48 protein-coding genes (1 of these 48 running past the window's edge) are annotated in these 57,671 nt (G+C 34.3%); 18 read left to right on the top strand and 30 right to left on the bottom strand.

All coding sequences use genetic code 11. The annotated features are described in order from the left end of the window. From IC221_RS06690 to IC221_RS06665, 6 genes are all read right to left on the bottom strand, one after another. Nucleotides 1–1,025, bottom strand: the 5' portion of a protein-coding gene (locus IC221_RS06690; RefSeq protein ID WP_188168218.1) for a SpoIIE family protein phosphatase. The gene continues 382 nt to the left of window position 1, outside the view; the window shows 1,025 of its 1,407 coding nt (coding positions 1–1,025); the start codon lies at nucleotides 1,023–1,025; the stop codon falls past the left edge of the window. A gap of 319 nt (nucleotides 1,026–1,344) precedes the next feature. After that, entirely contained in the window at nucleotides 1,345–2,706 is a 1,362-nt protein-coding gene (locus tag IC221_RS06685; protein ID WP_188168217.1) for a PP2C family protein-serine/threonine phosphatase, read from the bottom strand. A gap of 557 nt (nucleotides 2,707–3,263) precedes the next feature. Next, complete coding sequence (locus tag IC221_RS06680; protein ID WP_188168216.1) at nucleotides 3,264–4,016, bottom strand: hypothetical protein; 753 nt, start codon at nucleotides 4,014–4,016, stop codon at nucleotides 3,264–3,266. Between the two features lie 55 nt (nucleotides 4,017–4,071). Next, nucleotides 4,072–5,997 (bottom strand): STN domain-containing protein, encoded by a 1,926-nt coding sequence (locus IC221_RS06675; RefSeq protein ID WP_188168215.1) that lies wholly within the window; start codon nucleotides 5,995–5,997, stop codon nucleotides 4,072–4,074. Beyond that, nucleotides 5,997–6,998, bottom strand: coding sequence for a FecR domain-containing protein (locus IC221_RS06670; protein ID WP_188168214.1), 1,002 nt, complete (start codon nucleotides 6,996–6,998; stop codon nucleotides 5,997–5,999). Before IC221_RS06670 ends, IC221_RS06675 begins: the two co-directional genes overlap by 1 nt. Nucleotides 6,999–7,044: 46 nt before the next feature. After that, nucleotides 7,045–7,593 carry an RNA polymerase sigma-70 factor gene (locus IC221_RS06665; protein ID WP_188168213.1) on the bottom strand — a complete coding sequence of 183 codons (549 nt, stop codon included), beginning with the start codon at nucleotides 7,591–7,593 and terminating at the stop codon, nucleotides 7,045–7,047. 414 nt (nucleotides 7,594–8,007) lie between these two features. Here IC221_RS06665 and IC221_RS06660 point away from each other — a divergent pair, with 414 nt between their 5' ends. Next, complete coding sequence (locus tag IC221_RS06660; protein WP_188168212.1) at nucleotides 8,008–8,208, top strand: hypothetical protein; 201 nt, start codon at nucleotides 8,008–8,010, stop codon at nucleotides 8,206–8,208. 91 nt (nucleotides 8,209–8,299) lie between these two features. Here the strand turns inward: IC221_RS06660 and IC221_RS06655 are convergent, their stop codons facing one another. Beyond that, a complete protein-coding gene (locus tag IC221_RS06655) occupies nucleotides 8,300–9,262 on the bottom strand; it encodes an NAD-dependent epimerase/dehydratase family protein (RefSeq protein ID WP_188168211.1) in 963 nt (320 codons plus the stop codon). 7 nt (nucleotides 9,263–9,269) lie between these two features. Then, a complete protein-coding gene (locus tag IC221_RS06650; protein WP_188168210.1) occupies nucleotides 9,270–10,271 on the bottom strand; it encodes an AraC family transcriptional regulator in 1,002 nt (333 codons plus the stop codon). A gap of 60 nt (nucleotides 10,272–10,331) precedes the next feature. On the opposite strand from IC221_RS06650, the gene IC221_RS06645 reads away from it, so the two are divergent. Further along, the gene (locus IC221_RS06645; protein ID WP_188168209.1) at nucleotides 10,332–11,426 is read left to right on the top strand and encodes a hypothetical protein; all 1,095 of its coding nucleotides are present in this window, start codon (nucleotides 10,332–10,334) and stop codon (nucleotides 11,424–11,426) included. Between the two features lie 23 nt (nucleotides 11,427–11,449). Then, a complete protein-coding gene (ggt, locus tag IC221_RS06640) occupies nucleotides 11,450–13,171 on the top strand; it encodes a gamma-glutamyltransferase (RefSeq protein WP_188168208.1) in 1,722 nt (573 codons plus the stop codon). Nucleotides 13,172–13,275: 104 nt separating this feature from the next. On the opposite strand, the gene IC221_RS06635 is transcribed toward ggt, so the two are convergent. Both IC221_RS06635 and IC221_RS06630 read right to left on the bottom strand, forming a co-directional pair. Further along, the gene (locus IC221_RS06635; protein ID WP_044202936.1) at nucleotides 13,276–14,070 is read right to left on the bottom strand and encodes a thymidylate synthase; all 795 of its coding nucleotides are present in this window, start codon (nucleotides 14,068–14,070) and stop codon (nucleotides 13,276–13,278) included. Nucleotides 14,071–14,104: 34 nt separating this feature from the next. Further along, entirely contained in the window at nucleotides 14,105–15,019 is a 915-nt protein-coding gene (locus tag IC221_RS06630) for a hypothetical protein (RefSeq protein WP_188168207.1), read from the bottom strand. Between the two features lie 202 nt (nucleotides 15,020–15,221). Here IC221_RS06630 and IC221_RS06625 point away from each other — a divergent pair, with 202 nt between their 5' ends. Then, entirely contained in the window at nucleotides 15,222–15,587 is a 366-nt protein-coding gene (locus IC221_RS06625; protein WP_044202938.1) for a hypothetical protein, read from the top strand. A 41-nt stretch (nucleotides 15,588–15,628) separates the two neighbouring features. Here the strand turns inward: IC221_RS06625 and IC221_RS06620 are convergent, their stop codons facing one another. The 3 genes from IC221_RS06620 to IC221_RS06610 form a co-directional block, all read right to left on the bottom strand. After that, nucleotides 15,629–16,135 (bottom strand): hypothetical protein, encoded by a 507-nt coding sequence (locus IC221_RS06620; RefSeq protein ID WP_188168206.1) that lies wholly within the window; start codon nucleotides 16,133–16,135, stop codon nucleotides 15,629–15,631. Between the two features lie 236 nt (nucleotides 16,136–16,371). After that, a complete protein-coding gene (locus IC221_RS06615; RefSeq protein ID WP_188168205.1) occupies nucleotides 16,372–16,836 on the bottom strand; it encodes a hypothetical protein in 465 nt (154 codons plus the stop codon). A 676-nt stretch (nucleotides 16,837–17,512) separates the two neighbouring features. Continuing rightward, nucleotides 17,513–18,244: a DUF1707 domain-containing protein gene (locus IC221_RS06610; RefSeq protein ID WP_188168204.1), complete on the bottom strand. Its 732-nt coding sequence runs from the start codon at nucleotides 18,242–18,244 to the stop codon at nucleotides 17,513–17,515. Nucleotides 18,245–18,978: 734 nt separating this feature from the next. On the opposite strand from IC221_RS06610, the gene IC221_RS06605 reads away from it, so the two are divergent. From IC221_RS06605 to IC221_RS29870, 5 genes are all read left to right on the top strand, one after another. Beyond that, the gene (locus IC221_RS06605; RefSeq protein WP_188168203.1) at nucleotides 18,979–19,980 is read left to right on the top strand and encodes an aldo/keto reductase; all 1,002 of its coding nucleotides are present in this window, start codon (nucleotides 18,979–18,981) and stop codon (nucleotides 19,978–19,980) included. Between the two features lie 251 nt (nucleotides 19,981–20,231). Then, nucleotides 20,232–21,752 carry an arylsulfatase gene (locus IC221_RS06600; RefSeq protein ID WP_188168202.1) on the top strand — a complete coding sequence of 507 codons (1,521 nt, stop codon included), beginning with the start codon at nucleotides 20,232–20,234 and terminating at the stop codon, nucleotides 21,750–21,752. Nucleotides 21,753–22,410: 658 nt separating this feature from the next. Next, nucleotides 22,411–23,346 carry a bifunctional methionine sulfoxide reductase B/A protein gene (locus tag IC221_RS06595; RefSeq protein WP_188168201.1) on the top strand — a complete coding sequence of 312 codons (936 nt, stop codon included), beginning with the start codon at nucleotides 22,411–22,413 and terminating at the stop codon, nucleotides 23,344–23,346. 95 nt (nucleotides 23,347–23,441) lie between these two features. Beyond that, nucleotides 23,442–24,017, top strand: a complete 576-nt coding sequence (locus IC221_RS06590; RefSeq protein ID WP_188168200.1) for a gamma-glutamyl-gamma-aminobutyrate hydrolase family protein — start codon at nucleotides 23,442–23,444, stop codon at nucleotides 24,015–24,017. Nucleotides 24,018–24,060: 43 nt separating this feature from the next. Next, on the top strand, nucleotides 24,061–26,316 hold the full coding sequence (locus IC221_RS29870) for a SpoIIE family protein phosphatase (RefSeq protein WP_188168199.1): 2,256 nt from the start codon (nucleotides 24,061–24,063) through the stop codon (nucleotides 26,314–26,316). A gap of 214 nt (nucleotides 26,317–26,530) precedes the next feature. Here the strand turns inward: IC221_RS29870 and IC221_RS06580 are convergent, their stop codons facing one another. The 5 genes from IC221_RS06580 to IC221_RS06560 form a co-directional block, all read right to left on the bottom strand. Next, entirely contained in the window at nucleotides 26,531–27,148 is a 618-nt protein-coding gene (locus IC221_RS06580; protein WP_188168198.1) for a hemolysin III family protein, read from the bottom strand. Nucleotides 27,149–27,254: 106 nt separating this feature from the next. Continuing rightward, entirely contained in the window at nucleotides 27,255–30,701 is a 3,447-nt protein-coding gene (locus IC221_RS06575; protein WP_188168197.1) for a CHAT domain-containing protein, read from the bottom strand. A 150-nt stretch (nucleotides 30,702–30,851) separates the two neighbouring features. Continuing rightward, nucleotides 30,852–32,162 carry an NADH:ubiquinone reductase (Na(+)-transporting) subunit F gene (gene nqrF / locus IC221_RS06570; protein WP_188168196.1) on the bottom strand — a complete coding sequence of 437 codons (1,311 nt, stop codon included), beginning with the start codon at nucleotides 32,160–32,162 and terminating at the stop codon, nucleotides 30,852–30,854. Between the two features lie 400 nt (nucleotides 32,163–32,562). After that, on the bottom strand, nucleotides 32,563–33,882 hold the full coding sequence (locus IC221_RS06565; RefSeq protein ID WP_188168195.1) for an ABC transporter permease: 1,320 nt from the start codon (nucleotides 33,880–33,882) through the stop codon (nucleotides 32,563–32,565). Between the two features lie 4 nt (nucleotides 33,883–33,886). Further along, entirely contained in the window at nucleotides 33,887–34,816 is a 930-nt protein-coding gene (locus IC221_RS06560) for an ABC transporter ATP-binding protein (RefSeq protein WP_188168194.1), read from the bottom strand. A gap of 235 nt (nucleotides 34,817–35,051) precedes the next feature. Between IC221_RS06560 and IC221_RS06555 the strand changes: the two genes are divergently transcribed. Continuing rightward, nucleotides 35,052–35,246 carry a hypothetical protein gene (locus IC221_RS06555; RefSeq protein ID WP_044205455.1) on the top strand — a complete coding sequence of 65 codons (195 nt, stop codon included), beginning with the start codon at nucleotides 35,052–35,054 and terminating at the stop codon, nucleotides 35,244–35,246. A gap of 244 nt (nucleotides 35,247–35,490) precedes the next feature. Next, on the top strand, nucleotides 35,491–36,084 hold the full coding sequence (locus IC221_RS06550; RefSeq protein ID WP_188168193.1) for a YtfJ family protein: 594 nt from the start codon (nucleotides 35,491–35,493) through the stop codon (nucleotides 36,082–36,084). A gap of 61 nt (nucleotides 36,085–36,145) precedes the next feature. Here the strand turns inward: IC221_RS06550 and IC221_RS06545 are convergent, their stop codons facing one another. The 3 genes from IC221_RS06545 to IC221_RS06535 all read right to left on the bottom strand — a co-directional run bounded on the left by IC221_RS06545 (nucleotide 36,146) and on the right by IC221_RS06535 (nucleotide 39,441). Continuing rightward, nucleotides 36,146–37,408, bottom strand: a complete 1,263-nt coding sequence (locus IC221_RS06545; protein ID WP_223241312.1) for an RluA family pseudouridine synthase — start codon at nucleotides 37,406–37,408, stop codon at nucleotides 36,146–36,148. Nucleotides 37,409–37,677: 269 nt separating this feature from the next. Further along, nucleotides 37,678–38,436, bottom strand: a complete 759-nt coding sequence (locus IC221_RS06540; protein ID WP_188168192.1) for a tetratricopeptide repeat protein — start codon at nucleotides 38,434–38,436, stop codon at nucleotides 37,678–37,680. A gap of 132 nt (nucleotides 38,437–38,568) precedes the next feature. After that, on the bottom strand, nucleotides 38,569–39,441 hold the full coding sequence (locus IC221_RS06535) for a prephenate dehydrogenase/arogenate dehydrogenase family protein (RefSeq protein ID WP_188168191.1): 873 nt from the start codon (nucleotides 39,439–39,441) through the stop codon (nucleotides 38,569–38,571). 145 nt (nucleotides 39,442–39,586) lie between these two features. Between IC221_RS06535 and IC221_RS06530 the strand changes: the two genes are divergently transcribed. After that, on the top strand, nucleotides 39,587–40,885 hold the full coding sequence (locus IC221_RS06530) for a hypothetical protein (RefSeq protein WP_188168190.1): 1,299 nt from the start codon (nucleotides 39,587–39,589) through the stop codon (nucleotides 40,883–40,885). Nucleotides 40,886–40,947: 62 nt separating this feature from the next. Then, nucleotides 40,948–42,990 (top strand): M13 family metallopeptidase, encoded by a 2,043-nt coding sequence (locus IC221_RS06525; protein WP_188168189.1) that lies wholly within the window; start codon nucleotides 40,948–40,950, stop codon nucleotides 42,988–42,990. A 256-nt stretch (nucleotides 42,991–43,246) separates the two neighbouring features. On the opposite strand, the gene IC221_RS06520 is transcribed toward IC221_RS06525, so the two are convergent. The 5 genes from IC221_RS06520 to ppk1 form a co-directional block, all read right to left on the bottom strand. Beyond that, entirely contained in the window at nucleotides 43,247–43,693 is a 447-nt protein-coding gene (locus tag IC221_RS06520; protein ID WP_188168188.1) for a hypothetical protein, read from the bottom strand. A 133-nt stretch (nucleotides 43,694–43,826) separates the two neighbouring features. Continuing rightward, a complete protein-coding gene (locus IC221_RS29865) occupies nucleotides 43,827–43,994 on the bottom strand; it encodes a DUF2310 family Zn-ribbon-containing protein (protein WP_188168187.1) in 168 nt (55 codons plus the stop codon). Between the two features lie 82 nt (nucleotides 43,995–44,076). Further along, nucleotides 44,077–44,535, bottom strand: coding sequence for a hypothetical protein (locus tag IC221_RS06510; protein ID WP_188168186.1), 459 nt, complete (start codon nucleotides 44,533–44,535; stop codon nucleotides 44,077–44,079). A 256-nt stretch (nucleotides 44,536–44,791) separates the two neighbouring features. Continuing rightward, entirely contained in the window at nucleotides 44,792–45,280 is a 489-nt protein-coding gene (locus tag IC221_RS06505; protein WP_188168185.1) for a regulatory protein RecX, read from the bottom strand. Next, nucleotides 45,280–47,400: a polyphosphate kinase 1 gene (gene ppk1 / locus IC221_RS06500; protein ID WP_188168184.1), complete on the bottom strand. Its 2,121-nt coding sequence runs from the start codon at nucleotides 47,398–47,400 to the stop codon at nucleotides 45,280–45,282. Before ppk1 ends, IC221_RS06505 begins: the two co-directional genes overlap by 1 nt. 166 nt (nucleotides 47,401–47,566) lie before the next feature. Between ppk1 and IC221_RS06495 the strand changes: the two genes are divergently transcribed. From IC221_RS06495 to IC221_RS06485, 3 genes are all read left to right on the top strand, one after another. Next, nucleotides 47,567–49,030 (top strand): caspase family protein, encoded by a 1,464-nt coding sequence (locus tag IC221_RS06495; protein WP_188168183.1) that lies wholly within the window; start codon nucleotides 47,567–47,569, stop codon nucleotides 49,028–49,030. After that, on the top strand, nucleotides 49,030–50,649 hold the full coding sequence (locus IC221_RS06490) for a DNA mismatch repair protein MutS (protein ID WP_188168182.1): 1,620 nt from the start codon (nucleotides 49,030–49,032) through the stop codon (nucleotides 50,647–50,649). Before IC221_RS06495 ends, IC221_RS06490 begins: the two co-directional genes overlap by 1 nt. Nucleotides 50,650–50,988: 339 nt before the next feature. Further along, nucleotides 50,989–51,564 (top strand): hypothetical protein, encoded by a 576-nt coding sequence (locus IC221_RS06485; protein WP_188168181.1) that lies wholly within the window; start codon nucleotides 50,989–50,991, stop codon nucleotides 51,562–51,564. A gap of 87 nt (nucleotides 51,565–51,651) precedes the next feature. On the opposite strand, the gene IC221_RS06480 is transcribed toward IC221_RS06485, so the two are convergent. The 4 genes from IC221_RS06480 to IC221_RS06465 form a co-directional block, all read right to left on the bottom strand. Next, the gene (locus IC221_RS06480; RefSeq protein WP_188168180.1) at nucleotides 51,652–53,220 is read right to left on the bottom strand and encodes a M20/M25/M40 family metallo-hydrolase; all 1,569 of its coding nucleotides are present in this window, start codon (nucleotides 53,218–53,220) and stop codon (nucleotides 51,652–51,654) included. 195 nt (nucleotides 53,221–53,415) lie between these two features. Continuing rightward, entirely contained in the window at nucleotides 53,416–54,192 is a 777-nt protein-coding gene (gene murI / locus IC221_RS06475; RefSeq protein WP_188168179.1) for a glutamate racemase, read from the bottom strand. 3 nt (nucleotides 54,193–54,195) lie between these two features. Next, entirely contained in the window at nucleotides 54,196–55,098 is a 903-nt protein-coding gene (locus tag IC221_RS06470) for a hypothetical protein (protein ID WP_188168178.1), read from the bottom strand. 3 nt (nucleotides 55,099–55,101) lie between these two features. Next, nucleotides 55,102–56,193, bottom strand: coding sequence for a DUF1573 domain-containing protein (locus tag IC221_RS06465; RefSeq protein WP_188168177.1), 1,092 nt, complete (start codon nucleotides 56,191–56,193; stop codon nucleotides 55,102–55,104). Nucleotides 56,194–56,472: 279 nt separating this feature from the next. Here IC221_RS06465 and IC221_RS06460 point away from each other — a divergent pair, with 279 nt between their 5' ends. Together IC221_RS06460 and IC221_RS06455 are read left to right on the top strand one after the other, a co-directional pair. Beyond that, a complete protein-coding gene (locus tag IC221_RS06460; RefSeq protein WP_156152342.1) occupies nucleotides 56,473–57,027 on the top strand; it encodes a SiaB family protein kinase in 555 nt (184 codons plus the stop codon). A 6-nt stretch (nucleotides 57,028–57,033) separates the two neighbouring features. After that, nucleotides 57,034–57,411 (top strand): DUF1987 domain-containing protein, encoded by a 378-nt coding sequence (locus IC221_RS06455; RefSeq protein ID WP_044205426.1) that lies wholly within the window; start codon nucleotides 57,034–57,036, stop codon nucleotides 57,409–57,411. The last annotated feature ends 260 nt before the right edge of the window (nucleotides 57,412–57,671 follow it).

The following is a 57,671-nucleotide window of genomic DNA, read 5'->3' as shown; positions in this document are numbered from 1 at the left end:
ATTGACATATTACAGCCTCTTTCATTGAGGTTACTGTAATAATTAAAGTTATCTCTTATGTATTGATGCAGTTCATAAATCAACTCTGTAGGGCTAGATGGGAGCCTTTGAAGTGTGTCAAGATAAGAAGTAATCACCGTTCCCAATAGCATACCTGTCAACCCTTGGTTATAACAATCTATCATTGCGACGATCGTTGTTCCCATAAAGTTATTTACATAATAATAATCTCCACCAACAGTATCTTTAGGTTGATAATAAATATAATATTCAGCAAAATAATCTTTTAAAATTTTATCTGAAGGAAGGGTATTTAACTGTATTTTAGAAGCATATTCAATACTTGTCTTGATGGCTTCCAAACTATTTTCTGCTTTTATCTTGTCCGATTCGTGTTGTTGTTTCTCACGTTTTTCATTTTTGATTTCCTGCTCCTGAATCGCAATAATTTCTTCCTGCTGTTGCTTCAGTTCTTCTTCTTGTTGTAAGATTTCATTTTGATGATCTCTTAAAATATTTTCTGCTTCATCACGCAACTTATTGTAATTCGTAATTGTGATGAGGACATCCATTCCTACACCAATAATAATGGCGAAGGTGAAGATATGAATATTGATACTACTCACGTCTAATGGAGGAAATGGATTTAAGCCTAAAATTCCAATCACAAAAAGTGTAACAATACATACAAATGCCGCAGCAGCAAAATACCTCCCAACTTTGGCTCCAAAGGAAAGATAAGCCGACATAATCGGTGACAAGAAAAAGTAAATGACAGGTGAAAAAACACCTCCCTGTACTATACAGAAAGAAAGTACAATAATGGTGATATACACATGCAGTATATAGTTTTTCAGTTTTTTATTGTAAGAAATAAAAAGCAATGGAGCGTAAATCAACGTATGAACTCCAAGCATTATAGCTTCCCTATGTAGTCCTAATGGAATATCTACAACGATAAAACCGATCAGCATGTATAAGATGAGTTTTAACTTCGTAGTCAAAAAGTTATTCTGATTATTCATTTAATTAAAAAACGTAGTGTTTAATGTAGCCTGATTAATAAAGAGTTCAACCTTTTAAGCACATTATACAATACTTCTGACTACCACACATCAATCTTTTTGAATGATAATTTGTCTTGAAAAGAAGTCCGCAATAATAAGTTCGTTAGTGAATAAGTTTGATTTTGTAGTATATAAAACTACAATATGTGAAGTCGATGAAATATGATATAATTCCTGAAAGCTTGATTCCGCTGCAAAGGAATATATTTTCATTGACTCACAATACTTTAGAGCGCTAATGTTTCTTAACAAAGTGTATAAGAGTGAAGAGTGTCTATTACGTTAGGTTAAAACACATCACCGTAATATCATCTTCTTGCTCTTTCTCAAAATGCTCAGAAATGTAATCATCAAAACTTTCTTTCCAAGTATGCTTATAACCTTGATAGAAATCTTTGATAATCTCTTCCAGCACTTTACGTCCTATCATTTTTCCTTCTTTAGTTTTATGATTAATAAAACCGTCTGTTGACAACACGATTACATCATCAGAATCAATTTCATATTCCTTATCCATATAAGGGATTGAAGAAGGAGCATTATTTGTTACCCCAACTGATCTATCAGAACTCTTAAAAGCTGTCACTTCATCCTTTCGAATAATATAACCAATACCATTGGCTCCTGAATAGACAACATGTCGATCTTCTATGTATACAATCGAAAGATTACAACCTTTATCATTGATACTACTATAGTAGTTAAAATTATCTCTGATGTATTGATGCAATTCATAAATCAATTCGGAAGGTCGCTCTGGCAGCGCTTGCAGCGTATCTAAATAAGAAGTAATCACTGACCCTAATAGCATACCAGTCATACCTTGATTATAACAATCAATCAATACCACTACTGTTGTACCTCTAAAGCTATTCACGTAGTAATAATCTCCTCCTACTGTATCTTTGGGCTGGTAATAGATGTAATACTCGGCGAAGTAATCCTTCAAAATTTTATCACTTGGCAAAGTATTAAGTTGAATCTTAGAAGCATACTCAATACTACTTTTAATAGCCTCTAAACTATTCTCTGCTTTGATTTTATCGGACTCATACTGCTCTTTCTCCCTTTTTTCATCAATGATCATCTGTTCTTGTGTAGCAATGATCTCTTCCTGCTGTTGTTTTAACTCCTCCTCCTGCTGTAATATTTCATTTTGCTTTTCTCTAACAATAGCTTCAGATTCATTACGAAGTGAATCGTAATTGATGATTGTAATAATTACATCGATTCCAACACCAACAATAATGGCATAAGTGAAAATTTGAATATTCGAAGACGCATCATCCAAATTAGAGAACGGAATTAAATCAAAAAGTCCTAATACAAAAAGTAATGTTATACACCCCAAAACGGCATAAGCAAAACGCTTCCCGACTCTACCTCCAAAAGAGAGGTAAGAAGACATAATAGGGGAAAGGAAAAAGTAAATAATTGGAGATGAAACCCCTCCTTGGACAAAGCAAAGAGAGAAAACCATAAACAAAGAGTAAACATGCAAAACATAGTTTTTCACCCCTTTATTATAAGGAATATAAAGCAACAAACCGTAAACAACAGAATGAATGGCAAGTAACTTAGCTTCATTATAAAGTCCTAAAGGAATATCTATAGGTATAAAACCTACAAGTAAGAACATAATGAGATTTAACTTTGAGGTCAAAAAGTTATTCTTATTCTCCATTAATTTTAAAAGTAATATCTAAATAGTTTAAAAAAGGGTATACTTTTCACACAAATCATTATAAAAAAATACTGCTTATTCTCCTTCTCAAGGAAGAATTTATGAGATATAAGCACAATAATTTACCGAAGGTAGCACGTTGAAATATTCTGAAAAGTAATAGAAATTAAAGCTTAATAGTTTAAAGTATATTGCAAATTAAATAGTTTTTCTTCTATTTTCTGTATCACAATCAAACATAATACACAAACCAAAGGCTATAAACTTGATTTACTGAATATTATATAACATATAAATTCATCAGCTATACGATGGTTACAAGTTACGTAATAGGGTTCGTGTGGACGTTTTACTAAAATTCCCCTACAGTACTGCACTTTAGATGATGATGATTAATACTTCATGAAGAAGAAGGAAGCTTGAAAGTAGGTCCTATAAATACTTACAGAAAAATCGGTTGAAAGTCTTTAGCAACTATCAAATTTCATTTTTACACATAAATAAAGACTGTATTACCAAATCTCTGGAATAAGCACTTTACGGTGTGTAGGATAATCTTTAAACGTTTTCAGGTACCACTCATGATGATCTCTTGCCCTTGGAATCAGATTAGCCAATGTCCACACTAAAAAACTCAAACTTGCCACACTCGGTACCATCAAAAAGAAGCCAGTCCATTCCACAATTTCCCCAAATAGATTAGGCGAACTTAAGCGATTGAATAAAAAACCTTTGGGTACAACATAATGTGTTTCTCCTGGCTTTCTTAAGTTCAAAAGAATGTTGTCAGACATAATATTGATATACATTCCTACTCCAAAGAGTACTACTCCGATCACAAATAGTGGAAGCGAAAAATAAAACCAGCCACCTCCCAAGAAATAACCATTGAGTGTTCCATTGATACTATTGAAGAACATCGCAGAACCAACAATCACCAATGGCATCTTTTTCTTTTTATTCGACATTCTAAATGGAAATATAAAAGTGCGATTGATGTAATGTACAGTCCAAAAGGTAATACCAACTTTTGCCACCCAGGAAGACTCTAGCCCTCCAGAAGCAATAAAACCAGTCCACAACGTAATGGGCGAAATGATCTCCATAAAAAACCATCCCCAAGTGTTTGAAATTACAGACCCCCAGTCAGATCGAGTGTGCCTTCCAAATGGAGCCACAACTTTAAAGAAGAAAAGAATACAAAATGTAATCAATGCTACATTAATCCAACCCCACCCAATGACTTCTAATAACTGCTGATCCATAACGAACAATTAAAGACTGTATAATAACTACTTATACAATCAATTTAACATTTTATTACCAAGAAAACCTAATTCCCACTGAACCACTTATCCAAAAAAGACCAATATCAGTTTGTTCTGAATAAAATGAAGGAGGTGCTGAATATTCATTGTTCTGAATAAAAGGATCATAGTTTACGCTAGGTCCTGCAGTAATAGAAATTCTCTTCCAGATCGGCTGTTCGTACATCAAACTCCACTTTACAAAACGATGTTCAAACTCTGAAGTGGCGTCGTTGTAATTACCATGCATTCCTGCCTCTATTAGCAATCGTTTGAAGAGATAAGCACCGAAACCTATCCCAAAATGATACCCTTGATAACCGTCCAAGTACCCTGAATTGAAAATGCTTGTTCCCACTTTATAATAATTGTAGAATTTCCTTGTACCGGTCTGAAATGACAAATTCAACATACTAAATTCATCCAAATGATAGCTCACGGAATGATAACCATTTTTGTAATAGCTAAACAGGCCAATAGGTAAACCTTTTGCACCATCATTGGCAACGTTGATCAGACCGATTTGTACTCCTTTTAAAGTGTCAGCAAAATTATAAATACCTGCAACCTGCATTCCTTTTATTTCATTAGAGGTATGGTTATAAATACCCGACACCTGCCAACCAATCACTGAGTTGGAATAGTTCGCTATCCCTGCCAACTGCATCCCTTTTATGTCTTTCTGGTTTGTATTCAAAATACCACTCACCTGAGCTCCCTGTATTTCTTTGGCATAACTGTAGATCCCGCTTAATTGTAAACCTTTGACAAAAGTTCGGGTAGCACTTGTAATTCCTCCAACTTGAACACCCTTCACATTTTCTCGCACCACATTATTAATACCACCGATTTGAACACCAAAAACAGAATCAGCAACAATATTTGTAATACCGCCAACCTGCATACCGTTAACTTCTCCCATATTGTAATTGACAATACCACCTATTTGTGCTCCAGTCACATTTCCGCCTACAATATTACTAATACCACCAATTTGTGCTCCCTGCATATGGAAGCGGTTGATGTTTACCAATCCACCGATTTCACCCCCTCTATCTACACCTGCCGAATAACCAATAAGGGTATTAAAAGAAAGACGGTTTGTGTAGGAACCTCCAAGGAAATTACTATTACTTAAGAAAGGAACCAACGTGAATTGTGCCGTTCGATGCTCTATGTATTCAATACTATTAGAAATGATATCCACCTTTTTAGGCACAAATCGCTTCACAATGTTGAGTTGATGAGGATTTTGAGTAGATAAAGTAAGGTCAGAGTCTATAGGATTGGAATTTTCATTATATGGAGATAAACCTACATTGTATAGCACTTCGTTTTCATCATCTCCAGGGTTAAATTGCACCATGGTATCATAAAAACCACGATTACGAAAATAAACACCTTTTTGCATCCTTTCCAATGGAACTTTCAATGCATAATATCCCATACTGTCGGTAAGGGTTAATACCTTTTGCGATTCATCATAGACAACCACATTCTGAAGGCCCATTCCTGTAGAAGCGTCCACCACTCTACCGTTTAGCAAAATATCTTCTTTGAGTCGCTGTAACTCCTCTTTTGTTTTTCTTTTACGCTGATCAATTGGACGAATTGTCAGAGAAAAAGCTTCACGAATGATCACATGCATTCCAATCTGCTTGAACTCGTAGTTATAGCCTAGAATATCAATTAAAGCTGCTTTTACAGTGACATTTTGTCCTTTGAAATTGATCTCTTGCGTCAAATCGAGGATGGAGGGATTATAGGAAAAGGAGAAGCCACCTTGATCTTTGATTTCATCTAAGGCCGCTTCCAATGTTTGTTTTTTGATCTCAATACTAATAACACGTTGAAGTAAATCTCCCTCTTCGTTATTAGCAAAAACTGGATGGATTAGTAAGGAAAGGAAAAGAAATAGAATAAATAATCGGTGTTTCATTAATCGATATAATAGGCTTTATCACCTGTTTTTTGAACTTGTAAATTTAAAGTGGCTTGTAGTATTTCGAAAACCTCTTCGATGCTGTTTTCTTTGAAATCTACGGTTAGCTTCTTAGTGTTCAAACTTTCTCTATTTACACTAATATTTACCTTGTAAGCACTTTCTAAAGTAGAGATTACTTTCGCAAAAGAAGTATTATGGAAATTTAACGCTTTGGTTTTCCAAAACAGGTTGTTCATCGAAACATTTTCCTCTTTATAAGGCATAGCACTATTGGCATCAATTGCCCCTTCGGAATTCTTTTCTAACAACACAAAACGGTCTTTTTTCGATGATGATACCGCTTCAAGTTTGACTAACCCTTCCGTTACGGTGACAATAACATCATTTGCCGTAGCTTTTACATTAAATTTTGTTCCCAAGACAGTAATATCGCCTTTTGATGTATGCACAATAAATGGCTTGCTTTCATCATGAGCAATCTCAAAAAAGGCTTCACCATCTAAAGTCACCTCTCTACTATTCCCTTCAAAAGAGGCTACTGATAAAGTAGAATTACCGTTAATAGTAATATCAGAACCATCTTTTAATGTTTCCATTGCGGGCTGTTCGGGTTGATACACCTCTACCGCCACAAAAGTAGGTGCATCCACGTCTTCTTTTGAAGTATAGAAATTAACACCCACTGCCAATAAAACAATTGCAGCAATCGAAGATGCTATTCTTTTCCATGGCGTGAATTGGACCACCTTAGTGGTATTTACCTCAGCTTCGATAGCTTCATCCATTCGATTCCATGCTTTGTCCACATCCACATTCACCTCAGGAATAGAGGCCGTAAGCGTGGCTTCCCAAACCTTCCGGAAAGATTCGAAAGTAGCTTTATTTTCAGCTGAATAGTCGATCCAAAGTTTCACTGCTCTTCCCTCCTCCTCTGTAGTCTCGCCAAGAAGGTATTTGGTCAATAAAACTTCATCTATGTTATTATTCTTTTCCATAATCAATGATATGACACGTCACTTTTAATTTACCCCTATTGGAAGGTTAGAAATTTTTCAAAAAAAATAGAATTAAGATTGTAAAAAATCCGGTAAGCTCCGACCTTAAATATTTTAAGGCAGAAGACATCTGATTTTCAACTGTTTTAACACTGATATTCAGTTTCTTCGAAATCTCAGCGTACCTCAGTCCTTCAAAACGAGAGAGTTGGAATATTTCTTTCCTTTTTTCAGGCAAACTGTCAATACTTTCGCGAATTTTCAGGTCTAATTCACTACTTTCCATGGTATCTACCTCATGTTGTGATGCATCATTGATTGCTTCCTCATTATAAGATTTGTATTGTTCTTTGACTTCAATATGTCGTATAACATTCAATGATTTATTTCTAACCGCTCTATACAAATAGGCTTCAATTGAAATATCAATCTGTATTGTTTCTCTATTTTCCCACAATTTGAAAAGGATATCATGTACCACATCTTCTGAGGCTTGAATATCTTTCAGAAATGTATTCGCAAAAGCACATAGCTTAGGGTATTGCTCCCTAAATAACTTTTCAAATTTATCTTTTGTAATGATTTCTTCTACCAAAATATAGTTTTTGTAAAATGGGATATTAAAACACTTCGCTTAATCACAAATATGCAATTAATAAAAAGTAGATCAAAAGTAAGTTTTTCAAATTAAAATCTTTCTTAAAACAAAGAATAAAACAGCCTTTTCAATATCAAAAACAGACATTCAATAAAAAAATACACTTTTTTTCAACCTCGAATAGGGGTATTTCCCTATTGAAAGGTCATACTATCGAAGCTCACAAAATGAGCATAACATTAAACTTAATTTGAGGATAAAATGAAATCGATATTGTTTCTAAATAAATTCAAAATAATAGAAGTGAAAGAGTCAAAATACGTGATACTATAGTATGACTTCAATTTTAAACAAAAGGACCTAGTATCGGTTTTACATTTATCTACACTACTTAAACTACACCTACTAAAAATGAAAAAGGTAACACATAAAAGAAGCTTCAATGAAGCATTTCAAATCGCTTTAAATAATCATTCTCTTTTTAATCAAGAGACCTTTGATCAAAATTACCAAGCTCTCCATCAACGCATTGAGTCATCTTCTCAAAATAATGCTTCCAATAATCGTTCATTTTTCGTTAAAACCTTAAATAGTTCAATTTCAAAAAGTTAGATGAACTCAAAATGAACAAAATCACTATAACTCATAGATAATGAGCGAGTTAATAACGAACTAACTCACACCATTGTGAATAAAGTCAAAATTAATCAAGAATAAGCTCCTGATTTTCAATCCATTTGTGAATATCTCGTAAAGAATTGTGAATAACTTTAGGCTTAAAATCTAAGTTATTCACTGCTTTTTGATGAGAAATAGGACTATTAAGCTCTAAAAGTGCATTAATTGAATATGAGTTAGTTGGAAGTGGTGAATTTGAAAACTTACCCACAAAGTCAGTAAAAGTTGCCAACATTTTCATAACCGGTGTTGATAACTTAATAGGACTTATTAACTTTTGTGCAATATTCCCATATATTTTTGCAATTTCTGGAATAGAATAGTAGGTATTCCCCAAAATATATTTTCCTTCCACTTGATGCTGTACCGCAAAAATACAACTTTTCACGACATCTTTAACATCTACTACATCAAAGCCTCCTTGGGTTAACATTGGAAGACGATAAAAATGAATCAAACGAAAAAGCTGATTGAAACCATTGAAGTAGAAATCTCCTCCACCGATAATTGATGTGGGGTTTAGAATTGTAATCTTTATTCCACTTTGCTGACTTAAGTAACGCTCCATTTGTGCCTTGGAATAGTCGTAACTTCTATTTTCATCTTTTACCAAAGCAGCAGTTTCATCAAAGACACCTGTAATCGGCACTTCCATACTATGAATAGAACTGATAAATATAAAGTGTTTGACTCCTGCCTTTTTTGCAATTTCAAAAAGATTTTTTGAGTAAATGTAGTTCACATTAATGACATCTTCATTGACACCATACTTTGGATAAACCACTGCTGCACTGTGAATAACTGTATCTACTTTATTCACAAACTGTTGAAGACTATGTTGATACCTTAAATCTCCTACAATTTGTTCTACATTAGTGAGTCTGTTTGTTCTCTTCCTGACAAGTACGCGGTGTGGTATATTTTCTTTCTGGAGGTATTTATGCAGCACATAACCTACATGTCCGCTAGCTCCTGTTAAGGCTATCATAACGCTGTTACGATTTATTTTTCAATTCAATCATCACTTTGGGTGACATCCCATAGTATTTCTTAAAAGCATCAGAAAATTTAGAAATACCTTTAAAACCTAAGTCTTGTGCCACCTCTGTCACGGTCTTTTTTTGGTGAATCAACATATTTCTTGACTCATCCATTCTTAGTTGTGTATAAAACTGATAAAGAGGTTTCCCGAATTCCGCTTTAAAATCCCGAATCAACTTTGATCTACTGATACCAAACTCGTCACATATTTCCTCTAAGGAAGGAGGCTGAGACAAGTCTTTTGAAATAAATTCTCTGATCGCAAAAAGACGTTCTGTATCGAAGGAGTCTAACCTTTTAGCATCATTGACATCACGTTTGGTTAAAAACTCAAAGATCTGTCCCAAGATAAAAATGGATTGACTGTAGACCACCGACTTATAAGAAATACTATCTCTTTCCACTTCAAAAATTTGATCAAGAGCAGTTGCAATTTCATAAGTAGGAGACTCAAAAAACAACCAAGGTTCGGGATTGTGAATCAATTCTTTGATTTCATGAAAGCGATCTCCAAAGTAATCATCCAGTAAGTTTTTTTTGATCATCATGGTGACCCATTGAGCGTTTGATCCAATACCACCATAATTGATGACGGACTTTCTTAAATTAGAAATCATCAAACCTCTTTGTTTACCAGGGCCAAAAATCTCTATTTTATTGTCTGTCTCATAAATATGCTTAATGTTACCATCTCTCAATAACATGATATAGATAAAGTCAGCATCACTTTTGGGATGATGCCTTACGCCTACCTCTTTTTCAATCACACAATCGTGCACTATTATTTTGATATCATTCAGTAATGTAAAAAAATGATAGTCGATTAATCCATACTCTGATTGTGTTTTGATTCTTTTACCATTGAACATTGTACCCGTTAAGGCTGCAATTTGATTTGGAAAAGAGGTTTCATCATTATGATCTACATTGATTATTTTATCTTCATTTATTGTCATTCGGCAACAGTAATTTCTAATTTTAGGATTTAGTTCTGTACATAAAAATAGTCACAAACCATGAAAATCATCTCATTTACTAAAATCAAGAAAGGAAAACCTAAGAAAAAGGCAAAAACAAATGAGGATAAACTGACAAAGTTGTGGTTTGAAGTACAAAAAAAGAAAAAGCGAAATGCTTTACTGACAAAGGAAGTTCACTTAATGCTTACAGCTTATCAAGAACACCTTGAGGAAGTAGCCTCGTCTCGTTTCACTACCTTATATTCTTTTATTGAAAGAATGCTTTTTTTAGGGAAAGAAGCGAAACTGACCAATAAAAATCATCAGCTATTTCAATTATTAGTACAGCATTATCTCGTGGAAGGCTTACAATCTCCATTTGCCAAAACATTAAAGTTCGATCAGTTGATTCCGGAATTTCAAATGCTCGCCGAAAACGCTTCTTCTAAAAAAACAAAGTCCCAAAAAAGGAAGGAAAGAATTGAACACATCAAAAAGCAACTGGTTTTAAAATCAAGATCGGAGGAGATAGACCACTTGTTAACCGATAACGATTGGGAAAAAATGATTGAAGACGATCATCAAGTTCAAAAAATATTTGAGGAGAAAGTGCAACCTTACTTATTGAGCAAACAACAAAAGCAACTTCTAAAAGAAGCATTTCAGAAAGCAGACCAAAGAGAGAAGACAACAATAAATTATACCTCTGTCCATTCACTCTATAAAAAACTGGCCAAAAAATTTCACCCCGACTTAGTGAAAGATGAACATGAAAAAGAAGAACGACACCACTTAATGTCCATCATTACTGAAGCCAAAAATAAAGAAGATATTACAACGCTCTTAGACCTGTACAGCACTCACTTTAAAGAGGACAAAATAGAATTTAAAGAAGAGGAGTCTGAAAGGTTACTACAACTCTTAGAAAAACAAGTGAAGGAATTGGAAGAAGAAAAAGAGAGAATTATTGGAGGACCTAAGGAACATTACATTTATAATCTTTTTGTGGGTAAATCTGGAAGTGGTATTGAACGAGAAGCCTTACATTTGAAAGAGAGTGAAAAACATAAAAAACAACAACTAGAAGCTCAATTAAACGAATTAGAAACAATTGAGGATTTACAAAGTTTATTGTTGAGGTACGATTATTAAGCATATATATCAATTCAATTATTATGAGAAAACTACTCTTAAAAACACACTTTAAATCTGTTATTTTATTAGGGTACCTACTTACAGGTTCACTTTTAGCTTCTGCACAAGACAGAGTAACAGGACACACTTTTGCGACCCGTTCGGAAGTTTTAGCTCAAAACGGTATGGTGGCCACTTCACACCCCTTAGCTACTCAAGTAGGATTAGATATTTTGAAGAAAGGTGGAAATGCGATCGATGCGGCCATTGCAGCCAACGCCACTTTAGGATTAATGGAACCCACGGGATGTGGAATTGGTGGAGATATTTTCGCCATTATCTGGGATGCGAAAACTCAAAAATTATACGCTTTGAATGGCAGTGGCAGATCTCCTAAAAAACTAACCTTAGCGTATTTCAAAGAAAATAATTATACAAAAATTCCTGCACTGGGTCCTTTACCTGTCAGTGTACCCGGTACTGTGGATGGGTGGTTTGAAATGCATAAAAAATTCGGAACAATGGATATGAATACCATCCTCACTCCTGCAATCGAATATGCTGAAAATGGATTTCCTCTGACAGAACTAATCGCTTGGTATATGCAAAAATCGATTCCTAGGTATCAAGCGAAAGGTTTTCCAAATATTGAAGATACATACATCCATCAAAATGGAGGTAAACTGCCTAATGAAGGAGATATTTATAAAAACCCGTACTTGGCAGCTACTTATAAAAAAATTGCAAAAGGTGGTAGAGATGCTTTCTATAAAGGAGAAATTGCGAAAACGATTGGATTATTTATCAAAGAACAAGGCGGTTTCTTGAGTCGAAAAGACCTTGAAGATCATCATTCAGAATGGTTAGATCCCGTTTCTATCAATTACAGAGGATATGATGTATGGGAACTTCCTCCCAACGGTCAAGGTATAGCAGCACTTCAAATGTTGAAAATTTTGGAACAATATGACTTCTCAAACATTCCTTTCGGGAGTGCTGAACACCTGCATTTATTTACGGAAGCGAAGAAATTGGCATTTGAAGATAGAGCTAAATATTATGCTGATATGGATTTCTATGATGTGCCTCTATCTACTTTACTTTCTGAAAAATATGCTAAAGAAAGAAGTAAAGAAATCGGAGAAAGAGCTTCTACTTACGAAGCAGGTAAAATCAGTGCGGGTGAAACGATTTATATGACGGTAGCGGACAAAGAAGGAAATATGGTATCGCTTATCCAATCCAACTATAGAGGAATGGGATCAGGTATGGTACCTCCGAAATTAGGATTTATGCTACAAGACCGAGGGGAATTATTCACCTTAATAGAAGGTCAAGCAAATACATTTGAGCCGGGTAAAAGACCTTTCCACACCATCATTCCTGCCTTTATCACCAAAGATGGAAAACCTTATGTTTCATTCGGAGTGATGGGCGGAGACTTCCAACCTCAAGGTCACACTCAAATTGTGATGAACTTAATTGATTTCGGGATGAACCTACAAGAAGCTGGCGATGCTCCTCGATGGGATCATACAGGTGGTGCTTCTCCAATGGGTGAAACTACTCAAAACAAAGGAATGATCAGAGTAGAATCGGGTATTCCTTACGAAACAGTAAGAGGATTGATGGACAAAGGGCATCAAGTTGGTTTTACGAGAGGTACTTATGGTGGCTATCAGGCTATCCTTTGGGATGATCTCAAAAAAGTATATCATGGGGCGAGTGAGAGTAGAAAGGACGGACAGGCAGCGGGGTATTAATTCCTTCCTCAATAAAAACTGATAACACAAACATCAAAAAATAAAACAGGCTACCTTATCGTTTCAATAAGATAGCCTGTTTCTATTTTTAACTACTCCAATTACTACACAGATACTTCTGCTTTGATATGTGGATGTGGATCGTAATCTGTCAATTTGAAATCTTCGAATTTGAAAGAGAAAATATCTTTCACCTCAGGATTGATTTCCATTTTTGGTAATGATCTGAAATCTCTTGTCAGCTGTAATTTGGCTTGATCAAGGTGATTGTTGTAAAGGTGAGCATCTCCTAAAGTATGAACGAAATCCCCTGGTTCCAAATCACAAACTTGAGCAATCATCACGGTCAGTAATGCATAAGAAGCAATATTAAATGGAACACCCAAAAATACGTCTGCACTTCTTTGGTACAACTGACATGAAAGTTTACCGTCTGCTACATAAAACTGGAATAAAGCGTGACAAGGCATTAAAGCCATTTCGTCCAACTCCCCTACGTTCCATGCAGAAATTACCAAACGTCTTGAATTAGGGTTCGTTTTGATTTCATTGATCAACCAAGAAATTTGGTCAATTGTTTTTCCATCAGCACCAGCCCATGAACGCCATTGTTTACCATAAACAGGACCAAGTTCACCATTTTCATCTGCCCATTCGTTCCAGATTCTCACGCCGTTATCTTGAAGGTACTTTACATTCGTATCCCCATTCAAAAACCATAATAGCTCATGAATGATAGAACGAAGGTGTAACTTCTTTGTCGTTAAAACTGGAAATCCTTCTGATAAATCAAAACGCATTTGATGACCGAAAACTGATTTTGTACCCGTTCCGGTACGATCTCCTTTCTCAGCTCCTTCCTCTAAGATTCTGTTTAATAATTCGTGGTATTGTTTCATTCTGCTCTCGTAAAAATTCGAATGCAAAAGTGCATCATTTCCTTTCGATAACCAAATTATTAACACCGTCAAAATAATAATCCGTACGAGCTGCACCGCCAAGAGATAAATACGACAAAGTACTGTCGTCATATTTTTGCGTTCCTCTAAGCACTTGCTCCCCTTTTAGCGTGAGATAATATTTACCTTCTTTCTGCTCGATCAAATCCAGAGAAAGTCTTTTGATGATATTTTCATATTGCAAATCTCCAAAACCTTCCCAAGTTTGTCTACGGAGTAATTTCCCGATCAGTTTAAACAAGGTCAGTGGTTCGTCATTCAAGTATTTCAAAATTCTTCTTTCCAGTTTGTTTAATCCAGTGGCTGGATTTGGGAAACGCTCAAGGTGAGCTATCATTGCTTCTTTTAGATAGGCAAAGTTTACCGGGTGTTTATTGATCATCCGAAGAAAATCCTTTAGGTTATCACTCGTGTACTTCTTCCAAAATCGTGAAGCGTATTCAAGGTCGTTCTCCGATAGCAACAATCTTTCATTGAAGAGCCTTGGGTAATCATTAATTTTATATTCTCCTAGTCCTTTGTTCTTGTCTGTATTGATGATAGAAATCTTATCGTACACAAAGCTATTTTGAGTAATAAAAGCCAATATAGCCATAAGATTCACCTGACAGAATAAGTCATTTTCAAACCAAAGTACAATTTCATCTTCGGGTTTTAAGTGATTAAGTTGTTGTAGCTCATCATGTAAAATACGAGCATATTCATCGGAAGATATATTAAAATTAGAATTCAGAAAGCTTGTTCTTGATTCAAAGAAAGACAGAGTGAACAGTGGTCCAAAGCAGTCTCCTTCTACGAGCATTTCCCTGAAAACTATCGAAGTACCTTCAAAGTTATTCTTCTTCCAGATTTCAAAACTACTATCGCCATTTAGTATGTGATAAATCATAAGCAAGCATTAATATATTTACATTGAAATGGTTTAATTGTTACAAATATCGTAATTTAAAACTATTAACATTGAATAATTAGAGTCAAAATTAGCTATTTTGGTATATTTTTCATATAATGCATATCAGGACGTTGATATTAAAGTATCATTTTTTGTGTGCGTTCTTTCTAGGTAACTTATAACTTATACAACGACTATCATGAGAGCATTAACGAAAAAAGAGCAAGACATCATTGCCATCCTTAAGGCGAGTCTGCGTGAGTCAATGAAATTTGGTTTTATAGCAGAATATATGAGTGTTGTCTTACCCGATCATAAAGCATTAGCAGAAAGTGCATTGGCAAAGTTATGCCCGCACTCTGGTGCTCAGAAAGAGAAACTGACAAAAGATGATGTGAGCATTATTCGTAAAGTAATGGAATTCATTACTGAACCTAATACTCCTTTTGTGAATATTATTCACCCTTATCATAGAAGTTTGGCATTAGAATATCAAAATACGTGGCTTTATAACCTATCTGAATTAGGTACACCAATGTCCACAGTACCTTCATATCTAAAATAATTAAAGGTGACATGTTTGGGAAGTCAGAGCTTCCAAACATGTTAACCGTATTGAGGATTTACATAAACGCTCAATCCTCTTAAACGTGTCTTGTGTTGATGGCTTATCTCTTCTCGTAACAATTCAATTTCAGCCTTTCGAAATTGTAAATCTCTTTTTAAGATGGAGATATTTTTGGCATTAAAATAGGCTTTCAAAAAACCTAATCCCATAAAAAACTTAAATTGAATGCTAATGAGCGTTGGTGGAGCCTGAGTCATAATTATGGCTACAACTTCTAGAATAATGATAGCTTCAACGATGCCTATTACCGTTTTTGTAAGGTAATGATCAAAGAAATAAGCCCCCATCAAAAGCACCAGAATCATAAGGACATACACTCCTGTTAGAGCATAGTTTTCGGTTGAATAATGATTAAAAATATCGTATAAAGGTGCAATGATCATTAGTGCCAACAAAGCTCTATTGACCAAAATGTTATTATTGAGCTTTTGAAACAAATTGAGTAACCTGTTTTCTTTCTCTATAATTTTTTGCTGAGTCTGCATGAGCAAAATAGTTTTTGAAAGGTAAAGTTTAAAGAACTATAAATCAATAAGTAATATTCATTGAGTTGATAAAATAAGTTAACAAAATATACTTTAAATTCCAACGGCAATTACAAAACAAAACTAGCAAAATCACTTACTATATTATTCTCTTCATCAGAAAAACAAAATAGTCATTACCCCTCCTTGGGAATAATGACTATTAGAGTAGATTCTGCAAAAAGAATCAAACCTATCTATTTATCTTCACCTTGCAGTTTACGCTGACGTTTTCTTTCTTCAATAGCATCTAATTTCACTTGTAATTCTACAGCATCTTTTGCAGCCATATAGGCCTTAATAAGTCCTGATACAATCGCTACTTTAATCAATAGCCCGAAAAATGAGAGAGAAGCTCCAATCAAAAGCCCTAAGACTTCCAAAGTCAAATAAATCGCTAATCCTGCTAATACTGCTTTTTTGGGCATTTTTGTCACCAAGAAACCTAAAATAGCAAAAGAGATCAAAATGACAGAATACAATACCACTACAAAACTAATGTTTGCTGAAAGTCCTCCGAAGATGCCAAATAGTTGAGTAGCTGCAATAGCGAAAAGGATTATTCTTCCTTGTTTCAACTTTTCCTTGCATTGAAGCATTAAGTTGTAATTGATTCTTTCATCATGTTTGTCCAACTTTTCTTGTTGTGTAAGCGTTGACATAAAATTTTATATTAATAGTTTGCTAAAAACAGGATACAGAACTTACTCCAATCAAAAGCTCGACTTCATTTGTAATAGAAGCAGTTTACTTTTTATAAATGCATGAATAAGTACCGTAACACAGAATAATTTTCTTGAAGATAATTATCTCCATTCAAAAAACATAATGAAAAATAGGTTTCCATCAGTCATTAAGATTCCATTGCTTTCACGTAAACCAACTACATTGTAAACTAAATTATCGTCAACTTTCAATTGATATTTATACAAGCTTTTTATGTTCTACTTTCAAGCTTCCTTCTTCTTCATTTTTGTCTTAACACAAAAACGAAGCAAAAAATGAACGCAAAAGCTAAATTCCATTCCTCTCGCCTAAATGATTTTAAACTCGCTGCACTCAAACAAAAAAATCATTTTTAACGGCTCAATACATGAAATTCTTCACGCTTTTCCCTTCAAGGCCGGGGAGACACTACTAAACGAGTTGGATAGAAAGTCCACTGGTGCGAATGTTAAACGTAAGTGTCATTCGTGTCCTACAGATCAACAGAAATCTCCTGATTTCTAAATATCATAAATATTCTAAAACTTAGTTTACAATGTACTAACCAAATACAAAAAGCCACCTTTATTAAAGTGGCTTTGATATTCTTTTGAAGGATCCAATTATTCTATTTTATTGCACATCATAGACTGTTATATTCACAGAACCTAAAACACTAATTCCTTCTAATATTAAATGGCAATTTACTTTATCTGTCACTGTCGGAACAGCGTCTTCTTTTGAAGAACTAAAAGCATTATATATTTTATTTTTCCACGTCTTACTTTTTAAAACATGAGAATATTCACTTAAAATTTTCTTGGTACGATCTTCTACAACAGTGCCAGGTAAAACTTTGATATTCACCTCTCCTACAATTTTTGTCATACGTAGTTTAACAACTGCACCTTCTAAACATTGGTTTCTTAGATCAACATTCGTCTCCCCTACAATAGTAACTACCTCATAGTCAGACTTCGTATTTCTTAAATTAGGGTCATTAAACTTAATATTTTGCTCTCCAATAATTGTAAAAATCCTAGATGAACTTGTATTCACATTATCAATCACAAGACTTTTCCCTCCTAAAATATTTAATGACAACTTATCATGATCTTGTGGCGCAATGCTTTCAGGAGCAATTACACTAGAAGATTTGATATTGGAACCTAATTCTTTTACATAATGTTCGGGAAAATCTGACAATACTAGATCTAATTTATCAATTGAATCAGCCTGCATCACTATGTCTAATCTATTTTCATAATCATGAGGATCGAGATTTCCTTCCGTAAATGCTTTTTCAAGAATATCTAAAGTTTGTTTTCGTTTCTTCGGTAAACCAAATTGAGAGACATGTTTCATTGCGTATCTTTAATGTTTTGTACTAAAGTAACAAAAAAAACCTATTGAGTAAAAACCCAATAGGCTAAAGTGTTAAGTATATTATATGTCTTTATTGGTTAAGGTATTTATCTATAGTGAAACCGCTAGAGCGATTGCGAATCCTACCGCGATAACCACTGTTGCTATTGTGAAATTTTTCATGTCTATAGTGTTTATATATGATTAAACTAATGCTCTTACTTTGTACTTCAAATGTATATCTTACCCTTATTATTACCAAACTTTTTTTAAAGTATTTTTTACACTTATAAAAGTGGAGATTTATGATTTTTCAAAGGATAGGCCTATTTTTTAAAATCTTAAAAATAACCCTTCTAATTCTTTTCAATAACACATAAAATAAAGTGTAAATAATACAGAAAAAATAATTTCAAAAAAGTGAAAAATAGTTACGCTATAACAAGAAAAAGCTTCTTTTGGTGTACTCTTCTGATGAATAAATATAGATGCCAACAATTATTTATTCTTTTATCAAATAATGCAATCCATTTTTTTGTTTTTAAGAAAAAAAGACCGCAATTTGGTTGACCATATTTTTTAATGATTGAAAATTTAGTCTAGGATATTCTTTTTCAATCAAAAGAACGGTTCATAACGATGAACGAACCATATTCTATTAATATCGTAAGCAATTTTACAGTGCATCGTCTGATTTGATGCCTCATTAATGCTTATTAGACTTCGAAAATTTTATGAATAAAAACTCAATTATTCCATTTGGTAAAACTAACCTATATGTTTCTAGAGTTGGATTGGGGCTAGCAGCATTAGGAAGACCCGGATATATAAACCTAGGACATGGAGATGACCTTAACAATAACTACGACATTGAAGTAATGCAAAAGAATGCTGCAGCAGTCATGGATGTGGCATATCAGAATGGTATTCGATATTTTGATACAGCTAGAAGTTACGGAAAAGGAGAATTGTTTTTGAAAAGTTGGCTAAACCAACAAGAAAATACCTCAAAACTTGTAGTAGGTTCGAAATGGGGATATGAATACACCGCAGAATGGAATGTAAAAGCTGAACACCACGAAATTAAGAGTCATACTTTGGATTTACTTAAAAAACAGTGGATGGAAAGCGTTAGTTTACTGGATGAAAACCTTAATATTTATCACATACATTCTGCTACTCTAGAAAGCGGCGTACTGGATAACGAGGAAGTATTACAACAACTGTGGGACATCAAAGCTACAGGTACTATCATTGGTCTTTCGTTGAGTGGTGAGAAACAAAGCGAAACACTAGAGAAAGCTTTAAAGATACAAAGAGAAGGTGAGCACCTGTTCCAATCTGTGCAAGCTACCTATAATATATTGGAAAGGTCAGCTTCAAAAATGTTAGAGGAAGCGGCTTATCAAGGATGGGGGGTCATCATTAAAGAAGTGGTAGCCAATGGTCGATTAACCGGTAGAAATGAAGAAGAAGATTTTCAACCTTTCAAACAAAAACTGGCAGCTATCGCTCAAAAACACGATGTTGGTATTGATGCGATTGCAATGGCTTTTGTGCTCTCTCAACCCTGGGTTTCAGTGGCTTTGAGTGGTGCTTCTACTGCAGATATGCTTCATGAAAACCTAAAAGGAGCCGAAGTACAACTTGATATGTTTGATCTTCAGATGTTAGATGAAATATATGAAGAAAACGAAATCTATTGGCAGAAAAGAAAAGAACTTGATTGGAATTAATTGATATTGTTCTAACTTTAAGTACCTATTAATAATTGTTTTAGTAGGTACTTATTTGTTTATAAGTAGCTGATCATAATTAAATATAGTTTAATTCATATGCATTTAAGCTATAGATAATTTTGAACAGGTACTTAAGCACCTATTGAACTCAAAACAGCTAATTATTAACTCAGAGGAAACCTAAGAAAGCAAAAACGACAACTTATTTAAAATAAGTCACTATTTCTATATATTAAGACCATTAAACTATGAGAAAATTACTTTTCTTTTTATCACTATTGCTCATCGCATTTTCAACCAATGCACAAAAGAAAAATAAAAACAAGAAACCCAATATCTTAGTTATTTGGGGTGATGATATTGGCTGGGCCAATATTAGTAAATACAACCACGGTATGATGGGATATAAAACCCCAAACATTGACCGAATTGCCAACGAAGGGGCAATGTTTACCGATTGGTATGCTCAACAGTCCTGTACAGCAGGAAGGGCTGCGTTTATTTTAGGACAACATCCATTTAGAACGGGTTTGTTGACGATCGGTATGCCAGGTTCAAAACAAGGAATCAAAGACAATCAACCTACTATTGCTGAATTATTGAGACCTTTAGGTTATACTTCTGGTCAATTTGGCAAAAACCACCTAGGAGACCAAGATGAACATCTACCCACTAATCACGGTTTCGATGAGTTTTTCGGTAATCTTTACCACTTAAATGCGGAAGAAGAACCAGAAACGTACTATTATCCTAAAGACCCTGAATTCCACAAAAAATTCGGCCCTCGTGGCGTTATTCACTCTTATGCTGATGGTCGCGTTCAAGATACAGGTCCATTGACAAGAAAGAGAATGGAGACTGTAGATGATGAATTTACACAAGCTGCATTACAATTTATTGAAAAAGCTCATAATGATGGAAAACCGTTTTTTGTATGGTTAAGTGCCACTAGAATGCACGTTTGGACGCATCTTAAAGAAGAAAGTAGAGGGGTAACAGGTATAGGTCTTTACCCTGACGGTATGGTAGAACACGACAAGAATATAGGTATTGTGTTAGCTAAACTAGAAGAGCTAGGTATTATCGACAATACCATGATCATGTACTCTACCGACAATGGTGCAGAGAAATTCTCATGGCCTGATGGTGGCTCTACTCCTTTTGCAGGTGAAAAAGGAACTACTTGGGAAGGTGGTTTTAGAGTACCTTGTGCGATCCGTTGGCCAGGTGTAATCCAACCTGGAACGATAGACAATAATATTTATTCTCATGAAGACATGATGCCTACCATATTGGCTGCTGCAGGAGTGACAGATGTAAAAAAGAAACTTTTGAATGGCTATAAAGCAAGTGACAAGACCTTCAAAGTACACCTTGACGGTTACAATCAAATGGGATTCTGGAAAGGTGACATCAAAGAAGCTCCTCGTAATGAGATATTTTATTTTGATGCAGCTGGAAACCTGAATGCATTAAGATATAAAGATTGGAAATTACACTTTGCCATCATGGAAGGTGCCATCAATACTGCTTATAGAAAAACACCATCATGGCCAATTTTGATCAACCTCAGAGCTGACCCTTATGAAGTCTCTTATAAATCTGCTTTATACATTCGTTGGTTTGCGGACAATATGTGGACATTCGTGCCTGCTCAAGCCTACACAGGTGAATTCTTAGCTACATTTAAAGAGTTTCCTCCAGTACAAGGCTCCTCTTTAGGAATTGATAAGGTCTTGCAATCGTTACAAACTACTCCTAAAAATTAATGCATAAAGCAAATACACTGTAAACTAAATTATCGTTAATTATAGCAATTCCTTTTGTGAAGGATAAGTGGTAGTGTATTATGGTGCGTGCGGACGTTTTAGTAAAACGTCCCTACAGAACTGCATTTTAGAAGATGATTACAAAACCCTTTTCTTTTGTAATTAGGTAATCATTTAGTAGTATCTTCTTCGGCATTGAAGGGAAAAGCGTGAAGAATTTCATGGATTGAGCCGTTAAAAATGATTTTGCTGTTTGAGCTTTAGCGAGTTTAAAATCATTTAGGCGAGAGAAATGAAATTTAGCTTTTGACTTCTAAGCCTTGACTTTTTTGCTTCGTTTTTGTGTTAAGACAAAAATGAAGAAGAAGGAAGTTTGAAAGTAGATTCTATAAATTCTTGTAGAAAGCTTAATTAAAAGTTGATGATAATTCAGTTTACAACGTAGTAAATTTGCTAGAAAACCTCTACTAAAATATCCTGGTAGAGGTTTTTTATTTCCCATAATTGATTAATAAGGAAATTGATCCAGAAGAAATTGGAGTATAAAAAGTGTTAAATCAACGTCGATTCAAAACAAATGTGAACTATACCACATTTCTTGTGTAGATACTTCCGTAAAATTGTATTCATAAAATAATACAAACCTAAATTAAACATTATGAAAAGGATACTCGGATTACTTACATTATTATTAGCATTACATAGCGTTACATTAAGTCAAGATATGGATAAAAATAAAAAGTTTAACCCGCTTACAGATTTTGAACAATATGTCATTGTACATAAAGGAACTGAACGCCCAGGTACTGGAATATATAATGCACATTTTGAAGATGGTACATATACTTGTAAAAGATGTGACACTCCACTTTACAAATCAGATGATAAGTTTGACTCTCACTGTGGATGGCCTAGTTTTGATGATGAGATAGAAGGTGCTGTAAAAAGAGAGACTGATGCCGATGGCAGAAGAACAGAGATCTTATGTGCTAATTGTGATGCTCACTTAGGGCATGTCTTTATTGGTGAAGGATTAACTGCCAAAAATACAAGACACTGCGTTAACTCAGCCTCATTGAATTTCACTCCTGCTGAAGAAAAGAAAGTAGCAGAAACGAATGTTGCTATTTTTGCTGGCGGATGTTTCTGGGGTGTGGAATATTACTTCGCCAAATTACCCGGAGTAATTAGTACTCAAGTAGGTTACACTGGTGGACAAAAAAATAATCCATCTTACAAAGAAGTTTGTTACACTGACACTGGGCATGCTGAGGCTTTGGAAATTAAATATGATCCAAACAAAGTATCTTATGAAGAATTAGCAAGGTTATTCTTTGAAATCCATGATCCTACTCAAGTCAATAGACAAGGGCCAGACGTTGGTAAACAATATAGATCAGAGGTTTTTTATACTTCAAATTATCAAAAAGAAATTGCCGAAAAGTTAATCAAGGAATTGGAGGATAAAGGATATGATGTAGCAACAAGAGTTACAAAAGCCTCTACTTTCTGGGATGCTGAAGAATACCATCAAATGTATTACTTCAAGAAAAAGGCAAAACCATATTGTCATATTAAAACAGAACGCTTTTAATTGTAGACATTAAAACACAAGCCCGTGGAACTTTTTATTCCATGGGCTTTTTTATATCTTGATGGTAAGGACATTATAAACTAAATAAATTTCTAGTGGAATTACAGCATTTAATCATTAACTGTGGAAGCGTAAAAACAAAGCATTTTGGTGAGATCCTATCACAAGAAAGTTTAAACTATGCTATTGTTACCATAGAACATCTTACTGAAGAACATTTAAAGAATGCTGATAAAATCATCATCAGTGGAGCTCCTATTTTACTGACAGAAGTAGATCCAGCTCCTTATTTAAAAAAATTTGAGCTACTAAAAACTATAGATACTCCTGTGTTGGGTGTTTGTTTTGGACATCAGATTTTAGGAATGCTTGAAGGTGGTGAAATTAAAAGGACAACAGAAGCTAGAAGTTTAGAAACCATAAAACAGACCTCTCCTTCTCCTCTTTTCCATGCAATCCCTCAAAACAGTGTATTTGAAGAAGATCACTGCGAAAGCGTTACTTTAAGCGACAGCTTTCAATTAATAGCTCACTCACAATCTTGCGAAAATGAGGCGATGAAACATAAAACTTTGAATTGGTGGGGAGTACAATTTCATCCAGAGGTCTCTGAAGATTATGGTACTTTATTGCTACAAAATTGGTTAAATCTTTGCACTACGAAAGGTTAAACCTGTTATAAAAAAATAATTAAACCATCATAATAATAAAAAAGTGCAAACTAGATACAGATTAGTCACATTGGCACTTGGGTTAGTAGTATGCTTCAATTTATTGGCGGCAAATACTAATACTAAACCTATTAATATTGAACAAGGAATGAAAATGGAAGACAGTGCCGAAAAAGTAGAAACACTTACGGCAATGGCTTTAATGGCTGTGGAAAGAAATCCATCTTCTCAAAAAGAGCCTTTCCAACTTGTTAATCAAGCAATACGTACAGCCAAGAAAATATCCAATAATGAGGCACTTGCCATGGCTTACAACACCAAGGCTATTGTTTTTAGGGAATTTTCCACTTTCCCTCAAGCCGTCAACTTTCACCAAAAAGCATTAAAGCTTTCAGAAAGGTCAACGCAAAAGTCAGATAAAGTCAACTTTTTACTTGACCTAGGTGCAACCTATAGGGTCAGTCTTGATTTTGAAAATGCAAAATCATCATTTTTAGAAGCGCAACTTCTTTCCAGCGAACTGCAGTTATATACCTTAGAAGTGATCGCCTATTTAAATATTGGATTCTTGTATACCTCATTGGAGATTCAAGACGAGGCCTTACCCTACTTTAAAAAAGCAGAAGAAATTGCCAATAAGAATAATATCAAAGATGCCTATGTTCTTTCAATAATTGGAAAGGGAATAAATCAATTGCTAGGAGAAAATCCAAACTTATCCAAAGCACGAAAATATTTTGTGGAGGCAGTAACAGAGAGTAAAGCTAATGAGAATAGATACTTTGAAGGAATATCCAAAATATTTTTAGGCAGAACATACCTAAGAATGAACAAGATTAGTGATGCTTACCGTCAACTCAATTCCTCCGTAAAATTATTAGAGAAATTTAAATACAAGCCTGTTCTGAAAAAAGAATACAGAAGTCTTGACGATGTGATGAAGTTTAGAAATTACTATTCTCAAGCATTATCATACCTCAACAGTATTAAATATTATAGAGGTGAGATTTCTCAAAGTCAATATAACCTAGCTGTTAAAGAAGAGTTAGAACTGTTTGGGAATCCAGATCAAGATGAATTAGAACAATTGAGGGAAGCACTCACAGAACTCAAAAATCATTACTCATTCTTGGATAGTATCAATCAATTGGATGATGAAGAGGCTGTTTATTTATTGAAAAGTTACCTTGACCAACAAAATAACAAGGTAAATGACTTAGAAACTGATCGTTCTTATTTGAAAAAATTATTGATAGAAACCGAGAAGGCTGCAAAACAGAAAATTGAGATTTTAGAGCAAAAAAATCAACTGCAAAAAGCACTGATTGCTAAGCAATATTGGGCTGCTGCCACTTTATTATTATTGTTGGTTTCACTGGGTGTAGTCGGAAGTTTACAGTACAAAAATGCAGTACAAAGGAAAAGAACTAATCTTGAATTAGAAGCGAGGAATGAAAGAATTTCTGAACAAAACATTGAGATTCGATCTACAGCCAACCAATTAGAAGAGGCACTCACCTCTTTACAAATACAAAGTAAAAAGACGGAAGAAAGTATTCATGCAGGGTGGCGTATCCAAAATGCTATGTTACCAGCAGAACAGCATTTTACTGAATTTTTCTCTTCGCATTTTGTGATGTACCAACCGAGAGATATTGTATCAGGTGATTTTTACTGGGTCGGGCAACAACATGAACAAACTATTATTGCTGCTCTAGACTGTACTGGACACGGTATTCCTGGTGCCTTTATGTCTATGATGGGAAATGCACTGATGAATCAAGTTGTCAATATCGAGGGACTTACTTCACCTGCTGAAATATTAGCGAAAATTGATAAGTACATTGCTCTAACACTACATCAAGAAGAAAATGAATGGTCGCGTGAAGGAATGGATGTTGCGATTTGTACCATTGCAAAAGATAAAAAGTCATTACAATATGCTGGAGCAAAAAATCCACTATTAGTCGTAAAAAATAATGGTGAATACAATCTCTACAAAGGTACGAACCGTCATGTTGGTGGCAACAGAATGAAGAATAAGCAGAAAACATACGATGAGCATACCATTGCCATTCAAAAAACAGATACTTTCTATATTTATTCAGATGGTATTCAAGATCAGTTTGGAGGGAAAGAGAATAAGAAATATATGAGAAAACAGCTCATTGAAGATCTTTGTAGTTGGAATACGCTTCCATTAGAAAAGCAGAAAGAAAAGATGACTCAAAAGTTTGATGCTTGGAAAAATGGCAGTAAACAAATTGATGATATTCTTTTAATTGGGTTTAAATGTTAGCATTAATTCAATATTATATTTGGACTCTACAACGATTAACATAATAATCTTTCAGTAATCGAATTTTTTATTTTTTCTTGTGTTTAGTAATTAAAGCATTTAGAAAATTTACTTTCGATTCATAATTAATATGTGAGGCATTTCAACTAATATTGATTTGCCTCTTTTTTATGCTTATTAGGTACTAAGTTTTACTTTCTATGATTGACTAAAATTAAGTATAAAGATAAATAGATAGATACATTAAGATACTACCTGCCAAAACAAATAAATGCCAAATAGCATGATTGTATTTCAGTTTTTCCCAAACATAAAATAGCACTCCCAAAGTATAGGCTACTCCTCCTGCAATCATCAACCAAAATCCCGCTCCTAATTCTTGGTATAAAGCTCCTAACTTAAATACAGCAATCCAGCCCATTCCAACATATAATGTGACTGAGATCCATTCGTATTTAATTTTAAAGAATAACTTATAAATCATTCCTATAAAAGCTATCGTCCAAACAATAATAGCAATTGTGACGCCTCCATCATTTTCAAGAGAAAGTAAAGCAAAAGGCGTATAAGTCCCAGCAATCAACAGGTATATACCACTATGATCCAGTTTTCTTAAAAACTGCTTTAGTTTAGTAAATGCTATAAGATGATATAAAGTGGACGATAAGTAGAGAATGATCATACTTGCTCCAAACACACTGTACACCAAATAGTCAAAAGGGGTGTTTGCTTTTAATAATAGAAATAATAAACCAACTATACTCAATAATACACCAATTGCATGTGTTATTGTGTTCCAAATTTCCTCACGATCACGGGTTAGTAGGTACATGACTTTATAAATTTGAATGAATATTCACTTATAATTATAAGACAAGACGATCAACTATTTTGTGACAATAGAAAATGTTAAAATTGAAAAAGTACCTGACTCTTGATTAATGCACCATCACGAAGGCTCCCCAATAGTAAGGGTCCTTATAGTCTTTCATTAGTTTAAGTTGTGCATTTCGAAAAGCTTGATCAATGTCCTTAGTTTGGAACCACTGCTCATAAAACTCATTCATCAGTTTTTGGGTAGCTACATCATCAACACTCCATAAACTCATTACAATCGTTTTTACCCCTGCTATACTAAAAGCATATTGCAGCCCAGAAATCCCATCACCATCAGCGATGTCTGACACTCCTGATTGACAAGCTGAAAGAATCAATAAAGAAGTATTTTTTAGATTTAAACCTTTCACTTCATAAGCCGTCAAGATCCCATCATTGCCTGATTTATAGATTTCATCTACAGATTTCTCATTATTTGTAGATATTTCCGTGAAGAAAAGACCCGATTTTAATAAAGGGTTTTGCAAAATTGGATTGATCAATTCATCTATATAAATACCATGGGTGGCAATGTGCATGATAGAAGGTGAATACGATAAGTTTTTAATGTTATTTTCAGTCGCCCTATCTTCATAATATGCATCCACATTCCATCCTCTACTTTTAAATAATGTCTGTGTATTTTCTAGCTCCGTTTTCGTTCCAGGCAGATTCTCAAGATAAAAAGTATATTTTTCTTGATCTGCTGAAGCTTGTCCGGCCGCTTCTCTAACTCCTAAATCTTCTGCATCACCTTCAAAAGATGGGTTTCCAAAAAGACAAATATCATTATTAGTAAAATTCGATAATTGACTCTTTGATCGGATATCAGAAGTACTAATTACAAGGTGAATATCTTCTTCTTCAATAAGGTACTTCTCCGATTCACTATTGTATAAGACATTCAAATTGATTGCATTATAAATACCATCCTTACTCAAATATATTGTTCCTATTTCTTCTCCCCATTCTGCTAATCCCTCTTTTATCGGTTCCCAATAATACTTATAAGCTGATACTTTCTTAGTGGTGGTTTTCTTATAAACCAATGATCTCGTTTTCGGTTTTATTTCTTTAGAGTAAATACTAAACAAGTCATTTTCTAGTAGTTTTGCATTACCGATCGGGATAAACTTCGGTGTCTTACAATTTTTTGAAATAGCGATTGCCACATAGAAATCATTATTTTTATCTATTGTATTCAATTTGATGATTTCTAAAGCGACTTCCTTTTCATTGAGGCGTTTTTGTACATCTCTCCAAGAGATATATTCTGATACATTTAATGAATCATCATCTGATTTTGACGCAAAACTTAAGGATTTCTCTAAATTATTGATCCTATCGGTAAGCATGTAGGTATCAATATTCAAATCATTTCTTTCTTTAATCGAAAAGAAATTGGCTGTTGCTAGTTTAGATTTCTGCTGATCTAGGTGTTGATTGTAATTCGTAAAGTTCATACTTTTTCGATATTGCCCTAGATTCTCAATTTTCTTTTTTCTTGCAATAGCTTCTTTCAGAAAGTACTTTCTATAATTGACTTGAAGGTCATAACACTTCTCCACCATCAAAGGAGACTTGTACCCTTCAGGCATTGACATCAAACTAAAAAAGTATTTAAAGACTAATGACGTGTGATGAACGTAATTGATTTTTTCATCTTCACTCGTAAAATTCAATTGGGTATCATACTGATGAAAACGAATATCAACACCTCTTATGATTAATTCTTTTGCTTCTTCCCACTTCCCTTGAAGGGCTTTTACATAAGCAATCCTCCCCAAAAAGCCTGGAAAATAAACAGATTCATCCGTAAACTTTCCTTTGAGCACTCTATATTCAGTCAGTGCTTTTTCTAGCTCTCTTTTCTTGATATATATATTTCCTGCATAATCTATAATTTGTATCCTTTGAAAATGCAGTTCCTCTACTCCATGTTGATTAGCAAAGTCCAATGCCTTTCTAAAATATGAAATCGCTTCATCGTACTTTAAAAGATCGGAACACAAACCTCCTTTCAATGTATTTGTTTTGATAAATAATGGATGATTCGGGTTTACAAAACGAACCAAAGTATCTTCAATATTTGTAATTTGAGCCATTGCTTCCGTTTCATCAATCAACTTTTCATACCACTGGGCGGTGAGAAGCGTAAGTCTCAAATCCAAATAGGTCACGCTCTTATCTCTCCCTCTCTTTTTCAAAAAGTTGACTTCATTTTCACACAAGCCAATGGCATTTTGTAATCTTCCCAACGTTACAAAAAGCTCTGTTAGTGTTACAATTGCCTTACTGTAATGTTTTGTGAAGAATACCCTCTCTTGTCGGACGATAGACACTAATTCCATCAATTTGAGTTCCGCATTAATGTAATCTCCATTGATATAATAAAGGTCCCCCATCACTCTCAAATAAAAGAAATACAAATCTCGATTGGTTGTCGTTTCGATTTTGACATTATCAAAATACTCCTTCGCATTGACAGCATCTCCCTTTTGTAAATATACATCAGCAATATGAAGCAGTATTTCGGCTTTGGAGTTGACGTATCCCTTTTCTTTACTTAGCAATTTATTCGCTTGTTGAAAATAGGATAAGGCATTATTAATGTACCCCGTTTGCGACATAATTTCACCCATTTCCAATGTTGCCTTTGCCGTGGCAATATGATTTTCTCCATAAAATTCCTTTCGATGACTGTGTAACTCCTCATAAAATGAGTAAGCCATTTTATAATTATTGGAATAATAGTAATGCTCTGCTAAGTTTTCTAAAAGAATAGAATAAATAGGACTTTTTTTCCATCCCCTCTTAATCAAGCCTGCTTGAGCTGATTCTAAAAGTGGAAGTGCTTTTTCTGGTTTATACCATTTCGTATAGAGCTGAGCAAATTTTATATTCAACCAATCAATAGTGATTGTACTTGCCGTTTTACTAGTAGCAAATGCTTCTTTATGGTCTTCAATAAATTGATAAGATTTTAAAAAATAGGATTCACTTTTTTCAAATTCACCAAGGTGTAAATTGAGAATGGCTCTATTAATATTACATAAATTGAAATCAGGATGTTGTTGGGTAAGTGTCTTATAGTAGATCATTTCGGCTTCATTCAATAAACCGAAAGCAGCAAATTTATCTCCCATATTTACCTTACAATACGCCAAATAATTGAGTGCTAATGCGTAGTCAGGATAAAGCCATCCCGAAGTAAGGTCAATAATTCCCAATACCTTTTCTAGAGATTGAACGGCCTCTGGATATTCATAATAAATAATGGAAAGCTCCGCAGAAGCAAGTAACGGAATCACATTTTCGATTGCATCATCGCCATATTCGCTCTCAGTTTCTTTAATCCACTTATTTACAAGTGCTTTCGCTTCTTTAATTTTCCCTTGATCTCTTAAAGTATTAATAGCATCTGGGGTAATTTCAGAAATAGAACTTGAAGCTGTTAGAGGTATAATAAAATGAAATAAAAATAGTATAACTAGAGTGAAATGACGCATACAGGATTGAGTTATTATTAGGTACTAATTCTATAGGGGATAATACAAAGTTAATAACTTTAAATAGTTCTTGAGCTACAAATCTTTCTTTTAACAAAAAAAGACTGCCCTTTCGAACAGTCTTTCTTTGTATATATTTGAATGTATTGATTAACCACCGAAGTCGTCAAATAATACATTTTCTTTCGGTACACCGAAGTCCTCAGTCATCTTAATTACCGCTGCGTTCATCATAGGAGGTCCACAGAAGTAGAATTCGATTTCCTCTGGCTCCTCATGCTTACCTAAGTAGTTGTCAATTAAAGCTTGGTGAACAAATCCAACGAAACCATCGCCTTCTCTGTCATCCATATCTTTCTTAGGCGTCCAGTTATCTTCTGGAAGCGGCTCAGACAATACTTTGTAGAAACGGAAGTTCGGGAATTCATCCTCGATTTTCTTGAAATCCTCTTCGTAGAATAACTCTCGACGAGAACGACCACCATACCAGAACTGTACCTTACGGTCCGTTTTCAATGTGTGGAATAAGTGGAATAAGTGCGAACGCATTGGCGCCATACCTGCACCACCACCTACATAGATCATCTCAGCGTCAGTCTCTTTGATGAAGAATTCACCGTAAGGACCTGATACTGTTACTTTATCACCTGGTTTACGTGAGAATACGTAAGAAGAACAGATACCTGGGTTCACGTCCATCCAACCGTTTTTCGCTCTATCCCAAGGTGGAGTCGCGATACGGATGTTCAACATGACAATGTTACCTTCTGCAGGGTGATTAGCCATTGAGTAAGCTCTGAAGATCTCCTCATCGTTAACCATCTTAAGATCCCAAAGACCGAATTTGTCCCATTCTGGCTGGTATTCGTCTGGTTTCTTACCCATACGAGGGTGAGCAGTGATATCGATATCCTTGAAGTTTACAGTTACTTCAGGAACGTCGATTTGGATATATCCACCTGCCTCAAAATCAAGTGTCTCACCTTCAGGAAGCTTCACTACGAATTCTTTAATGAAAGATGCCACGTTGTAGTTAGATACAACCTCACACTCCCATTTCTTAATTCCGAAGATTTCTTCTGGTATTTCTACTTGCATGTCATTTTTTACTTTAACCTGACAAGCAAGGCGGACATTTTCATGTTGTTCGGCACGGCTTAAGTGACCTACTTCGGTAGGGAGTACATCTCCACCACCGTCTGTAACGCGACATTTACACATCGCACACGTACCACCACCACCACAAGCAGAAGGCAAAAAGATTTTTTGCGCTGAAAGTGTCGTTAAAAGTGTTGAACCCGCAGCAACAACTACTGGGTTAGACTCATCACCGTTTAAAACGATGCTTACGTCACCACTTTGAACTAACTTCATCTGTGCGAATAGAAGTACGAAAACCAAAAACAGGATCAAGACCGTAAAGGCCACAATCGCTGCAGGTACTACTACTGATAGTTCCATAAATAAAAATTTGGAAAGATAAGTTTTAAAATTTCCTTAATCGGCTACAAATATAAAAGCCTTCTTTTCTTTTTAAAAGTAAAACGGGCTATAAATATTCTAAATAAATGATATTAAATCTTCCATTGTTAAATTGGCATAAAACACATGAAATTTCATTAATAATTTAGCCGATTCGCAATGCTATTCCGTCCGAACAACATTCCGAATTAAAATTCATTTATTTAGTAAGTACAAATTCAAAAATATCTAATACTAATTCTATTTATTATTTTGCGATTACTTCCTTCAAAAAACTATCAATAGAACCACTATTAATACGTTTTTTAGCGTTGTACTCACAAAAAACAAATTAGAATTAACTATAATTTATTTTTGACTTTATACTTAAACGTTTTGTTTAATTATTTCGGAACATCCATTTGAAAACTTCGGCATAAGTTGGTTTTTTGCCATAGGTCAACAAACCTATTCTATAAATCCTACTTGCTACCCAAAGCGCCCCTACAAAACCTATCAACAAGGTCACCATTGAAATGACCACTTCGGTTCCAAATCCAATAAATGGTAATCTTATCATCATTACTACTGGAGAGGTCAATGGGAATACTGACAACCAGAAAGCCATTGCTCCTTGTGGATCAGAGACTACTCCTCCTGAAAGAGAGATTGCCAAAATCAACGGCATGGTGACTGGCAACATAAATTGCTGAGAATCGGTTTCATTATCTACACTTGCTCCAATTGCTGCAAAAAGTGACGAATACATCAAATAGGCAAAGATAAAGTAATAGATAAAAACCAAGGTAGTTGTAGCAAAATCAAAACTTTCAATAGAATAATAGAGTTTAGTGATTTTATCAATTTCAACTTGCTCTACTTGCTGAACGTTAGCATTCATCTGCGATAGTTGAGATTGTTCAAATTGTTCATAAGGCACATCTACAAAAGTAGATAAAGCACTTACCGCCACAATACCTAACACAATCCATAAAAAAAGCTGTGTTAAACCAACGGCTCCAACTCCTATTATTTTTCCCAACATCAATTGAAAGGGCTTTACAGAAGAAACTATAACTTCGACTACACGACTTGTTTTTTCTTCTAATACACCTTTCATGACCATAGTGGAGTACATGAATACAAAGAAATAAATCACCAATCCCCCTACAATTCCAATGACACTGGAGATACCTACATTGCTGTCAGACTCTTTACCATCAACGGTAAGGCTAACTGTTCTTATGGGAATGGGTTGGTCCAACGACTTAATTTGCTTTTCTGTAACGCCAAGTCGTGGGAGTTTTAATTCTTTGACTCTTTTGAGGATTCTTTGCTCCAATTCCGAAACAGCTTTTGCTCCTAAACCTTTTGATTCAAAAAGCACTACGCCTTTCGTATTGTCAATCGTAAAATCTTTGGGTATAAATAAAAAACCATCAATTTCTCCGTTGTTCAATTGCTCTTTTCCGTGATCTAGACCTCCAAAAATCCTTAAAAACTTAAAGGATGAAGTATTATGGTCAAAATCATTTTCAAAAAGTCCTGACTCATCAACAACTGCTATTTCTTTTTGATCGCCATCTGATATACTTGCCCAAATGATGATTCCATAAAAACCAATAATAAGCAATGGTCCTAAAATAGACATGATCACAAAAGAGCGCTTTCTTACCCTCGTCAGGTATTCTCTTTTAATTATTAAAAGTATTTTGTTCATACGTTTACTGCTGTTCCGAAGTCGTTTTAATATTCCCGTTTTGTACTGCCTCAATAAAAATATCATGCATACTAGGAATATTTTCCTGCATACCTAAGATTGTACTTTGCTGTGCAGCCTCTTCTAATAATTGATTTGGGGAAGCATTTATAAGTCTTAAAGTTTGTTTGTATCCATACAGCTCCTTCACTGAAGGGCTGATTACTTTATGAGGAGTTGAAGAAATTTCTACTTCTTCTTCTGTGATTAGATCAAACTGATGATTTCTGTAGGCGTTCTTAATGTCAAACTGCGTTCCCTCCAATACTTTCTTCGATTTATTGATCAAAGCTATTCGGTCACAAAGTTGTTCAACAGACTCCATACGGTGTGTTGAGAGAATAATAGTTGAACCTAAATCTCTTAATCTAAAAATCTCATCTCTGATCAATTGTGCATTAACAGGGTCAAAACCTGAAAAAGGCTCATCTAAAATCAATAATTTAGGTTCATGGATTACAGTAGTGATAAATTGCACTTTCTGCTGCATACCTTTAGAAAGGTCCTCTACCTTGCTTTTGTACCAAGGTTTAAGCTCCAAACGATCCAACCAGAATTTAGTCTTGGCTTTTGCCTCCTTTAAAGACATCCCTTTTAATTGTGCCAAGTATAAAATCTGATCCGCTACTTTCATTTTTTTATATAGCCCTCTCTCTTCTGGCAAATAGCCCATTCTTAATACATCTTCGGGCTTTAATAATTGTCCATTAAAATAGATTTCCCCTTCATCTAAAGAGATTATTTGAGTTATTGATCGAATCAAGGAAGTTTTACCTGCTCCATTAGGTCCAAGCAAACCATAAATACACTGTTGAGGTACAGTCAGAGAAACGTTGTCCAAAGCAATATGATTTGCGTATTTTTTCGTTACACCCCTAATCTCTAATATATTCAATTTTTGGTATTGTATTAATTTAGTAAGAATTTATTGTACACAAAATAAAACATATTCTATGAAAGGACCTATTTTTATTTAAAGATCCTCAAATCTGTACATCAACTAGCTCAATTACTGCATTTTCAGTAAATTGTAATAACTTAATGATTCAAGAGGTATGTAAAATACCCATTACTAGCACAGTCTTATTAAGACACAACTACTATTAATTTAAACCTAATTTTTATCTATTATGATTAGATCAATTAAACAGCGCTATCACTTTAAGCGCACAGAAGCTAAGCCTAAAGTCAATCGAGAATTAGAAGGCTTTGACATCAAGATCAATAGTTCAGGAGAAATTGAAAGCTCTTACACTGTCGATCAACTTAATGAATTTTTAAACAAAAATGTTTTTGATAAAAAACTCAAAAACACAAATGAATAATAACAGATTAAGGTAAAACAATATGAATTATCTTAGTTTTTTCGCAATAAAAGTCTTTCTATAATGAAAGGCTTTTTTTGTGCCTGCAACCTTCTTATTATCAATACCTACCTAATTATTAACACAATACAAAACAACCTTCTCAAATTAACATCCTCCTCTGAAGTCACTTAATAAATATAAATGAGTTCAACTCAAACAAAAACAGCTCCGTTATTAGAACTGTATTAAATGAAAAAAACTCATGAAAAAGATTTTACAACTTTCTATCTCTTTTATACTAATAGCTTTCACAACTATTTCTGTTCAAGCTCAAGAAAAAAACACTTTAAAGAGAGGTGACAAAATAGAAAAAGTGGATATCCGTGATTTGAATAACAAAGATGCGGTTACGCCAGGTATAGGAGAGAAAGTAACATTAATCTTTTATCCTGATCCAGATAAGCCTTCACAAAATGAATATTTTATTGAAGAAGTAAAAAAATGGAAATTCCCTGATGAAGAGTATTTAGCTTATGGCATTGTCAATCTTGCTGACTCTCCTTATCCGAACGGAATTATTCGTTTTATGACTCGTCAGGTGAGAAAACGTTCGAAGCAAGAAGCAGATGCTCTGATTCTTACAGACCCTAAACGTTTTATTCAAGACGCCTGGAATACGGGTGATGTCAATAATACATTTCCAATCTTGTTAGTAGATGCTGATGGAACAGTATTGTTCTTTAAGGCTGGAGAACTAACGAAAGAAGAAGTAGATTTTGTGATCAATGAAATCAAAAACAATGTTTCTGAATCGCACAAATATACTGAAGAGGAAATGGCTCAGTTTGCTTTATAGTCCATTATCATATATTTCTCAAAAAAGAAAAAGCCCCACTTTTCAGTGAGGCTTTTCTTTTTTAACCATATCTTAAGAAATCTTCCCATCTGCGAATTAACCTTTGCATATCTTGAGGGATTTCTGAATTGAATTGCATCCACTTTCCTGTTACAGGATGCTCAAATCCTAATGACTTGGCATGTAATGCTTGACGTGGACAAATCTTGAAATTATTTTCAACGAATGTTTTATATTTTCCAGTACTTACTCCTTTCAATATTTTATCTCCTCCATACATGGCATCTGAGAATAAAGGATGACCTAAATAACGCATATGAACACGAATTTGGTGTGTTCTACCCGTTTCCAGCTTACATTCTACCAAACTTACATAACGCATATCTTTCAATACCTTATAGTGTGTGATGGCATGCTTTCCATAGGTTGCATCATCAGGAAGTACAGTGTAAACTCTTCTATCTTGTGCTGATCTACCAATCATAGATCTTATAGTTCCTTCTTTTTCTTCATCCGGGAAAGTACCCCAAACTAAAAGGTTATAAGTCCTCTCAATGGTATGATCATAAAATTGCTTTGACAAGTGTGTTAGCGAATGTTCTGTTTTTGCAATCACCAACAACCCTGATGTATCCTTATCAATTCGGTGAACCAACCCCGGTTTATCACTTCCGTTGAAAGAAGTTGGAAGGTCTTTAAAATGATAAGAAAGGGCATTGACCAAAGTACCTGATGTATTATTAAAACCAGGATGCACCACCATTCCAGGCTTTTTATTGACAATCAAAAGGTCCTCATCTTCATATACAATATCAAGCGGGATATTTTGAGGTTCAATTTCTTGTGCTCTAGGTTTTGGCATAAATACCATCACTACATCACCTGCTGCTACTTTATAATTTGGTTTTACAGGCAAACCATTCACTAGGAAGTGACCGTCTTTTAATCCACTTTGAATTCGGTTTCTAGATAGATTAGGAATTCTATCTACTAGAAACTTATCAATTCTAAGGGCTGTCTGTTTGGGGTCTACTTCAATGCGTAATTCATCAAACTCATTTAAAGACTGTAAGTCTTTTTCCGTGAGGTTGAAATCCTCTGGCCTGTAGTAATAATCTTCCGTTTCCTCTTCTTCTTTAGCTGAAGACTGAGTTTTATTAACAGCTGTTGGGTCAGAAGCATTATTTTCTTCACCAGTTGTGTTATTAGGCAGTAAGTTAGCCGAATCTTTTACTTCTTCCTGAGAGGTATCTTTTTTCGACATTTCTTCGTCATTAAGATGATTAATTTCTTCTTTTTTAACGTAATTGCTTGTTCCGCTCATCTCTGTTGATAATCAAGTTTTGGTTTAAGGTTTACTCTAAATTGGTTTAAAGAAAGAGTGTTGATTTACTATTTTGAAAGTTATCATTTTGAGTGTAAAATCGTCAATTTATACATCTCGTAACACAATACTCTTGCTTAATATAAAAGAATACGATCCAATTATAAAAGTTCCCTTCACTCTTTAATTAAAGATTAAAATGAATTCTTATTTGAATTCAATTCATAAGCGTGAATCAATCAATTTAACGTGTGTACACTTAAGTATACTTATTTATTCTGATTTGGTAGTTTAAATCCGTTTTTCACGAAATCGATAAACTCCTGGAAAACTGCTTTATCAGTAAAAACGCTCTTAACGATACCCCAAAAACCACCAACAGCTTGTTGTTGTTCCATTTGAGCTTTAGAGATTGCCGCTTTTTCTTGAATCAACTGACGTTGTTCTTCCTCTTGCTTTGCTTTCTCTTCTTTCCAGTCTTCTAAAAGTTCTGTGATTTCTTTTTTCTCAGGATCAATACCTTCATAGCCTACAAGATCATTTGATTTTTTGTAGTGCTCTTGAGCCTTGTCCCAAGCTCCAGTCTGTTCTTGAATTAACCCAAGGTTGTTGTGTGCAATTGCATCTTCAGGGTCCAACTCAATGGCCTTTTCATAATCAGCAATGGCCCCTTTTGTGTCTTTCATGTGTGCTTTCACGAATGCACGACTAGAGTACCTGAAAGGGTTTTGAGGTTCTATTTGGATGGCTTTATCAAAATCAAGAATAGCTCTCTTGCTATTTCCTTGCATATGCAATACAATTCCACGGTGAGCGAAAAAGTCTGCATTCAACGGCTGAAGGTTAATCGCTTTATTGATATCTCCTAATGCACCGTCATAAGCCTTCATTTTGTAACGAGCAACTGATCGGTGGTAGAAAGCACCCACATTTTTCTCGTTCTCTTTTAATACAGCATTAAAGTAAGACACGGCTTCAGTGTACTTACCTTCTTTAATCAATTCTAAACCTTGACTATATTCTTCCATATCTATTTATGAAGTGAACTTCACTTCCAAATTTTTATCCTTTCCCTTCTTCTGAAAAAAGCAGTAAATAATTTCTTATTCTAATCTAAACTTACAACAATGTAAAATGTGTAATTGTTTACAGCATTAAGATTACATTTCTAGCCTTTCGCTCAACTTCTGCATCAAGTGACTCGACACTTCTATGTCTCCCTCATTTTGAGAGAAGAAACCCTGCATTTCTGAAATGTAATCGATGAATGAATCTCTATCTCTTGTCTGAATGATATCAAACAGTTTGTTCATTTCATCTCTGAAAATACGTACTACCTCATACACAAATTCATTTCTCATTTGAATGTCAGCATATAGCAATGGATTCTGCATGACATATCGAGTATAAAATACGATAAAAATTCTGTAAGGAGGGGAAGCAACACTCTTAATATCTTCAAAGTCTTCGTTATATCTTGCCATTGTCTTGGCTGACACAAAAACATTGAAGTGATTTAGGCCTTGCACTAATCCCATTTGCTTGTCATGCTTGATATATTCAACATCTTTTACAATCCCTTTATGAGAAGTAAAAAATGCCTTGAAAGCTTGTTCTAGGTCTTCAGCACCATCCACATGATTGAACAAAACCACGTTGCCATCAAAGCTTTTGATTGAAGGACCAAACATAGGGTGAATAGAAAGATACCTTGGCAATACTTCAGAATAGACTTGTCTTAGAGATAGGTATTTCTCTACCACAAATTTTTTCACTGAACATAAATCTACCAAGTACTTATCATCCAATGATGGAAACACTTCCTCCATCACATTAGACATTGCTGAGATAGGCACTGCTAGGATCACAATATCCGCCCAATCTGCTAACTGTCTATTCGACTCAAATTCACTTTCTTTTCCTCTTGATGAAAACCTTGTTTCGATTCCCTGTGCTCTGAAAAATTTCACAACCCAGCTCCCTAATCCTTGGTTACCACCAACAACTCCTATTTTTTGCTTGTTTAGTTCCACAATTATCTCACTCAGATTTTATATATTCGTTAAAATTACTTCATTTTTGAAGATTCAAACGAGATTCTTTTTGCATTCGTCATGCAAAAGTACGTATTTCATTTTTTATTTGGGAGTAGAAGCAACGTGAAGTGGCGAAATGACGATGACTTTTGATTATTTTATGCCTGTAGACTGTACAGGCGAGACATTAGATGAGTATTTAGAAGAGGCTTGGTTTAGAGATGGACCAATGATGTCCCGCTATGAGATGATTTACTTTAGAAATCATGTCTACTCCATCGTGCCCATACGTGTAGGTCTTGACGGTTTTAAGTTTTCGAAAAGCCAACGAAAGCTTATTCGTAAAAACAGCCAATATGAAGTCAAAATACAACCTCTGGAAATTACAGAGGAAAAAGAAAGAATGTATGCTGAACATAAAGGACGTTTTCAATCACCCAACTCTCCTACCTCACTTAAAAACTATTTCCTTGAAGAAGGCAATGAAGAGTCGCCTTTTGAGACTTGGGAACTTCAAATCCTCGATGGTGATAAAATTGCTGCCATCTCCTTTATGGATTTAGGGAAAGAATCAATTTGTAGTATTCTGGCTTTGTTTGATCCAGATTACAGCAAACAATCATTGGGTATCACTACCATGCTCCTTGAAATCGAGTATGCACAAAGCACTAACAAGAGCTTCTATTACCCTGGTTATGTGTTAGATGAAGACTCTGTTTTTGACTATAAAAAGCGATTAAACAATCTTTACTTCTTTGATTGGGAAGATTATACTTGGCAGGAATGGGAAAACTTCCAACCTGAAAAATCCACGAATGCGGTATTAAGACACAAGCTAGGTGCCGTGCAAGAAATAGCAGAAGAACTCAATGACACCAAGTTAGATTTAGTGCAAAATGAAGCCTTCTTTTATAACATCTGGCACAATACATTTGATGTATCCGGTATCATTCCTTCCCCATTATTTCTGGAATGGGAATCACAATGGTTCCATCAACTTTCGATCAATGTTGATTTCTTAGAGGACATTCATGAACCTTTGTATGTACTTTCTCATCAACAAGAAATTCTAGAGCAATCTTATTCTGCCACTGCGATCAATGATGCATTGCATAAATTTCAGATGAGAATCCGAAATGCCGCTATTGTACAACAACAAAACCTTTTCCTTTTGGAGGAATACCTGATTCAAGAAGATATTGAAACAGATATTACAAAAATGTTTTCGAATGGAAACAAGCTGGATGGTTTTATTGAATTGGCAATTGAAGGAAAACATTTAACCATTTATATTTCCTACATTCTTTCAAAAAGAGTATTCTTAATGCAGGCATCCAACGACTTAAGAGATATTACAGTCGATTCTTTTGCATCGGCAAGAGACTGTGCTATGGCTATTAAAGAATGGTATTATAGAAAGACATTAAGTTTAGTTTTATAAGACTAGTGTTCTTTTTTACTTCTGAAAAGTTATAATTTGGATTCAGGTTGTATTTTAGAAGTATGAAAACCATTTTTTATCTCTTATTCATCATTTCCGTCCTTTTTTTCTCTTCGTGTAATGAAGAAGAACAAGGAGAACAATTCCATCCTTCTCATTTTTTTGACTTGAGTGATTTTGATACACTCACTTCTCCAAAAGATAATTTCTATCAATACGTCAACGGTAACTGGCAAAATAAAGAGCCCATTCCAAAGGACAGAGGTTCTTGGGGTAATTATTCTGCATTAAGATTAAAAAATAATATCAGAATAAAATCATTGCTTGAAACCACTTTGCGTGAAGGAAATTACCAAGAAAACTCAAATACCTCCAAAGCTGTTCTCTTTTTCAAAGAGGGAATGGACTCTGCCAAAATTGAAAAGCTTGGAACTGAACCAATTCAACCCATCTTAAAAGAAATTAATGCCATTGAGAACTTCTTTGACCTTCAAAAAGTAGTAACTCAACTTCATACCAAAGGGATTCATCCTTTTTTCAAACCTACCATTTTTCAAGATTCTTACAGAAATAATAAACAGAGTATTTTCCTTGAATTATCGGGAATCAGTATTCATAATACTGACTTTTACGCCCTGCAAGATTCAAATGCCATTAAAATGAGAATGGAGTACCTAGAACATATCCAACGAATGTTCAAACTATTGGGCTACTCTGATCCAAAATCTCTTAAAGTAGCAAAAACTGCCTACACTGTGGAAGAAGATATTGCTGAACAGTTTAATATTTCAATCCGGAATCACACCAACGAAAAGTATTACAATCTTAAATCACTTCCTGAGTTAACCGACCTTTGCCAATCCTTTGTCTGGAAACAGTACAACAGAGAAATTGGTGTGCAAACTGATACTGTTATTGTCACCAACATCACTTACTTTTCAAGCATAGATGCCATCATTCTGAAAAATGGAATTGAGAAAATAAAAAATTACTTACAATGGAGGGTTTTACATCATGCCGCTCCTTATCTATCGCATCAATTTGTAACGGAAGACTTCCGATATTTTGGTAAAAAAAGAGATGGATTAAGAGAACAGCCCTACCGATGGAAAGCAGTGTTAAAAGCGACCAATAAGGCTGTTGGGTTTGCTGTTGGAGAAATGTATATCGCCAATTATTTTCCAGAGGAAGCTAAAGCTGAAGTCAAGGAGATGATTGATAATATATTACTCACGGCTGCTGAACATATTAGGAATATTGAGTGGATGGACAGCAATACCAAGAAAAGTGCGTTACTCAAACTCAACAAATTAACCGTAAAAATTGGCTACCCACAAAAATTCCCTTCTTATACTTCTTTAAAGTTAGGTGACTCCTATTACGAAAATATTATCCTATCCAACCAATGGCTTTTTCAAAATAAAATTGATGCTTTTAATAAAGGAAGCAGTGCTAAAAAATGGATTATTACTCCTCAAACTGTCAACGCTTACTATCATACACTCTATAATGAATTTGTAATAACGGCAGGTATTTTACAGCCACCTTTCTTTCATCATCAAGCAGATGATGCTGTAAACTATGGAGCTATTGGGGCCGTGATCGCTCATGAAATTACACACGGTTTTGATAATATTGGAAGACGTTATAATGCGGAAGGGAACGTCCAAAACTGGTGGACCTCTAAAGATTATTACGCTTTCAAAAATAGAACGAGGAAATTAATTGATCAGTTTGATCACTATGAACCTCTCCCCGGTATTACCATCAATGGCAACCTTACACTCAACGAAAATATAGCAGATCTTAGTGGCTTGGCAATGGCCTATCATGCTTTGGAACAAACACAAGGGGCGAATGTTGATATTACAAAAATTGATGGTTTCACTCCTCAACAACGCTTCTTTATTTCTTGGGCTACACTTTGGAGATCGAAAACTCGTGTGGAGGTACTCCGACAGAAATTAATGACAGAAACACACCCTCCGGGAGAATATAGGGTCAACGGTCCTCTTTCTAATTTCACTCCCTTTTATGAAGCTTTTGATGTACGTCAGTATGATGGAATGTGGAGAAAAGAAGAAGATAGGGTTCAAATTTGGTAAAGAATGCGATTCTAATACTTGATTCAAGTACATTTCGGCTAAAATGATAGGAAAAACAATCTAGAAAAAGTTCGTAACGAAATGGAATGTCTACCTTTAGGGTTAAGGTCATTTATACTTTAATTACGTTGCTTATTAGAACAGCAACCTATTTCCTATCACTTTCCTGTCAAGTTACATGAAAGTTGAAACGAAGCTACAGCACTTGAATTTACTACCGTCTAATCTATAGGTCTTTACAGTGTTGTGCTTTTCGCTATTTATATTTTATCATAATTCTAGCTGTTCCGCCTTTTGGATCATAATCTGTTTCAATATTACCCCATTTGAATTTTCTTCTTTGGCTTAGATTATCAGTTAACCACCTTTCGTATAATTCCTTTTTTCTTAGTTCATTTGCTTCAGTCCAATCTGCCCATGTCTTTTTTAATTCGCTAAGTAAAGAAAATCCAAAGTCAATAAAATCAAGCTGGTCATTTTTGAAACAGAAATTAAAATGAAAAAAGGCACCAGGTAATTCAACCTCTTTTAAATTAATCCACTTGTAACCGTTTTTATAGTCTAATGTTTCATGTTTAACATCTTCAGACTGATTAAGTGCTTCTTCAAAACTCATTTTATGATAAAACAACTTTTTATTAATCTGAACATGTCCAGAATCAATGTCAATCAGGTTACTTATAAATAGAATCTCTTCTTTCATCTTCCTCTTTATTTTTCACTTATTCTCTGCATAACGAAGTTACTAAACTGTATTGAAGACAGTATTGTTGAAAATGCTGTTTTTAGTTACTGATACCATTTAGTTATTATTTGTTTGATGAAAACTCAGAAATTCATCTACAATCATCACATTTAAATGTGCAAAAATCATTAAATGTTAAACCTTTTATTAACCAGTCACCTCCACAATTTGGACATTTACGATCCTTATCTTTTTTTTTACACCCAAGCTCAATAATTAAAAAGAAAATTATAAGTTGGGATTTCAGTAAGTCTTTCAATGGTTTGACAACATATCTTTAAAGTCTTCTATTTAATAGAAAAAATGACTTCAAACTTTAACTAAAACACTAGGTTCTGCTTCTAAATTTTTGGGGTTTTTATTTTAGAAGATTTCACTTTCCCAAAATACACAATTTCTAAAACCTCTAATTCCGAATTGTTAGAACCTAAATGTCCATATTCAGATTTTTCATCTTGTATTAATACCCCTTTTAAAATCATTTTCATACTTTTCATACAACCTTGCATTTCATAGTATCTAATTCTTTGTTCTTGTGTGAAAGTTACTTTATCAAAGTTCAGGTGCATATCAAATTTATCATAACAGTTATCTTTTTCTATTAAGTTAAATGAAGAATATTCCATACAATTAGAATAAATCCCACCAACTACTACTGTATCTTTAATATGAAAATTTAATTCACAAGCTTCTTTTATTACTTTTCTATTTTGGTAATAATTTAATTTGGATTTACATGATACCATTATCATTGAAATTAATATTCCGAATATGCATATCTTAAAATAAATCTTCTTCATATTACTTTTAAATATGTGATTAAGATTGAAGAAAATATTGGCTAACATTGAATAAACACAATGACGTCTATCCTTAAAAAATTAGTTTGCTGAATAGAGTGTTGAAAGCATTTCACAATTTATTGGTTATTGTAATACGAAACAAGGAGAGATTTCTTGTAAAGTGAGAATTTAGCATCACTCCAATGATAAAAAATAAGGAGGCGAATCAAACTTTTCATTTCAATTCGCCTCCTCTATGTTTTAGAAGAGTTCATTATTCCTCCTTATTTTTCACTTCGAAAAGAGCATCTTCTACCGCATTGTAGCAAACTTCTGTTTCAAACCCTTTGCCTGCTAAATGTTGAAGTGCTTTCCCTTTGACTAAATGATTTTCTTCTCCTTTTTCGATCAATCTTTCAACTTTTTTGAGAGCAATGCCTAAGGCAATTTCATAATACTCTTCATCGTTGATTTCATTCAAGGCTTCTTTTCCTAAAGAAGGAGAGACGCCCTTCTGATGTAAAGCCATCTGAATTTTGCGTCTCCCCCATTTATTACTTCTGAATTTTCCTCTTACAAAAGAAGAAGCATACCTTTTTTCATCCCAAAATTTATTCTCCTTCAACCATGCTAATACTTCAGGGATATCCTCCTCTGCATATTCCCACTTTTTTAATCGGTTTACAATTTCTTGCTGACAACGATCTTGGTAAGAACAATAAGCGGCTATTTTGGGGAGAATCTGCTGATAGGTATAATCCATTAAAATATTTTTGATTTATTGACTACTTTCTGAGTTACATTGTAGAACTCATTGAAGACATTAAATGATCTATCTCCCTCTTTAATCGTTTGTTTGGTGTAAGAACCATCTTCGTTCATTACGAAGCTGTTGACATTATCCTTTAAGTTGAAATCAAGAATGTTGATGGCTTCTTTTTTACATAATGGATCTACAATTTCGAACTGAGATTCAATTCTTCGGTCAAATGATCTTGTCATTGCATCCGCACTACCACCATACACAATTGGATCACCGTTGTTATGGAAATAGAACAATCTTGTATGCTCTAAGAAATCACCCACAATCGATCTTACCGTAATATTTTCACTTAATCCTTCACGGCCAGGACGAATACAGCAAATACCTCTGACAATCAAGTGTATTTTTACGCCCGCTTGAGAAGCAGCATAAAGTGCATCCATCATTTTATCATCCTGGAATGAGTTCACTTTGATCATAATACCTGATGGCAAACCATCTTTAGCGTTTTTAGCTTCTTGCTCAATTAAGTTAATAAAACCTTTTCTCATCTGACGAGGTGCAGTGAGGATTTGGTTATAACGCTTCGGTTGAGAGTGACCTGTAATGGCATTAAAGAACTCTGATACATCTTCTCCGTAAGCTTCCTTTGAAGTCAATAGACCAATATCAGTATAGAGCTTCGCCGTTGATTCATTGTAGTTACCGCTACCTAAGTGAGCATATCTTGTCACTTGATCCCCTTCATTTCTTACGACAAGCATCAACTTGGTGTGTGTCTTTACGGCTGACATACCATAAATCACAAAACACCCTGCCTCTTGCAATTTCTTCGCTTCTTGTAAGTTGTTCTCTTCATCAAAACGAGCCTTTACTTCAAAGAGTACCGACACCTGCTTACCACTTTCCACCGCAGCTAATAACGCTTTGGTTACTCTAGAATCTTTTGCTAGACGGTAAATTGTCATTTTGATTGCCAATACTTTCGGATCATCTGCCGCTGCCTCCAACAGTTCCAACATTGTATCTGGGCTATTGTAAGGGTGATGTAAGAAAATATCTTGTTTCTTCAAGCGGTCAAAAATATTGTCGCTATCTCCTTTCTTAATGCTTTGCATTGCAACAGGAGTTGTAAACTGAGGAGAAGTAGGTTGTAAATAAGCAAAGGCTTTATGTCCTACAATCTGCCAATATCTTGTATGATCCAATAATACTGGAGACTCAAAAATATTGTCCTCATCTATATCAAAACGCTCCATTAAGACCTCTCTCAACATTGGACTTGGGTTTTCAGTGATTTCCATTCTCACTACCCTACCTGTTTTACGAGTTCTTAATTTTGATTTTAATTCATTTAAAAAGTCAGTATCCAAATCATCACTCTCATCCAATGTGAAGTCACCGTTTCTTGTTAATCTAAATAAATCAACTGACTCTACTTCTACATTTCTAAAAAGACGCGTAATGTGTGCTTCAATGATCGATTCAATAGGTACAAATACCCAATAATCTTCTCTTTCAATCTGGAAAAACTTCGGAAGGTTTTTAGGAATTTGAACAAATGAAATTTTTCTTCTATTACCTGTTTCCTCTCTTTTATCCGTAGTCACGACTCCAAAGATGGTCAGTAAGTTTTGTAATACAGGAAATGCATGATACGTATCATAGACCATCGGAGTAAGCATTGGGAAAACCATTCTGTTGAAGTATTTATCCACATGCTCTCTCTCATTATCATTCAGATCTTTTACATCTAAAATTTTGAAACCGTTATTTTCAAACTCAGGCTGCAATTCATCCAACAACAATTCAGACTGTTGCTTAGAAAAATCATGAACGTCTTGAAATAGTTTTTGCTTGAATTGATCTTCTCTTAATCCTGAGTAATCCGTTCTGCGTTTACCGTAATCAATGTAATTATAAAGCGATCCGACACGAATCATAAAAAACTCATCTAAGTTTGAGGCAGTAATCGCCAAAAACTTCAGTCTTTCGAAAACTGTTCTCGAAGACATCTGTGCTTGATATAAAACTCTATAATTGAACTGAAGCCAGCTTAAATCTCTACTGATGTAATTACTACTATTGATTAATGCTGCTATCTTCTCTTGGTTTATCATAAATTACGGTATATAGGATTTTTTTGGATATATATGTTATTTGTTATTCAAAATTACTATTTATTAATGGCAATAGCATTACATGATTGTAAGTTTATTGTAAAATTATTTCATTATCTTCATCATGAAATTGAACAACAAAAAAACAAAGATCTAATAAGCTCAAATGAAGTCGATACTATCATTATTATTGTTTTTCCCTATTTTAGCCTTCGCTCAGAATACCCTTGTCATCTTCCCTTACACCGAAGAAGGTGAGTCAATATGTGACAATTACAATGTCTACAATACAAAAATGGTCCTGCAAACCATAGAAGAAGCATGTATTTATAATGCCTTTAATGTAATTGACACTCAAACCCGAATGCGAAAAATTGAAGCTGAAAATGTTTGTCATCTCAGAAACAATCAAATCAGAAAAGCTGTAATGGGACAACGTCAAAAATCATACATTGAGGTTTCTTATAAATTACACAAAACACCTAAAGGGAATTACCTGGATTTATACCTACTTTTAAGAGACGCCAACTCTTCTAATGTTTTTGTTGTTCAAAAAATGACATCGAAAAAACGCTATTCTTCCAATATCAAAGAATTTGCTCAACGACTTATTCAATTGAACTTTGACGACTTTAAGCAACAATGTAATTTGGCTCGAAAAAACGGAACAAAAGTAGATATTTCATCAATGAAAATACCTTCAATTGCTCCTACACAAAAGACAGATTACACCAAGGGAAAACAACCAAAACCGCTAAAAGGTAGCAAAGGTGCTAAAGAAAAAGAGGTAGTAGCCGCTCCTGTAGTAGAGAAATTTCCGTTAAGTGATGTTGATCAAAATATTCCTACCTATGGTAAAGTCAACGAAAATGCCGTGGCTGTTGTAATAGGAAATAGAACATACAGAAACAATGATGTCCCTGAGGTAAAATTTGCGATCAATGATGCTAAGATGGTAAAGTCTTACCTTAAATACGGATTTGGATTCAAAGAAGAAAATATCATTTATATTGAAGATGCTTCTCAGGCTGATTTCAATGCCATTTTTGGAATTAAAGGAAATGCCAAAGGCAAACTTTACAATTATGTAAAACCCAACGTATCGGATGTCTTTGTCTATTATTCAGGACATGGAGCCCCAAATCCAGAGACCAATAAAGGCTATTTTGTACCTGTTGACACTGATCCTTCTTTGATTCATTTTAATGGCTATTCTTTAGATACTTTTTATGAAAACTTAGGTTTAGTACCATACAAATCTCTCACTATTGTGGTGGATGCCTGTTTCAGTGGAAGTTCTGAAGGGGGAATGTTATTGAAAAATATTTCTCCTGTATTTATCAAATCGGAAAATAAGGTGTTACGAGATGAAAACGTAGTCATTCTCACCTCAGCTGCTTCAGAGCAAGTTTCTTCTTGGTACAATGAAAAATACCATTCTCTATTCACTTATTATTATCTGAAAGGACTACAAGGTGCTGCAGATACCAATAAAGACAGAAAAGTGACTTTAGGAGAAATGAAAGCCTATATTGTTGATAATGTTCCTTACATGGCAAGACGTTTAAACAATAGAGAACAAACGCCGGAGATTACAGGAAGTGATGAGATTATTTTGATTCAACGCTAATGAAATCTCTCTTTTTTGTCATTCTATTTCTATTATTTCTTTTTCTCCTTCTTCAGTACTATCACAATAGAAAAGAGAAAAAGAAACGCTATCATTCACTTCTTGAAAATTGGGGTAAAGAGAATGAGGACAGGTATATCAACTTTGATAGGGTTAATCGGTATTTCTTAAAGTCGAAACATAGTTCAAATACCTATCAAACAATAGCTGAAAATACAGTTGCCGACCTTGATCTTCATGACATCTTTCGGTTTATCAATAGAACTTTATCAAGTATCGGTGAGCAGTTTTTGTATTATAAATTTCTAACGATTCAGTCCCCTCATCAAAAAAATAATTTCACTAATCTTGTTCAGTTCTTCCAACAAAAAGAAAATGAACGTATTCAAATTCAATCTATTCTACAACAATTAGCATCACCTAGAGGATACAATGTGGAAAAGCTTATACATGATCCACATCTCAAAATTCCTTCTTATTATTGGTTTTGTTTTTTGAGTAGCATTACCACGTTTATTTCAATCGTACTATCTGTATGGTATCCATCATTACTTTTGCTAGTGATTCCTTTATTTATTATCAATATGGCAATGCATTATGTCAATAAGAAAAATGTTGATCATTACAGTGAAGGGCTCTCCGTTTTATTCAAAATGCTTAAAGTAAAATCAAAGCTAAAGCCTTATTTTGAAAATGAAATAAACAATGTCTCTACGAAAGAACTCAAGAAACTAAAAATTTACTCCTACTTCATCCAATTCACTTCTGACAATGATCAAGATCCAATTGCTCAATTGTTGATTTGGAACGTTGAACTCTTAAAAATTCTTTTCAATGTAGAAGTGATTGCATTTTATAGTTGTGTCCAAAAACTAGGGAAACATAAGAATACTATAGATGAGTTATTCCAATATATAGGTCTAATTGATAGTGCTCAATCTATTGCTAATGTACTATCTGGTGAATTAATTACATGTCAGCCTCATTTTTCTAAACACTTTCATGTTGAAGAAATAATACATCCTTTATTAAAAGATTGCACACCCAATTCATTTTCACTCAATAAAAAAGGAATGTTACTGACAGGGTCTAACATGTCTGGAAAAACAACATTCATAAGAATGGTATCCATCAATGCACTACTAGCACAAACATTTGATTTCTGTTTTGGCAAACATTACAACGCTCCTTACTTTAAAATTTATTCGAGCATTAGAATCAGTGATAGTTTAAAAGAAAACACCTCTTACTATTTACAAGAGGTAAAATCTATCAAAAAAATTGTTGAGGCCTCCCAAGAATCCGCTCCAAGCTTATTTGTAATGGATGAACTTTTCAAAGGAACAAATACGATAGAACGTATCAAAAGTGCTAACGCCATATTATCTTACTTATCAAAAGGTAATCACTATACCTTCGTAGCTACGCACGACCTGGAATTGACAGAATTACAATCAGACCGATATGAACTTTGGCATTTTTCTGAAATCGTAAAAGATGAAAAAATATATTTTGATCATAAGTTAAAAAAAGGGAAGCTTAGTAGATTCAATGCCATTGAAATTCTCAAACTCAATGATTACCCTGAAGAAATCATTAATACTTGTCTTGAAAATTAGAGTGCTATAAAATAGTTGTTTGATAATGAATATTTAATACCTTCTTTTTCACACTCTGAAATCACCTCACTCTGATATTTGGTATGTAATCTAAACCTGTTAGCCAACAATTATCAACATGTACTTTACTACTTCTTTATCAAGAATATGTTATTGAAACTAAAATCACTTGTTTAATGTCAATCTTTTTAATTATTTAGAATAAATAAGATAAAAAATTATTAAATAAAGATAATTTTGAGCTTTTAAGTAAAGTTTTTGAACCAATACACATTGTTACACATCGTACATTTTACGTATACTTAGATAAATATCACAAACAATACAATTGAGATACCTATGCCTATTGCCGTCATCACACAAGCTATAGTTTCTGCTATATCAATTCCAACAGAAGCTGATAATATCAATCTCCATATGAAAAATGGAGACCTTATTTCTATCACTAAAGCGGAATTGAAACAGAAAAAATCAACTCCTACAGAAATTGTCTATAAAAGGAAAAAAAAATATCACAAGATACCTGCACATGAAATTGATTATGTCCGCTATGAATCATTAGATACTTATGATAAAACCGCAGATTTTATTGAAGAATACAACCTCATGATTCAAGAACTAGATGGACATGTTTTAGAATATTATAATACTAAAAGATATAAGAAGTCACGAACTTCCCAAACTTTTGCTGTTTCTGGTTGGACACTTGCCGTAACTGTCAATCCACTATTTTGTGCTGTAGCACCTATTCCTACTACTCAAGCAATCTTAACGATGAAAACCGCAGATAAAACCCACGTGGTAAGTGGTAAAGACTGGAAAGCGGTAAAAAAAGCACAGAAGGCAAAAATTAAACAGCTTAAAGAAAAGGTAAAAATGGACAAGGAAATGGAAATGCTTGCTCAAAAAGGATAATACCTCCAATTTGAAAATTAAAAAAGTCACTCTATCATCGTTAAATTATGATAGAGTGACTCTTTATTTATAATGAAATACTGGCTTTTACTTTGCCATATCCCAAATATTCAAGAAACTTAATTTTGTGATTTCAGCTGCCTTATCCATCATAATTTTATCTGCATGATCAGATACCTGATGATAATCTTCGTGCCCTCCAGTATGGTACCAGAAATAGGGAATTCCTTCTTTATCGAAATTTACATTATCAGACCCTCCTGCTTGACCTTGTTTTGTTTTTCCTTCAAACATCTCAAGGTTGATATTATACTTTTCGATATTATCAGCATTTAGCGTCCAAGTAGAAGGACTGTTTTCGTTGTAGATAAAACTGACTTGATTATCTTTTGAATGCCAATCTCCTCTTCTTCCAATCATGTCAAAGTTTAAATACATCTTGATTTTTGACTTATCTTCAAACGTTCTCAAGAAATTTTTTGAGCCATGTAATCCTTTTTCCTCCGCTGTCCAAGCTGCAAAAAGTAATGTTTTATTCGGTTTCACCCCTGTAGCTTTAGCGGCCTTGGCAATCCCCAATATGGCTGCAACACCCGAAGCATTATCATCCGCACCATTCCAAATATATCCTTCACGCTTACCTAAGTGATCATAATGAGCTCCAATCATGACCAAACTATCTGACTTAGCACCTTCGATCTTTGCTAAAACATTTCTTACTCTAATTCTTTCCACATCAGCATTCGCTTGAAAAGACGCTGAAGATGCCAAAAGAGAGACTTTATGTAGTTTACTTTTACCAATAGAAGCTTCGTACGTCTCAACTTCCGTTCTGTCAACCAAAGAAGCCATTATATATTCTCCACCCATAAAAACAGGAGGTATTGTACTCTGTTTTGTTACAGGACTGTATATCCTTGTGTCATAAAATGAAGATAGTGGTCTATCTCCCTCATAATATTTCCTATTATCTCTAAAAGGAATATTGTTTGCATGCTGAGGTAGGAATCCATTAAGTTCAATTTCGATAATCGCCAATGCACCATATTTGTCTGCTAATTGTTCTTTTAATTTATGGATCTGCTTTTGTGGTACTTCCTTCAGTGAATTAGCAATTTGTCCTTCCTGAGGTACACCCTTAAGCCTCACCCATATTTTCCCTTGAAGTTTACTCTTTTCATAGAAATCATCATAGCCCAGAGAGTCAACCTGTAGCCCGTAACCCACAAATATAAGGTTTCCTCCACCATTAATGCTAGTCGGAGCCGCTTTAACTTCAAAATCTGTATGATTGGTAAATGTAAATTCCTGTCCTTTACTATTTTTAATAGACAGGTGTTGTTCTTCCGCTGCTTTGTATTCTAATACATCAAAGGCCTGAAAATAAGTTGGTTTACCATTAATAACATCCCCAGCGGGTTCCAATCCCATAAATTCGAACATGCTCGCTAAGTATTCAGCTGATTTGTAAGCTCCAGGTCGCCCTGCCTCTCTTCCTTCCATCCAATCTGAAGAAAGATATGTTATTGTAGAAGCTATTGTTCCCTCATCTATTGCCTTTAGTCCTTTCTCTTTTGGCGATTGTGCATAAATAAATGCAAAAGGTAGATGAAATAATAAGGTAGATAAAATGGTATAGGTTGATAATTTTTTCATTTCTAATAAGTGTAGGTTTAACGAACGAAATTTCGTCCATTTAATGGTAAGATGAAATGAAATTTAGTTAATAATAAACAACAACCTATACTACAAGTATTGAGCATTATTTATTCTAGATTGGGAAGAGTAAAATAGATAGAAAAAGTAAAAGGTAAACGTATGGCCTACCCTTTTACTTTATTTTAATCTGAATTATAAATCAAATGATTGATAATCAACTTTTATATTCTTACCGATGAGCTTTTCTACACCCGCCTGAAAAGAAACTACATTGGGACTTGAAGTATAGAATTGATATTTAGCCTCTTTATTTAATAAGGGATCGGGTAACAATCTATTGATTTGTTTCACTACTGCAGGGGAAGGGTCTATCAATTGAACCTTTTCTCCCACAATCTCTTGAAGATCGTCTTTCAAAAAAGGGTAGTGTGTGCAACCTAACACAATATGATCCACATTTTCTTTTAGCATTGGATGCACGAGTGGCTCTAATAATTCCTTTGCTTTTGGGGTTCTCATCAAACCTTCCTCTACCAACTCCACCATTCCATAGCCTGGCTGTACAATAACATTTATGCCCTTAGTAAATTTTTCTTTGGTCTGTTGGAATAGTTCTCCTGAAAAAGTCCCTTCTGTAGCTAGTACCCCAATCGACTTCGTTTGAGAAGAGATGGCTGCAGGTTTAATAGCAGGTTCCATCCCCACAAAAGGGATAGAATATTTCTCTCTCAATGGCTTAATAACTGCAGCAGTCGCAGTGTTACAAGCCACCACAATTATAGTTGCTCCTTTCGAAATCAGAAAGTCAGTAATTTTAATTGCACGATCAATTAACTCTTCTTTTGTCTTCGAACCATAAGGAATATACTTTTGGTCTGCAAAGTAGAGCATAGACTGTTGAGGTACCTGCTGATAATAGGTTTTCCATACTGATAAACCTCCTAACCCAGAATCAAAGAAAGCAATCATAATTTATTTTCTTTTTCGAGGATCATTTGCATCAAAAAAGTGCCATGACACCAAGACATCTTGAATCTGTTTTGTATCAATTTCAGCCACTTCTTTTGTTTTCGGGAAGTAAGCAAAAACCTTATTTTGGAAAGGGTAAATTCCCACTTCTACGTTATAAGCAGGTATTAAATCTTCCATTTTCACTTTACAAAATGGTTTATATTTTGAAACTGTATCTGCAATGAAAGAATTTCTCACTTCAAAGTTAGATCCTTGCGTTTTAGGCAGGGAACTAACAAATTGATAAACAGCAGCCGAATCTAAAATATTAACGCCTATAACATTGTAAAAAGGATCTTCAAATGAAATCAACACGTTATTCTCAGGGTTTCTATCATACTGCAAATCAAAAGTTTTCAATGTTTTCCAAGAAGTTCTAAATATTGTCTTATCTCTCCATTCTGCCTTAGTTGGAGAAAATATTTCTTCTAAGTTTACAAACTGTCCAGGTATTTCAATAGCATACGTTTCGCCATTGATTTCGCCATAAGAAACAATATCACTTTCAGATTGAATTTTTGCAGTGATCACCGGAACGTTAGAAATATAGATGACAACATCTTTTCCTCCTTCAATGACTCTGTCCTTGTTTTCGACGATACGTGTTTGCTGTATTGTTTGAAATAAACGACCTACTTTTTGAGGAGATAAATCAATATTCTGATCCATTACCCATCGTCCATCTTCTAATTTCTGAATAGAATGACCGTCAATATCAAATTGAGTGATATCACCTAAGTGTTCAACCTTAAAAAAAGTAAGATTTTCTGGTTTGCTTGCTGTTGAAAAATCAACAAAGGAGAAACCTATAGCTGCGATCAGCAATAGGTTTACTCCTACTAGTACTTTTATCTTGTTTGTCATTTTTTAGTTTCCTTCTGTCGATTTCACATCTGCCTCAATATACAATGTGCTCTCCGGTTTTTTAGGATCATTCGTAATAATTGTAATTGACTTCTTTACTTGACGGTTGTAATTACCCGCTGTAAATGTGACATCTAATTTTGTACTTTCACCTGGAGCTAACGTTGTTTTTTGAGGCTTTGTGGCAGTACATCCACAACTTGCTTTTACTTTTCTAAGGATTAACTCAGATGTTCCTTTATTGGAAATTGTAAATGCAACAGATTTTTTATCCAATGCTTTCATTTCTCCCAACTGCTGTACTGTTTTATCAAATTCAACTGTTGGTGTACTTCCATCCTCAGCTAAACTTGCGAAATCTTCCTTAATATGTGCACTAATATTGATACGTTTTTTAGGAGAGTCTAAATCAGATGTAGGCAATTGGAAATATTCAAATAAGTAGCCATAATCGTCTTTCATTGAAGCATCATAACTAATATAAACCGTCGCTGTATCGTTAATACTCAATTTGTCTTTTGTACCCCACACTTTGATATAATCAGGCACTTTCACTTCATCAAACTTTATTTTAACAGGAGCAATACCTTGATTATAAATAATAGTAGAGACTGTGTCTTTCTGTGTGTTTAGAATATTGCCGAATAAAATATGAGTAGTTTTAAATCTCAAATTACCAATTTCGTGAGGGTACCAATCTTTAGGGCCTTTCGGTCTTGGAATCACATTTCCTTTAATGGTTAATACCAATACTTGTGGATTACCATTTGTTCTCACTGAAATTGTTTTTGTAAATGGACCAGGTCTATTTTTAGTGGAATAACTTACTTGTACATACCCTTTACCTTTTACGGCTACTTCTTCAGTAGACCAATTGGGTGTGGTACATCCACAACTTGCTTTTACGCTTGTCAGTTGTAATGGCTTATTTCCTTGGTTTGTAAAATCAAAGATCGCTTCAGCGTCTCCATCCTCTTCTTTTATATCTCCGAAGTCATGAACTAATGAATCGAAAACAATTTTTGATTGAGCGAATAATGGATTTACTAAGAACGAAAAAATTAAAATTGAAAAACTTATGTATGTCTTTTTCATCATTAATGACTAAAAATTTCATGTTTGGTATTATAAATGCAAAAATAAAGATAAGTTTTATATACTGATAATCTTTTTTTGACGTTATTGTAATAACCTTTTTAAAGAAAATAATAATAATCTTATTGGTTCTTAAATATTTACAAAAAAAATAGTATTATTGGATTTAGATACTATTGATCTACTCGCACTCTCGTGTAATATTTGACGGAAGCTTATTGATTATTAGGAATTTTTTAAACGATTTAACGCATTATACCGAGGATATCTATGGGGTACATGGAACATTTTAGCGTGAAGACTTTCAAGCAGCAACTGGCGATGAAAAAAATATCGCTTGCATTCCAGGGAATTTTTTCTCAGGATGTTCTTGCATTGATAGGTAAAAGTTTACGCAACACTCCCGAAAGTAGAGTAATTGCAAAGCGCCTTTTTGCAATAGTAATTGAAATGGCGCAAAATATTCATCACTATTCTGCAGAAAAACAATACTCCGAGAAGGATGGAAGAGATATTGGCGTGGGAATTGTAGCTATAGCAGAAGATGATCATCATTATATAATTACTTCGGGAAACTGTATAGTCAAAACAGAGGTTCCCCCTTTGATTGAAAGGGCTAATTACATCAATGGACTATCGCCTGAAAAACTAAAAGAATTCTATCGTGAGCAACGTAAGGCTCCTCAGCGTGAAGGTAAGCCGGGAGCAAACTTAGGTTTCATCGACATGGTTCGTAAATCAGGAAACCCGATTGAAATTAATATAAAAGAGTACGACGAGACCAGATCATTTTTTATATTATCGGTTAGAGTTAACAAGGAACTACAAAATTAAAATAGCATGGAAAACTTCCATATTGACGGATCAACTTATATTCCGAGAATTGATTTCAATGCTGAAACAGGAGTTTTAGAAATAGAAGGGGAATCGTATCACGAATATACTACAGAATTTTTTGGTCCTATTTTTAGCTGGCTTGAGGACTATTTAGAAGAGTCGGGAAAAGAAATTACAATGAATTTCAAGATGTCTTACTTTAATACATCTTCATCAAGAAGATTTTTAGAGATTTTGACTTTGCTTGAAGAATACCAGAATAACAAAGAAGGTAAAGTTGTTGTGAACTGGTATTATGAAGAAAACGATGTTGACATGTTAGAAAGTGGTGAAGAATACGCAGATGACGTAGAGCTTACTTTCAACTTGCTTCCTTATTAATTCACACACATCATTGAATTGAAGGTGAAAAGATGTAGATCTTTTCACCTTTTTTTGTGCCCTAATATTATTTCTGTGCTGATGTAACAAAGTATTTCTTCTCCATTTCTTTGAAATTAAAATACCTTTTAGAAGGGAGTAGTGGACAAGAAGTTCTATTCTAACAAAGAATATTTCCCGTATTAACTGACCTTTCGCTCACCAAAAATTTGCGAATGGTAAAAGTATAAATATAAGGATGCTAAATTAAGCTGTTTTTA

It is taken from the genome of Flammeovirga sp. EKP202, from assembly GCF_014534745.1.
Classification (GTDB): domain Bacteria; phylum Bacteroidota; class Bacteroidia; order Cytophagales; family Flammeovirgaceae; genus Flammeovirga.
The sequence above is the reverse complement of the archived record's forward strand: the minus strand, read 5'-3'. Positions and strand labels throughout refer to the sequence as shown.

Coding starts and splice junctions, on each gene's coding strand:
- IC221_RS06610 (WP_188168204.1), bottom strand. CDS start 18,244: ATGAAACATGTCTCTCAATTTGGTTTACCGAAGAAACGAAAACAAACT.
- IC221_RS06550 (WP_188168193.1), top strand. CDS start 35,491: ATGAAAAAGATTTTACAACTTTCTATCTCTTTTATACTAATAGCTTTC.
- IC221_RS06625 (WP_044202938.1), top strand. CDS start 15,222: ATGAGAGCATTAACGAAAAAAGAGCAAGACATCATTGCCATCCTTAAG.
- IC221_RS06675 (WP_188168215.1), bottom strand. CDS start 5,997: ATGAAACACCGATTATTTATTCTATTTCTTTTCCTTTCCTTACTAATC.
- IC221_RS06525 (WP_188168189.1), top strand. CDS start 40,948: ATGAAAACCATTTTTTATCTCTTATTCATCATTTCCGTCCTTTTTTTC.
- IC221_RS06510 (WP_188168186.1), bottom strand. CDS start 44,535: ATGAAGAAGATTTATTTTAAGATATGCATATTCGGAATATTAATTTCA.
- IC221_RS06620 (WP_188168206.1), bottom strand. CDS start 16,135: ATGCAGACTCAGCAAAAAATTATAGAGAAAGAAAACAGGTTACTCAAT.
- IC221_RS06555 (WP_044205455.1), top strand. CDS start 35,052: ATGATTAGATCAATTAAACAGCGCTATCACTTTAAGCGCACAGAAGCT.
- nqrF (WP_188168196.1), bottom strand. CDS start 32,162: ATGGAACTATCAGTAGTAGTACCTGCAGCGATTGTGGCCTTTACGGTC.
- IC221_RS06540 (WP_188168192.1), bottom strand. CDS start 38,436: ATGGAAGAATATAGTCAAGGTTTAGAATTGATTAAAGAAGGTAAGTAC.
- IC221_RS06680 (WP_188168216.1), bottom strand. CDS start 4,016: ATGGATCAGCAGTTATTAGAAGTCATTGGGTGGGGTTGGATTAATGTA.
- ggt (WP_188168208.1), top strand. CDS start 11,450: ATGAGAAAACTACTCTTAAAAACACACTTTAAATCTGTTATTTTATTA.
- IC221_RS06605 (WP_188168203.1), top strand. CDS start 18,979: ATGAATAAAAACTCAATTATTCCATTTGGTAAAACTAACCTATATGTT.
- IC221_RS06635 (WP_044202936.1), bottom strand. CDS start 14,070: ATGAAACAATACCACGAATTATTAAACAGAATCTTAGAGGAAGGAGCT.
- IC221_RS06660 (WP_188168212.1), top strand. CDS start 8,008: ATGAAAAAGGTAACACATAAAAGAAGCTTCAATGAAGCATTTCAAATC.
- IC221_RS06490 (WP_188168182.1), top strand. CDS start 49,030: ATGAAATCTCTCTTTTTTGTCATTCTATTTCTATTATTTCTTTTTCTC.
- IC221_RS06615 (WP_188168205.1), bottom strand. CDS start 16,836: ATGTCAACGCTTACACAACAAGAAAAGTTGGACAAACATGATGAAAGA.
- IC221_RS06455 (WP_044205426.1), top strand. CDS start 57,034: ATGGAAAACTTCCATATTGACGGATCAACTTATATTCCGAGAATTGAT.
- IC221_RS06565 (WP_188168195.1), bottom strand. CDS start 33,882: ATGAACAAAATACTTTTAATAATTAAAAGAGAATACCTGACGAGGGTA.
- IC221_RS06650 (WP_188168210.1), bottom strand. CDS start 10,271: ATGACAATAAATGAAGATAAAATAATCAATGTAGATCATAATGATGAA.
- IC221_RS06685 (WP_188168217.1), bottom strand. CDS start 2,706: ATGTTCTTACTTGTAGGTTTTATACCTATAGATATTCCTTTAGGACTT.
- IC221_RS06465 (WP_188168177.1), bottom strand. CDS start 56,193: ATGAAAAAGACATACATAAGTTTTTCAATTTTAATTTTTTCGTTCTTA.
- IC221_RS06595 (WP_188168201.1), top strand. CDS start 22,411: ATGAAAAGGATACTCGGATTACTTACATTATTATTAGCATTACATAGC.
- IC221_RS06645 (WP_188168209.1), top strand. CDS start 10,332: ATGAAAATCATCTCATTTACTAAAATCAAGAAAGGAAAACCTAAGAAA.
- IC221_RS06630 (WP_188168207.1), bottom strand. CDS start 15,019: ATGATTTATCACATACTAAATGGCGATAGTAGTTTTGAAATCTGGAAG.
- IC221_RS06545 (WP_223241312.1), bottom strand. CDS start 37,408: ATGAGCGGAACAAGCAATTACGTTAAAAAAGAAGAAATTAATCATCTT.
- IC221_RS06575 (WP_188168197.1), bottom strand. CDS start 30,701: ATGCGTCATTTCACTCTAGTTATACTATTTTTATTTCATTTTATTATA.
- ppk1 (WP_188168184.1), bottom strand. CDS start 47,400: ATGATAAACCAAGAGAAGATAGCAGCATTAATCAATAGTAGTAATTAC.
- IC221_RS06655 (WP_188168211.1), bottom strand. CDS start 9,262: ATGATAGCCTTAACAGGAGCTAGCGGACATGTAGGTTATGTGCTGCAT.
- IC221_RS06480 (WP_188168180.1), bottom strand. CDS start 53,220: ATGAAAAAATTATCAACCTATACCATTTTATCTACCTTATTATTTCAT.
- IC221_RS06600 (WP_188168202.1), top strand. CDS start 20,232: ATGAGAAAATTACTTTTCTTTTTATCACTATTGCTCATCGCATTTTCA.
- IC221_RS06520 (WP_188168188.1), bottom strand. CDS start 43,693: ATGAAAGAAGAGATTCTATTTATAAGTAACCTGATTGACATTGATTCT.
- IC221_RS06505 (WP_188168185.1), bottom strand. CDS start 45,280: ATGGATTATACCTATCAGCAGATTCTCCCCAAAATAGCCGCTTATTGT.
- IC221_RS06460 (WP_156152342.1), top strand. CDS start 56,473: ATGGAACATTTTAGCGTGAAGACTTTCAAGCAGCAACTGGCGATGAAA.
- IC221_RS06530 (WP_188168190.1), top strand. CDS start 39,587: ATGACTTTTGATTATTTTATGCCTGTAGACTGTACAGGCGAGACATTA.
- IC221_RS06485 (WP_188168181.1), top strand. CDS start 50,989: ATGCCTATTGCCGTCATCACACAAGCTATAGTTTCTGCTATATCAATT.
- murI (WP_188168179.1), bottom strand. CDS start 54,192: ATGATTGCTTTCTTTGATTCTGGGTTAGGAGGTTTATCAGTATGGAAA.
- IC221_RS06495 (WP_188168183.1), top strand. CDS start 47,567: ATGAAGTCGATACTATCATTATTATTGTTTTTCCCTATTTTAGCCTTC.
- IC221_RS06580 (WP_188168198.1), bottom strand. CDS start 27,148: ATGTACCTACTAACCCGTGATCGTGAGGAAATTTGGAACACAATAACA.
- IC221_RS06670 (WP_188168214.1), bottom strand. CDS start 6,998: ATGGAAAAGAATAATAACATAGATGAAGTTTTATTGACCAAATACCTT.
- IC221_RS06470 (WP_188168178.1), bottom strand. CDS start 55,098: ATGACAAACAAGATAAAAGTACTAGTAGGAGTAAACCTATTGCTGATC.